At 54.5% G+C, this 55,204-nt stretch carries 59 protein-coding genes and 1 pseudogene; 23 read left to right on the forward strand and 37 right to left on the reverse strand.

The features are described 5' to 3' along the window. On the forward strand, positions 1–108 hold a 108-nt coding region (locus HP566_RS10660), incomplete at its 5' end, for an IS3 family transposase (protein WP_249977300.1). Here the strand turns inward: HP566_RS10660 and HP566_RS10665 are convergent. The 4 genes from HP566_RS10665 to HP566_RS10680 are packed head-to-tail and all read right to left on the reverse strand — an operon-like array spanning position 105 to position 4,615. Beyond that, complete coding sequence (locus HP566_RS10665) at positions 105–1,136, reverse strand: TniQ family protein (RefSeq protein WP_249977243.1); 1,032 nt, start codon at positions 1,134–1,136, stop codon at positions 105–107. The genes HP566_RS10660 and HP566_RS10665 overlap by 4 nt on opposite strands. Next, positions 1,136–2,020 (reverse strand): TniB family NTP-binding protein, encoded by an 885-nt coding sequence (locus HP566_RS10670; RefSeq protein WP_249977244.1) that lies wholly within the window; start codon positions 2,018–2,020, stop codon positions 1,136–1,138. Before HP566_RS10670 ends, HP566_RS10665 begins: the two co-directional genes overlap by 1 nt. Then, positions 2,017–3,945, reverse strand: coding sequence for a Mu transposase C-terminal domain-containing protein (locus tag HP566_RS10675; protein WP_249977245.1), 1,929 nt, complete (start codon positions 3,943–3,945; stop codon positions 2,017–2,019). Before HP566_RS10675 ends, HP566_RS10670 begins: the two co-directional genes overlap by 4 nt. After that, on the reverse strand, positions 3,938–4,615 hold the full coding sequence (locus HP566_RS10680; protein WP_249977246.1) for a TnsA endonuclease N-terminal domain-containing protein: 678 nt from the start codon (positions 4,613–4,615) through the stop codon (positions 3,938–3,940). The genes HP566_RS10675 and HP566_RS10680 overlap by 8 nt, the downstream gene beginning before the upstream one ends. 141 nt (positions 4,616–4,756) lie before the next feature. On the opposite strand from HP566_RS10680, the pseudogene HP566_RS10685 reads away from it, so the two are divergent. Then, a pseudogene (locus HP566_RS10685) lies at positions 4,757–5,419 on the forward strand (ATP-binding protein); the annotation flags it as partial. On the opposite strand, the gene HP566_RS10690 reads toward HP566_RS10685, so the two are convergent. Beyond that, positions 5,416–5,991, reverse strand: coding sequence for an NADPH-dependent FMN reductase (locus HP566_RS10690; RefSeq protein ID WP_249977247.1), 576 nt, complete (start codon positions 5,989–5,991; stop codon positions 5,416–5,418). The pseudogene HP566_RS10685 and the gene HP566_RS10690 overlap by 4 nt on opposite strands. Positions 5,992–6,019: 28 nt before the next feature. Next, positions 6,020–6,988, reverse strand: coding sequence for an alpha/beta hydrolase (locus tag HP566_RS10695; RefSeq protein WP_249977248.1), 969 nt, complete (start codon positions 6,986–6,988; stop codon positions 6,020–6,022). A gap of 207 nt (positions 6,989–7,195) precedes the next feature. Between HP566_RS10695 and HP566_RS10700 the strand changes: the two genes are divergently transcribed. From HP566_RS10700 to HP566_RS10710, 3 genes are all read left to right on the forward strand, one after another. Next, complete coding sequence (locus HP566_RS10700) at positions 7,196–9,370, forward strand: malate synthase G (RefSeq protein WP_249977249.1); 2,175 nt, start codon at positions 7,196–7,198, stop codon at positions 9,368–9,370. Between the two features lie 96 nt (positions 9,371–9,466). Next, a complete protein-coding gene (locus HP566_RS10705; RefSeq protein ID WP_249977250.1) occupies positions 9,467–9,880 on the forward strand; it encodes a PaaI family thioesterase in 414 nt (137 codons plus the stop codon). 72 nt (positions 9,881–9,952) lie between these two features. Beyond that, on the forward strand, positions 9,953–10,570 hold the full coding sequence (locus HP566_RS10710; RefSeq protein WP_249977251.1) for a nucleotidyltransferase family protein: 618 nt from the start codon (positions 9,953–9,955) through the stop codon (positions 10,568–10,570). Positions 10,571–10,641: 71 nt separating this feature from the next. Here the strand turns inward: HP566_RS10710 and HP566_RS10715 are convergent, their stop codons facing one another. After that, positions 10,642–11,025 carry a DUF423 domain-containing protein gene (locus HP566_RS10715; RefSeq protein ID WP_249977252.1) on the reverse strand — a complete coding sequence of 128 codons (384 nt, stop codon included), beginning with the start codon at positions 11,023–11,025 and terminating at the stop codon, positions 10,642–10,644. Between the two features lie 141 nt (positions 11,026–11,166). Between HP566_RS10715 and thiS the strand changes: the two genes are divergently transcribed. Genes thiS through trmB form a run of 3 tightly spaced genes read left to right on the forward strand, consistent with a single transcriptional unit; the run spans position 11,167 to position 12,983 of the window. Further along, positions 11,167–11,388, forward strand: a complete 222-nt coding sequence (gene thiS, locus HP566_RS10720; protein WP_249977253.1) for a sulfur carrier protein ThiS — start codon at positions 11,167–11,169, stop codon at positions 11,386–11,388. 32 nt (positions 11,389–11,420) lie between these two features. Continuing rightward, positions 11,421–12,215, forward strand: a complete 795-nt coding sequence (locus tag HP566_RS10725; RefSeq protein ID WP_249977254.1) for a thiazole synthase — start codon at positions 11,421–11,423, stop codon at positions 12,213–12,215. Positions 12,216–12,227: 12 nt separating this feature from the next. Next, positions 12,228–12,983: a tRNA (guanosine(46)-N7)-methyltransferase TrmB gene (trmB, locus tag HP566_RS10730; protein WP_249977255.1), complete on the forward strand. Its 756-nt coding sequence runs from the start codon at positions 12,228–12,230 to the stop codon at positions 12,981–12,983. Between the two features lie 27 nt (positions 12,984–13,010). Here the strand turns inward: trmB and HP566_RS10735 are convergent, their stop codons facing one another. Then, the gene (locus HP566_RS10735) at positions 13,011–14,012 is read right to left on the reverse strand and encodes a 2-hydroxyacid dehydrogenase (RefSeq protein ID WP_249977301.1); all 1,002 of its coding nucleotides are present in this window, start codon (positions 14,010–14,012) and stop codon (positions 13,011–13,013) included. Positions 14,013–14,317: 305 nt separating this feature from the next. Next, on the reverse strand, positions 14,318–15,232 hold the full coding sequence (locus HP566_RS10740) for an AEC family transporter (RefSeq protein ID WP_249977256.1): 915 nt from the start codon (positions 15,230–15,232) through the stop codon (positions 14,318–14,320). Between the two features lie 107 nt (positions 15,233–15,339). Between HP566_RS10740 and HP566_RS10745 the strand changes: the two genes are divergently transcribed. Both HP566_RS10745 and HP566_RS10750 read left to right on the forward strand, forming a co-directional pair. After that, on the forward strand, positions 15,340–15,843 hold the full coding sequence (locus tag HP566_RS10745; protein ID WP_249977257.1) for a hypothetical protein: 504 nt from the start codon (positions 15,340–15,342) through the stop codon (positions 15,841–15,843). Between the two features lie 5 nt (positions 15,844–15,848). Continuing rightward, positions 15,849–16,457, forward strand: coding sequence for an SCO family protein (locus tag HP566_RS10750; RefSeq protein WP_249977258.1), 609 nt, complete (start codon positions 15,849–15,851; stop codon positions 16,455–16,457). Between the two features lie 28 nt (positions 16,458–16,485). On the opposite strand, the gene HP566_RS10755 is transcribed toward HP566_RS10750, so the two are convergent. The 7 genes from HP566_RS10755 to HP566_RS10785 form a co-directional block, all read right to left on the reverse strand. Beyond that, a complete protein-coding gene (locus tag HP566_RS10755; protein WP_249977259.1) occupies positions 16,486–17,544 on the reverse strand; it encodes an alpha/beta hydrolase-fold protein in 1,059 nt (352 codons plus the stop codon). A gap of 3 nt (positions 17,545–17,547) precedes the next feature. After that, on the reverse strand, positions 17,548–18,228 hold the full coding sequence (locus HP566_RS10760; RefSeq protein ID WP_249977260.1) for an FKBP-type peptidyl-prolyl cis-trans isomerase: 681 nt from the start codon (positions 18,226–18,228) through the stop codon (positions 17,548–17,550). A 134-nt stretch (positions 18,229–18,362) separates the two neighbouring features. Further along, positions 18,363–18,806, reverse strand: coding sequence for a universal stress protein (locus HP566_RS10765; protein ID WP_249977261.1), 444 nt, complete (start codon positions 18,804–18,806; stop codon positions 18,363–18,365). Positions 18,807–18,827: 21 nt separating this feature from the next. Then, complete coding sequence (locus tag HP566_RS10770) at positions 18,828–20,111, reverse strand: TRAP transporter large permease (RefSeq protein ID WP_249977262.1); 1,284 nt, start codon at positions 20,109–20,111, stop codon at positions 18,828–18,830. A 17-nt stretch (positions 20,112–20,128) separates the two neighbouring features. Next, positions 20,129–20,716 carry a TRAP transporter small permease gene (locus tag HP566_RS10775; RefSeq protein WP_249977263.1) on the reverse strand — a complete coding sequence of 196 codons (588 nt, stop codon included), beginning with the start codon at positions 20,714–20,716 and terminating at the stop codon, positions 20,129–20,131. A gap of 207 nt (positions 20,717–20,923) precedes the next feature. Further along, complete coding sequence (dctP, locus tag HP566_RS10780; RefSeq protein WP_249977264.1) at positions 20,924–21,970, reverse strand: TRAP transporter substrate-binding protein DctP; 1,047 nt, start codon at positions 21,968–21,970, stop codon at positions 20,924–20,926. Between the two features lie 194 nt (positions 21,971–22,164). After that, positions 22,165–22,728 (reverse strand): TIGR02444 family protein, encoded by a 564-nt coding sequence (locus tag HP566_RS10785; RefSeq protein WP_249977265.1) that lies wholly within the window; start codon positions 22,726–22,728, stop codon positions 22,165–22,167. Positions 22,729–22,756: 28 nt separating this feature from the next. On the opposite strand from HP566_RS10785, the gene HP566_RS10790 reads away from it, so the two are divergent. After that, on the forward strand, positions 22,757–24,700 hold the full coding sequence (locus HP566_RS10790; protein WP_249977266.1) for an ABC-F family ATP-binding cassette domain-containing protein: 1,944 nt from the start codon (positions 22,757–22,759) through the stop codon (positions 24,698–24,700). A 23-nt stretch (positions 24,701–24,723) separates the two neighbouring features. Here HP566_RS10790 and dtd read toward each other — a convergent pair whose 3' ends face one another. The 8 genes from dtd to HP566_RS10830 all read right to left on the reverse strand — a co-directional run bounded on the left by dtd (position 24,724) and on the right by HP566_RS10830 (position 31,391). After that, positions 24,724–25,161, reverse strand: coding sequence for a D-aminoacyl-tRNA deacylase (gene dtd, locus HP566_RS10795; protein WP_249977267.1), 438 nt, complete (start codon positions 25,159–25,161; stop codon positions 24,724–24,726). Positions 25,162–25,226: 65 nt separating this feature from the next. After that, positions 25,227–26,072: a universal stress protein gene (locus HP566_RS10800; RefSeq protein WP_249977268.1), complete on the reverse strand. Its 846-nt coding sequence runs from the start codon at positions 26,070–26,072 to the stop codon at positions 25,227–25,229. Between the two features lie 144 nt (positions 26,073–26,216). Beyond that, a complete protein-coding gene (thiD, locus tag HP566_RS10805) occupies positions 26,217–27,038 on the reverse strand; it encodes a bifunctional hydroxymethylpyrimidine kinase/phosphomethylpyrimidine kinase (RefSeq protein ID WP_249977269.1) in 822 nt (273 codons plus the stop codon). Between the two features lie 7 nt (positions 27,039–27,045). Then, on the reverse strand, positions 27,046–28,461 hold the full coding sequence (locus tag HP566_RS10810) for a TRAP transporter large permease (RefSeq protein WP_249977270.1): 1,416 nt from the start codon (positions 28,459–28,461) through the stop codon (positions 27,046–27,048). Then, positions 28,461–29,009, reverse strand: a complete 549-nt coding sequence (locus HP566_RS10815) for a TRAP transporter small permease subunit (protein ID WP_249977271.1) — start codon at positions 29,007–29,009, stop codon at positions 28,461–28,463. Before HP566_RS10815 ends, HP566_RS10810 begins: the two co-directional genes overlap by 1 nt. Before the next feature lie 148 nt (positions 29,010–29,157). Continuing rightward, entirely contained in the window at positions 29,158–30,015 is an 858-nt protein-coding gene (locus HP566_RS10820) for an endonuclease/exonuclease/phosphatase family protein (RefSeq protein ID WP_249977272.1), read from the reverse strand. A gap of 4 nt (positions 30,016–30,019) precedes the next feature. Then, complete coding sequence (locus HP566_RS10825) at positions 30,020–30,652, reverse strand: thiol:disulfide interchange protein DsbA/DsbL (protein WP_249977273.1); 633 nt, start codon at positions 30,650–30,652, stop codon at positions 30,020–30,022. 109 nt (positions 30,653–30,761) lie between these two features. Then, the gene (locus tag HP566_RS10830; protein WP_249977274.1) at positions 30,762–31,391 is read right to left on the reverse strand and encodes a c-type cytochrome; all 630 of its coding nucleotides are present in this window, start codon (positions 31,389–31,391) and stop codon (positions 30,762–30,764) included. 312 nt (positions 31,392–31,703) lie between these two features. Between HP566_RS10830 and yihA the strand changes: the two genes are divergently transcribed. Further along, positions 31,704–32,339, forward strand: coding sequence for a ribosome biogenesis GTP-binding protein YihA/YsxC (gene yihA / locus HP566_RS10835; RefSeq protein ID WP_249977275.1), 636 nt, complete (start codon positions 31,704–31,706; stop codon positions 32,337–32,339). A gap of 12 nt (positions 32,340–32,351) precedes the next feature. Here yihA and HP566_RS10840 read toward each other — a convergent pair whose 3' ends face one another. The 8 genes from HP566_RS10840 to HP566_RS10875 all read right to left on the reverse strand — a co-directional run bounded on the left by HP566_RS10840 (position 32,352) and on the right by HP566_RS10875 (position 40,504). Continuing rightward, a complete protein-coding gene (locus HP566_RS10840) occupies positions 32,352–33,089 on the reverse strand; it encodes an HAD family hydrolase (protein ID WP_249977276.1) in 738 nt (245 codons plus the stop codon). A gap of 2 nt (positions 33,090–33,091) precedes the next feature. Further along, positions 33,092–34,000 carry a tyrosine recombinase XerC gene (locus HP566_RS10845; RefSeq protein WP_249977277.1) on the reverse strand — a complete coding sequence of 303 codons (909 nt, stop codon included), beginning with the start codon at positions 33,998–34,000 and terminating at the stop codon, positions 33,092–33,094. After that, positions 33,993–34,703, reverse strand: a complete 711-nt coding sequence (locus HP566_RS10850; RefSeq protein WP_249977278.1) for a DUF484 family protein — start codon at positions 34,701–34,703, stop codon at positions 33,993–33,995. Before HP566_RS10850 ends, HP566_RS10845 begins: the two co-directional genes overlap by 8 nt. A 16-nt stretch (positions 34,704–34,719) precedes the next feature. Beyond that, on the reverse strand, positions 34,720–35,553 hold the full coding sequence (gene dapF, locus HP566_RS10855) for a diaminopimelate epimerase (protein WP_249977279.1): 834 nt from the start codon (positions 35,551–35,553) through the stop codon (positions 34,720–34,722). Further along, positions 35,553–36,824 carry a diaminopimelate decarboxylase gene (gene lysA, locus HP566_RS10860; protein ID WP_249977280.1) on the reverse strand — a complete coding sequence of 424 codons (1,272 nt, stop codon included), beginning with the start codon at positions 36,822–36,824 and terminating at the stop codon, positions 35,553–35,555. The genes dapF and lysA overlap by 1 nt, the downstream gene beginning before the upstream one ends. Beyond that, complete coding sequence (lptM, locus tag HP566_RS10865) at positions 36,824–36,937, reverse strand: LPS translocon maturation chaperone LptM (RefSeq protein ID WP_249977281.1); 114 nt, start codon at positions 36,935–36,937, stop codon at positions 36,824–36,826. Before lptM ends, lysA begins: the two co-directional genes overlap by 1 nt. Then, complete coding sequence (argH, locus tag HP566_RS10870; protein WP_249977282.1) at positions 36,934–38,337, reverse strand: argininosuccinate lyase; 1,404 nt, start codon at positions 38,335–38,337, stop codon at positions 36,934–36,936. Before argH ends, lptM begins: the two co-directional genes overlap by 4 nt. 97 nt (positions 38,338–38,434) lie before the next feature. Beyond that, on the reverse strand, positions 38,435–40,504 hold the full coding sequence (locus tag HP566_RS10875; protein ID WP_249977283.1) for a putative bifunctional diguanylate cyclase/phosphodiesterase: 2,070 nt from the start codon (positions 40,502–40,504) through the stop codon (positions 38,435–38,437). Between the two features lie 137 nt (positions 40,505–40,641). On the opposite strand from HP566_RS10875, the gene hemC reads away from it, so the two are divergent. From hemC to HP566_RS10895, 4 genes are read left to right on the forward strand one after another with little or no spacing between them, the layout of a single operon-like run. Then, the gene (hemC, locus tag HP566_RS10880) at positions 40,642–41,586 is read left to right on the forward strand and encodes a hydroxymethylbilane synthase (RefSeq protein WP_249977284.1); all 945 of its coding nucleotides are present in this window, start codon (positions 40,642–40,644) and stop codon (positions 41,584–41,586) included. Then, positions 41,583–42,362, forward strand: a complete 780-nt coding sequence (locus HP566_RS10885; protein WP_249977285.1) for a uroporphyrinogen-III synthase — start codon at positions 41,583–41,585, stop codon at positions 42,360–42,362. Before hemC ends, HP566_RS10885 begins: the two co-directional genes overlap by 4 nt. A gap of 16 nt (positions 42,363–42,378) precedes the next feature. Then, positions 42,379–43,830 carry a uroporphyrinogen-III C-methyltransferase gene (locus tag HP566_RS10890; RefSeq protein WP_249977286.1) on the forward strand — a complete coding sequence of 484 codons (1,452 nt, stop codon included), beginning with the start codon at positions 42,379–42,381 and terminating at the stop codon, positions 43,828–43,830. Further along, a complete protein-coding gene (locus tag HP566_RS10895; RefSeq protein ID WP_249977287.1) occupies positions 43,827–45,092 on the forward strand; it encodes a heme biosynthesis HemY N-terminal domain-containing protein in 1,266 nt (421 codons plus the stop codon). The genes HP566_RS10890 and HP566_RS10895 overlap by 4 nt, the downstream gene beginning before the upstream one ends. Before the next feature lie 243 nt (positions 45,093–45,335). Here HP566_RS10895 and mscL read toward each other — a convergent pair whose 3' ends face one another. Next, positions 45,336–45,851 carry a large conductance mechanosensitive channel protein MscL gene (mscL, locus tag HP566_RS10900; protein WP_249977288.1) on the reverse strand — a complete coding sequence of 172 codons (516 nt, stop codon included), beginning with the start codon at positions 45,849–45,851 and terminating at the stop codon, positions 45,336–45,338. A 317-nt stretch (positions 45,852–46,168) separates the two neighbouring features. Here mscL and HP566_RS10905 point away from each other — a divergent pair, with 317 nt between their 5' ends. The 7 genes from HP566_RS10905 to HP566_RS10935 all read left to right on the forward strand — a co-directional run bounded on the left by HP566_RS10905 (position 46,169) and on the right by HP566_RS10935 (position 53,308). Continuing rightward, a complete protein-coding gene (locus HP566_RS10905) occupies positions 46,169–47,824 on the forward strand; it encodes an AMP-binding protein (protein WP_249977289.1) in 1,656 nt (551 codons plus the stop codon). A 42-nt stretch (positions 47,825–47,866) separates the two neighbouring features. After that, positions 47,867–48,634 carry an SDR family NAD(P)-dependent oxidoreductase gene (locus HP566_RS10910; RefSeq protein WP_249977290.1) on the forward strand — a complete coding sequence of 256 codons (768 nt, stop codon included), beginning with the start codon at positions 47,867–47,869 and terminating at the stop codon, positions 48,632–48,634. Between the two features lie 67 nt (positions 48,635–48,701). Beyond that, complete coding sequence (locus HP566_RS10915; protein ID WP_249977291.1) at positions 48,702–49,499, forward strand: enoyl-CoA hydratase-related protein; 798 nt, start codon at positions 48,702–48,704, stop codon at positions 49,497–49,499. A 65-nt stretch (positions 49,500–49,564) separates the two neighbouring features. Continuing rightward, positions 49,565–50,704 carry a cyclohexanecarboxyl-CoA dehydrogenase gene (aliB, locus tag HP566_RS10920; protein WP_249977292.1) on the forward strand — a complete coding sequence of 380 codons (1,140 nt, stop codon included), beginning with the start codon at positions 49,565–49,567 and terminating at the stop codon, positions 50,702–50,704. Positions 50,705–50,775: 71 nt separating this feature from the next. Beyond that, on the forward strand, positions 50,776–51,255 hold the full coding sequence (locus tag HP566_RS10925) for a MarR family winged helix-turn-helix transcriptional regulator (protein ID WP_249977293.1): 480 nt from the start codon (positions 50,776–50,778) through the stop codon (positions 51,253–51,255). A 125-nt stretch (positions 51,256–51,380) separates the two neighbouring features. Then, positions 51,381–52,571: an ABC transporter substrate-binding protein gene (locus HP566_RS10930; protein WP_425348184.1), complete on the forward strand. Its 1,191-nt coding sequence runs from the start codon at positions 51,381–51,383 to the stop codon at positions 52,569–52,571. Positions 52,572–52,639: 68 nt separating this feature from the next. Beyond that, complete coding sequence (locus HP566_RS10935; RefSeq protein WP_249977295.1) at positions 52,640–53,308, forward strand: nitroreductase; 669 nt, start codon at positions 52,640–52,642, stop codon at positions 53,306–53,308. A 97-nt stretch (positions 53,309–53,405) separates the two neighbouring features. On the opposite strand, the gene HP566_RS10940 is transcribed toward HP566_RS10935, so the two are convergent. The 4 genes from HP566_RS10940 to HP566_RS10955 all read right to left on the reverse strand — a co-directional run. Further along, complete coding sequence (locus HP566_RS10940) at positions 53,406–53,792, reverse strand: hypothetical protein (protein WP_249977296.1); 387 nt, start codon at positions 53,790–53,792, stop codon at positions 53,406–53,408. Beyond that, on the reverse strand, positions 53,776–54,132 hold the full coding sequence (locus HP566_RS10945) for a hypothetical protein (protein WP_249977297.1): 357 nt from the start codon (positions 54,130–54,132) through the stop codon (positions 53,776–53,778). The genes HP566_RS10940 and HP566_RS10945 overlap by 17 nt, the downstream gene beginning before the upstream one ends. Then, the gene (locus HP566_RS10950; RefSeq protein ID WP_249977298.1) at positions 54,122–54,505 is read right to left on the reverse strand and encodes a hypothetical protein; all 384 of its coding nucleotides are present in this window, start codon (positions 54,503–54,505) and stop codon (positions 54,122–54,124) included. Before HP566_RS10950 ends, HP566_RS10945 begins: the two co-directional genes overlap by 11 nt. Then, positions 54,492–55,204: YtzC family protein (locus HP566_RS10955; protein WP_249977299.1), on the reverse strand; the 713-nt coding region annotated here is incomplete at its 5' end. The genes HP566_RS10955 and HP566_RS10950, both read right to left, overlap by 14 nt.

A 55,204-nucleotide genomic window follows, 5' to 3' on the forward strand; every position in this document is an offset into this window, starting at 1 on the left:
AATTATATCGAAATGTTTTACAACCCAAAGCGCCGACACGGCACAAGTGATAACTTGTCACCGGTTGAGTATGAAAGGCGTTACTTTAAGAGCCTAACAGGTGTCTAGAATATCCGGGGCGGTTCATGGCTTGGTGGTGTGCGATAGCAATGAGTTACGGCTGGGCTATCGGATAAGAGGGCTATCATCGGCAAAAGAGCTACCGGTGGTGGTTTTCGTTGGTCATGAAGCGCTGTAGCCTTTACATCAGCATTAATAAAAGTTTTAACAGTTTCCTCTAGATCAATACTCAGCAAACGTTTTACCGCAACGAGTAATTCTCTACGCTCAGAAGCAGGCAGCAGCTCAAACGACAATCCTGACAAGGGCATCATGCTAGCAGTAATTGGTATACCTAAAGATCCTAGAGCATCAGCAAATGCTGACTCAGGACGTCGACTTGCGCGCCGTACCACGCTGAGGAAAAAACCAGCAATTGAAAACCATTCTGCAACGGCGATAGAGTTACCACCAACCGTGGCTATATCGTTCTTTAAAACGCGATCCGCCATCTTCTGGAAGGCTAACTCTTCAAGCGAAAGAGCTGTACACATGGTCTTACGAAAATCGTATTTGCACCGACTACACTGAGCTAAATGTACATCCTCGGCTATCAGCCGATGGGGCTCGATAGGTGCTTTGCAGGCAGGGCACTCATCGACCAGTTGTACACCATGCACGCTACAACCTGTATGCCAAGCAAGCCGCCAGTGTCGGCGAAGATAGGGGACTAAATCCCCCATAAAGCACAAAGGACAAAATTGCTGTCCACCACGGTGTGTCCGATTTCTGGTGCCCAGTGCTAGCAACCATGGCCAGGTGCGTGTTTCCGGTAAAGAGTAACCAGCAATTCTTTCGCAATCATAGCGTAATGCAGATTTCTGAAACTCGGAGGATGAGATGCCTGAAGCGTTTTTTAATGGACTCATTCTTACATCAGGAATTTCTCTATCGATATCCCGCGTCCAAACGCGCCATTTTGGCCAGATAGCCCCCGTAAGCACCAAAGGATCACAACCCTGCCTCAACGCCGCCCTGACTAACCATGACGAAAGAGACTCATCATGTAGCAGTGGTACATTGAGTGCCCACGGCATTAGAGCGTTATTTCCCTAATACCGCGCGTTGGCCGCACCCAGGACTTGCTCTTAATGACTTTCTCATCAATGCGCTCAGCACCGGAAAGAATAGCGGCGTTAGCACATTCGATAAGCAGCCGGTGCAGGTCTCCAAAGTTACCCCCGGATATCGCGTGGAGTTGTGTGGCCAGTTGTGGTTCATGCAAATGGGAGGGCTCTTTGAGCGGCAAAATCTTCTCAAATCCGGCAAGCAGTTTCTGAAAATCTTGATTGAGCTCCCACTTAGGTAAAGCTACGACGTCAAAGCGACTTGCATGCTGCGGGTCTGAATGAAGTACACGCACCGCATCCTGCGTCCCAACGCCAACGATCGGTATCATTAACTCATTACACAGGAGTTTGATGGCATTCATCGTTTCGCGCTGTTTAACGGCCCCGCCTGTTAAAAGTGAGTGAAATTCATCGATGATCAGTAAACGAGTATGGCAGGCTCGAAGTTGATGGATTACCTGGTAGCGCAGCTTGGGAACAGGATCTGTGGGACGGTAGGGAGCCCAAAAACTCTCCAACACCGCGATATAAAGGCTTTTCTCATCAGCACTCGGTGGGGCCTGAGTCACAATAACGGGCTTCACCGGCTCAGCGTCTTCATTGACGTAACCTTCTCCGTACTGTTTGTGAAAACGCTGGACGATGGTTGTCTTACCGTTATTAGAGTCTCCAACGATAAGTAGATTCGGCATTCGAGGCCGGCTTGGTTTCTCCATCAAACCTCGCATGGCTTCAATAATACGATTTGCCAACGGATAGCCCAACCATCTTGGCTGATCCATAAAATCAATTCGCTCTTTCGCTGAAAGCCCCAAGATATGCCGAAGGGCAGGATGGAGGTGTGTGCTCATGATATATCCCAGTTCACATCGATATCACCTGTTAACAGCCCATCACTATTGGAGAGTGCTTCTTGAGGTGCAGTAGTTTCAGGCGTATTCGAAAGAGGAGCTGCAGGTGTCACTTTTTTCTCATGCTCTTTACGTCGTTGAGCTTGCCGCCGGCTTCTTTTAGTCCGCGCCTGGGACTCCTCAACATGGGTTCGTAACTCACTAATAGCGCGTAGGATTTCTGTCTCATTAACTGAGTTTCTTCCTTCCTGGCGAAGACGCGCTTTGGCCTGGGCATATTCCCATACACTCATCGATGGAAGTGCTAGATTCGCAAAAGGAATTCGGAAATATTGCCCCAGTTCCGGGTCTTTGAACCAAATTGAGCTAATGTCGCGTGGGTCACGCCTAAAAACGAAGGTTCGTTTCTTGCTTGGGGTGTCTGGATCTTTTGCATTGATCCAAGGCCTTATTGCTTCATCGTAATAGTTGATGCCATCGATGGTCACACCAAAGGTCTGAATCGTGCGTTGAAAGCTTGGCAAAAAATCGAGCAACACAGAGAGCCTATCAGCTGGCCTTGGAGCTAAACCACCCCCCTGCACGTCGGCATTGCCAAACACACCGATTTCCCATTTTTTCATAGGCGACATACCGATTCCGGTATGTAAGCGCTGGTGATAAACCTTACAGATTAACGCCACAAGCCACTCTTCAAACTCGCTCTTAGTCATAGAGGCGTGCTTCTCCGAGTCGTACCCCTCTTTGTCCTTGATTGAAGAGAAGGTAGTGCCTGGAAGATTATGAATCTCCTTAAGAAGCGAACCTAACACTCGCTCAATGTGACCACCGTAGCGAGGTTGTTTTACGGGCCGAAATTCAAGGTTAATCCCATAGGCTAAACATGAACGCCGAAAGGTCTCTGAACGGAAATCAGGACCGTTATCGACATGAATCGTGTTTGGCGTACCCCATACCGGCCAGTCAGCCTCAACATTATGCAACAGCAGCCATTCATCCTTGGGGAGCATGGAATGGGCCACGCACATGCCTACCGAAGTCTCAGAGGGAGGGTCAAATGAAAGATAGTAACCAGTGACTACTCGGCTACAAACGTCCATAGCGAGTGTTATCCATGGTCGCCCAATGGGCTTGCGATAAACATCATCGACCAAAATAATATCGGCGGGTGTGTGGTCAATTTGCATCACGGCTAACGGATAATCAGCATTCGGAAATTTTCCAGCGGCCGGCTGAAACCTGTTGATGGCTTTTTCTCTAAAGCCATGTCCACGCAACCTATCACGCTCAGGTATGGAACGAATGCGAGCTCGCACAGTGCCAGGGCTAGGAGGGTCGATACGTCGTTCATGACAACGTCGCATTACTTCCTGAACAGCCTTTTGGGCTGAAGGGCGCTGTAACGTCAAATAAACCTCTTTGATAACCTCCTGAATGACTGCCTCTGCATGAGCGGGTATACGTGAATTACCTTTTCTCCACCCTCGCTTCTGAGGTATCAGAGCAAGTACAGAACCAGTAGCTCGATATCGTTTCAACCATCTATATAGAGTGGCCGTATCGATCCCTGTTTCTTTGGCACGCTCCTCAGCCGCCTCACGTCCGATGGTATCCCGATCGATTAATGGCTTAATGATCGAGAAACGATGCTCTGCCTCACGCCAGTCCGAATCACCTACATCAGACAAGTCAGGTGCGGGTCTGGTAGGTACGCTATCAATGGGCATCAACTCTTTTATTCGCAGTGGACTACTACGCCCAGACTCAACTGCAATGCCCATGACAGTTTCAAAATCGAGCACCTGCGTGATTCGATAGATTATGTCTCCCTTTTGGACATGCTCACCCACCACGATTTGCACTTGTTGGCGTGTTAGCGTGACGACAGATTCTTGTTTAGGGGTATTGGAACGATAGTCACTCATAATCTGGTATCCATACCTCCGAAAAGGGGCTAAATGGTTGAGCTATATCGCAATCTATCTGCCTTGTGGCCAACAAATGCCATAAATGAGAGATGCCCTCTGCGCGGTAAATACCCATAAAGTGTCGGGCAAGCAGATAATCTAATGACACTGCGCCCATCTCTCTAACCGTTTTCAACACTTCATGGCTCTCTTCATGAGGAAAGACCATTCGCTTGTATCGCGTTAGGAAAGTGATGTTTTCAAACGTCTTGTCTCTAATGCGACTTTCATCATGAATGCGAAAAGACCAGCCTTCGTTTTGGGCATGCCGCAGAGCAGCCTTCCATTTCGGTGACCAATCACGCCAATGCTCTTGCCACTTTGCCTGTGGCTTAACCTCAACCAACAATGGCTTCGGGTAGTCCTCGTAATGGCGACTGCCGAGGCGGTAATAAACCAAATAATCTGGGGTATAGGTGTAACGTCTTCCAGTAACTGGATGGTGGAACGGAATCTCACATGGCTGAGAAATCACTCCCAATACGTTCAGGTCAAAGTCAGCCTTCACAAGAAAGTCACGTTCAAGCGTCGACTCGAAAGCGATAGATTCTTCGCCTCGAAACGCATAGAAGCCAGACACACTCCGGCGAGTAGGGCCGATTTTACGAACAGATGTTGGAAGTGTCATGGACTGTCGCACCAAATATTGAAAAATTAATGGCTTGTCGCAGCTATTTGCATACTTTTCGTCGCATTCAATTTTAAATAGATTACCATAATAGACTGATATTACGCTTTAAGCGTCGCATTAATTGCCGAAAATGACAGTGGCTCAAAACCGAAACCGGGAGAGATATCCCTTGCGCATCATGGGGTGCTGTTTTTAGACGAACTGCCGGAGTTTTCCCGCCATGTGCTTGAAGTCCTCCGCCAACCCTTGGAAACAGGAGAAATCCACCTCTCGCGAGCCAGCCACGAACGCCGTTACCCAGCACAATTTCAGTTAGTGGCCGCCATGAACCCTTGCCCCTGTGGCCATCTAGGTGACCCACGCCAGCGCTGCCAATGCACCGCCAGCCAGATTCAGCGCTATCAGGCGCGACTTTCCGGGCCACTGTTGGATCGCATCGACCTCCAGGTTGAAGTCCCCGCGCTACCACCGGAACAGCTCACCGCCCAAACCCAAGGCGAGCCTTCCAGCGCGGTGCGCGAACGGGTAATGGCCGCCAGGGAACGGCAGATGGCGCGGGGCGCGCTGAACAGCCAACTAAGCGGCAAAGCCCTGGAAGCCGCCTGCGCACTGCACGATGAAGAACGCGCCTGGCTGGCAAGGGTACTGGAAAAGCTCAAACTTTCCGCCCGCGCCTACCATCGCGTGTTGCGGGTAGCACTTACCCTGGCCGACTTACAGGGCGAACCCAAACCCAGCCAACCGCACTTTATCGAAGCTATTGGCTACCGGCAGTTGGATAGGCTGTTGAAGGGGGCTTAACCGTAATGAGCCGCCAGCGTATCCACCAGCCGCTTGCAGAGAGCATCCAGCTTTTGACCGGTCGTCTCATCCTTCAGTCCGCCGGCTTCATTAAACGCACTGTTTGCCTTCCCTAGCGATAAGGGCTGTGGCAAGACGGTTAAACTCAGGTTCGCCAGTAACTGTTGCCCTATCGGCAGTGCACGGATGCCCCCTAACCCACCGGGGGAAGCCGCTACCAGCGCTGCCCATTTACCTGCAAAAAGCCCTAACCCAGGTGCCCCCCCATAGGGGCGCGAAAGCCAATCCAGCGTGTTTTTCAACAGCGGCGTAATAAAACCGTTGTACTCCGGTGATGCAATCAGCAGTGCCTGATGGTCGGCAAGAATCTCGCGCAACCTAAGCACATTCTCCGGCATACCCTGGGCTTCAATGTCGCCATCAAACAGCGGGCAGGGGTAGTCTTTTAAATCAACAAAGGTGGCCTGCCCACCCTGGGCCTCAATGCGCTGTGCTGCCAGTTTCGCTAGCTGTTTATTTAACGAACCTGCTCTGGCACTACCAGCAAATACAAGTATTTTGGGGGCTGTCATCTCATCCTCCTGGTCAAACTCAATCGTATTAATGCACGTTTTCAATAAAGCTATCTAACGCCCTAAACAGCTCATCTCTTATCGGCTCGGCCTCGTTGACCAGGTGATGGCGGGCTTCCGGGTGGCGGTGAATCTCGGCATTGGGAAACTTCTCCGCCAGAATCGCCAGATTCCACTCCCAATCTACGGTTAAGTCCTGCTCGCCCTGCAGTATCAATGTCGGCAGCGGGTTGGGCTCCAGTGCCAACAAACGCGGCATCCAGCGCCGCATCGCGGTAATCCAGGCAATGCTTAAACGTTCGGGTTGCAGCGGATCCTGGTCGCGCAAAAAATCCGTGAACTGTTCATCGGTTGAGTTGGGCCGGTATTTACGCGGCAGCGCTTTCACAAACGGGCTTGCAATTAAGTGTAGCCAACTGGCCTGGCTCCACCGCCAGGGACGCACCAGCGGCGCCAATAGCACCAGGCCAGACCACCCTGCGGCCTCACGGCGGGTAAGCGCGTCGGTCGATAGTATGGCTGCCCCAGTACTCTGCCCGACACCCAGCCACGGTGTAGGAGCCATGCCCTGCGCTCGCAACATTTCCTGCACATACATTAAACAGTGCTGGTAATCGTCAAAATCTTCGATTTCTGCTCGTGGGCCACTGGAAAGACCATGGCCTGGCAGATCCCATAACACTACCCGCCAGCCTTTTGCCAACAGGCAGCTAAGCAGGTGACGATAAAGCCCCAGGTGGTCAAAGTAACCGTGAACGACAAAAGCAGTGCCGGTGGGAGCAGGGGGGCTCCACACCTGACACCACAGGGCAAAACGGCCGGTATCAATAAACCCGGCATGCACTTCGCTGGTATCGTTAAGTAGTGTTTCCAGACCGTAGTGGCGAAAGTAGTCATGCATGGCCTCCGTCAACGCTTCCCCCGGCGATAACCGGGAGAGCGGTAACTCGCCCGCTGCTTGCCTGAACAAGCCTTCCAAATGCTGGAAATCATGCATCAAAGTCTCTCCGTGAACGCCACTCTTCCATGGGCCCAGGCAGGCCAGCAGCGGCTGCCTCTCTCATCATTTGGTCGAGCATTTTGCTGCTTTAGGGTCTACGCTGTTTACATGCCTCCTCAGGTGTGGAAGTATTTTCCATAAATCCACTTTTACCCTGACCGTGGTTCTTTAACAACCCACGGGCACCTTCACAGGAGAAACCCCATGAGCGAGCGTATCACGCGTCACCGTTTACAGGTGGCAGCCGACCTAGACCGTTTCATCAACGAGCAGGCTCTGCCGGGAACTGGCGTCGATGAAAGCGCCTTCTGGGCTGGTGTCGATGCCCTGTTCCACGATTTGACCCCAAAAAACCGCCAACTACTCGAAGAGCGCGATACGCTGCAAGAGAAGCTGGATGTCTGGCACCGTGAAAATCCCGGCCCGGTGAACGATATGCCCGCTTACCGCCGTTTTCTGAAAGAGGCTGGCTACCTGGTTGAAGCACCAAACAATGTCAAAGCCACGACCGCTAATGTTGACCGGGAAGTGGCGACTCAGGCAGGTCCGCAATTGGTCGTCCCGGTCAGCAACGCCCGTTACGCACTTAACGCGGCTAATGCACGCTGGGGCAGCCTGTACGATGCACTGTATGGAACCGATGCGATCTCGGAAGAAGATGGCGCTGAAAAAGGGGCCAGCTTCAACCCCAAGAGGGGTGAAAAAGTTATCGCCTATGCCCGTGGCGTACTGGATCGTGCCGCGCCGCTGGCCACTGGCTCCCACCGGGATGCCGTAAAGTATGCCATTCGCGATGGACATCTGGTGGTTAGCCTGGAAGGCGGACGTGAAACCGGCCTGCAGGACTCTGGCAAACTCATTGGCTTCAACGGCGACACCTCAGCTCCTGAGTCGATCCTGCTGGCCAATAACGGTCTGCACCTGGAAATTCAGATTGATGCCAGCCATCCGATTGGCAAAACCGACCCGGCGAACGTGAAAGACGTCGTGGTGGAAGCAGCCCTGACCACCATTATGGACTGCGAGGACTCTGTCGCCGCAGTGGATTCAGAAGACAAAGTAGGTGTGTACAGCAACTGGCTCGGCCTGATGAAGGGCGACCTGGAAGAGAACATCGAGAAAGGCGGTAAAACCTTCACTCGTAAGCTCCATTCTGATCGCACCTGGCAGACCACCGATGGCGGCTCCATCACCCTGCCAGGGCGCTCACTGATGTTCGTGCGTAATGTGGGCCACCTGATGACCACGCCAGCCATGCTGGACGAAAATGGCAACGAACTTCCGGAAGGCATTCTGGATGCGGTGGTCACCTCCCTGATAGCCCTGCACGATCTGAAGAAAGATGCCGACCAGCCACGCAACTCGCGCACCGGCTCTGTGTACATCGTGAAACCCAAAATGCACGGCCCTAAAGAAGTCGCCTTTGCCAACGAGCTGTTTGGCCGGGTGGAAGACATTCTGGGCATGAGCCGCGATACCCTGAAAATGGGCATCATGGATGAAGAGCGCCGTACCACGGTGAATCTAAAAGCATGTATTACTGAAGCGGCCTCCCGTGTTGCCTTTATCAATACCGGCTTCCTCGACCGTACCGGGGACGAGATGCATACCGCGATGGAAGCGGGCCCGATGGTGCGCAAGGGCGATATGAAAAGCGCCGCCTGGATTCAGGCCTACGAGAAGAGCAACGTACAAGTGGGCCTTGCCTGTGGGCTGCGTGGCCGCGCCCAGATCGGTAAAGGCATGTGGGCCATGCCGGACCTGATGCACAGTATGCTTGAGCAGAAAATCGGCCACCCGAAAGCAGGTGCCAACACCGCTTGGGTACCTTCGCCCACAGCAGCAACCCTACATGCACTGCATTACCATCAGGTGAGTGTGAGCGATGTCCAGCGTGAACTGGAGGCTCAGGGTGAGCCGGACTTTCTGGACGATCTGCTAACCGTGCCGGTGGCGGAAAACGCAAACTGGTCTGATGAGGAAATTCAACAAGAGCTGGATAACAACTGCCAGGGTATTCTGGGCTACGTCGTACGCTGGGTGGAGCACGGCGTGGGCTGCTCCAAGGTACCGGATATCCACAATGTTGGCCTGATGGAAGACCGCGCGACCCTGCGCATCTCCAGCCAACATATCGCCAACTGGCTGCACCACGGCATTGTCGATGCACCGCGAGTGGAAGAGACCCTCAAGCGTATGGCCAAAGTGGTGGATGAGCAGAACGCAGGTGATCCAACCTACACCGCCATGAGTGCTGATTTCGAAGACTCTACCGCCTTCAAGGCCGCTTCTGATCTGGTATTCAAAGGGCGCGTACAGCCGTCTGGCTACACCGAGCCGCTACTGCATGAGTGGCGTCAGGTACACAAGGCCAAATAAGCTATCCCGCTGACTGGCCCAACCAGCCCCAAGGCTCGCTCCTTGGGGCTTTTTTCATTATGCTTGCTTACGTTGACGTTAAGGAGAATAACAACAATGACCGTAATGACTGTCGAGCAGATTGAGTATTTCCTGGATGAGGTATTCCCCCAACGGATGGGAAAAATAGTGAACGTAGGCGAAATGACCGCCACCATGCGCCTGGCAATTGGCAATGAGCATCTTCGCCCTGGCCCAAGGGTCTCTGGCCCGACCATGATGGGCTTCGCGGATGTCGCCATGTACGTCGCCATTTTGGCGCAAATTGGTCCAGAACCCATGGCGGTTACCAGCGACTTAAACTGCCACTTTTTACGCGCGGCATCCGGCGATCACGACATTATCGCCCATGCCAGACTGATCAAACTGGGTCGCCGCCTGGCGGTAGGTGAAGTACAGGTATTCTCAGCCAGCGATGACACACGCCCAGTGGTGCATGTTACCGCCAGCTATGCACTGCCCGTGGCCTGAGAACAACTGACATCGGGCTATCTCAGCCACCACAACAGATACCGTCAGGGGACAGCATGGAAAAAAACCTCGATGATCTCTAGCAACGTTGTCGCTTTAGTGATGGCTGCCGGCTACTCCCGGCGTTTTGGTCAGCGTGACAAACGCTGCGCTTCTCTCGCCAACGGGTGCTCGCTGCTAGCAACCTCTGTCGCCCATGCAAAGCAAGCCTTTCCTGTGCTGCGTGTGGCGATTCGCGAAGAGGACGACACAACCCTGCTCGGCCTTCCAGAGAGCACACCCCTGATTCGACTTCGGCAGGCACACCAGGGGCTGGGGTCGAGTCTGGCCGAAGCGGTGGAGGCACTCAGCAATGACTCCTGCCTTAACAGCGTAGCAGCGGTAGCCATTTTATTGGGCGATATGCCCTGCCTGCAGCAAGACACACTACTGACGTTACAGCAGCTAGCTACCCACGACACCATCGTGCGGCCCTGCTATGCAGGTAAACAGGGCCACCCAGTCATTTTTGGACGTACTCTCTGGCCAGCATTTGCATCGTTGAGCGGCAATAGTGGTGCTCAAGAACTGATTCGGCGCCACCCGTCGCACTACCGTATGTATGACGTGCAGGACGCAGGCACGCTGATTGATATCGACACACCAGAGGAAATCGCGTGTGTGAATAACCGTAGCATTGAACAGGCCTAAGCGCTAAACAGCATCACTGCTGTCACCGGGCTGATAGTTGAGTAACATAACAGGAACGAAGCACCACCTGTTTATGCAGAGCGCCCCATCAGAGCAACGATGGCGAGTGCCAGCCAGCCCGCGATGAGTAGCAGGCCTCCCATGGGCGTGACAATACCCACATTTAGCCCGGCCAGCGCCATCAGGTAAAGCGAACCTGAAAACGCCGCGATACCCGACGCCCATAACATCAACACAATATGCTGCCCCGGATGCTGCCAATGGCTGCGCCAGGCAAGCACTGCCAGCATGGCAAGGGTATGCCACGCCTGGTAGCGCACACCGGTTTCAACCACACTGACCATGGCAGCGCTGGTTCTCGCCGCCAGCCCGTGGGCTGCATAGGCCCCTAACATCACCATCAGTGCTCCTGAAAGTGCTGCCAAACACCACCACGGCTTGTCTAATCGTTGCATGCCTTGCTCCTTTCGCCGGTGTTCGTCACTGTCACCGGCTTATCCAACCTTGCAGATATTCACGCCACTACATACCTTGCGCGGCACGAAACCGCTACAATAGAGTACGTTTTGCATCACCCAATGGGACACTCAACGTTTATGTCTACCTTCAACGAGTCGACACAGCTTACGCTCAACGGCGAACCCTACGCCATTGCCCCAGGGCTGACAGCCGCTGACCTTGTTGAACAGCTTGGTCTTGGCGGGCGCCGCATCGCCGTAGAAATCAACGAACAGATTGTGCCCAAAAGCCAGCTGGCTGCAACCTCGCTCGCCGACGGCGATCAGATCGAAGTGGTCCACGCTATCGGTGGCGGCTAACACTGCCGCTGGTGCTTTTTCAAGGAATCGCTATGACGCAACTGACCAATACACCGCTCACCATCGCCGGACGCAACTTCAACTCCCGCCTGTTGGTGGGCACCGGAAAGTATAAAGACTTTACTGAAACCGGTGCCGCCATTGCCCAAAGCGGTGCTGAAATCGTCACCTTTGCCGTTCGCCGCACCAACCTTGGCCAGGATGCCGACGCACCCAACCTGCTGGATGTGATCTCACCACAACGCTACACCCTGCTGCCCAATACCGCAGGCTGTTACACCGCCAAAGATGCCGTGCGCACCTGCCGTCTGGCGCGTGAGCTACTGGATGGCCACAATCTGGTCAAACTGGAAGTATTGGGCGACGATCACACGCTTTACCCCAACGTGGTCGAGACTCTGAAAGCCGCCGAGACACTGCTGACCGATGGATTCGATGTAATGGTGTATACCAGCGACGACCCCATTGTGGCACGGGAATTGGAAGCCATGGGCTGCTGCGCCATCATGCCGCTGGGTTCGCTGATTGGCTCGGGTCACGGTATCCAGAATCCGCACAACGTACGCCTGATTGTTGAACAAAGCAGCGTCCCGGTACTGGTGGATGCAGGCATTGGTACCGCTTCCGATGCGGCGATGGCCATGGAGCTAGGCTGCGATGGCGTACTGCTCAACACTGCTATTGCCTACGCCCGCGATCCACTACGCATGGCCAACGCCATGAAACTTGCCGTAGAAGCAGGCCGCGATGCGTTTTTGGCAGGCCGCATGCCGCGCCGCCAGAGCGCTGATCCCTCTTCGCCTTTTGCTGGCCGGATTAACGGCTGATACAGAGACACCATGACCGATACGAACGACACCGCGCCCGACAATAGCGTCACCACCACTGGCCCCGAAAGCGCCGATGCGCCGTTGCATCGCCGTGGGATTAAAAGCTATGTGATTCGCGCAGGACGCATGACCCAAGCCCAACAGCGTGGCCTGGAAGAGGTATGGCCGCGCTTGGGATTAACCATTGCCGATGGCCGCCAGGATTTGGACGCCCTGTTTGGTCGCCGGGCTCCCCGCGTGGTGGAAATTGGCTTTGGCATGGGCAACTCACTGATTGAACAGGCTGGGCGCCACCCGGATACCGATTTTATCGGCATCGAAGTGCACGCCCCCGGCGTTGGCAAGCTGTTGGATGAAGTGGATAAACGCGGCTTAACCAACCTGCGTGTCTACCGTGAAGACGCCCTGGCGGTACTGGAACAGTGCCTGCCGGAAGGCTCGCTCACTACCCTGCAACTGTTTTTCCCCGACCCGTGGCCAAAAAAGAAGCACCACAAGCGGCGTATTGTGCAGCCCGCCTTTGCGGAGCTGATTCGTACCCGCCTGCAACCTGGTGGCACGTTTCACATGGCGACCGACTGGAAAGCGTATGCCGAGTGGATGGCCGAGGTGATGGAGTCCGCCCCCGGCTACGCCAATACCGCCAGTGCCGACACCGCGCCCTTTGTTCCGCGTCCGGATTTTCGTCCGCTGACCAAGTTTGAAGCTCGCGGTGAAAAACTGGGCCACGGCGTCTGGGACCTGATCTACCGCCGGGAAGGCTAAATCAGGTACTGGAGCGGTGGCGCCGCGCTAGGGCCGCTTTTCGTAAACAACCCGATGCAGTGTACCGCTACCAGTTTCGAAGGCATCGATATTCGCTAAGGTGGTATCGGCAATATTGGTCAACGCTTCGTCAGTGAAAAATGCCTGATGCCCAGTGATCAGTACGTTGTGAAAGGTGGTCAGGCGCATAAACTGATCATCATCAATCACCTTATACGACAAGTCTTCAAAAAACAGCTGCTCCTCCTCTTCGTACACATCCAGTCCCAGGCGGCCAATATGGCCGCTTTTTAATCCGGCTATCACCGCATGGGTATCCACTACCCGCCCTCGCCCTGTATTGATCAGCATCACACCCTGCTTCATTTGAGCAATGGCATCGGCGTTAATCAGGTGATCGGTGTCGGGAGTCAGAGGGCAGTGCAGCGAGATGATATCTGCCTGTGCATAGAGCGCTTCCAGTGACACATACTCCACAAACGGCTTGGCCTTTGGGTTAGGGTAGGGGTCGTGAGCCACAACCCGGCAACCGAAACCATGCATAATGTCGGCGAAAATGAGCCCAATATGACCGGTGCCAATGACGCCGACGGTTTTTCCATACAGGTCAAACCCAAGCAAGCCATCCAGAGAAAAATTGCCTTCGCGCACCCGGTTATAAGCACGGAATGTCATACGATTCAGGCTCATCACCAACGCCACTGCGTGTTCGGCCACTGCGTGAGGCGAGTAGGCAGGCACCCGCGCCACAGTGATTCCCAGTCGTTCGGCCGTCGCCAGGTCAACATGGTTGAACCCCGCCGAGCGCAGAGCGACCAGCCGTATACCGCTTGCATGAAGCTGCTCAAGCACGGCGGCATCCAGATGGTCGTTTACAAAGGCGCACACACCTTCATGACCTTTCGCCAGTGGCGCCGTCTCAGCGGTTAGCCGCACGTCAAAAAAACTCAGCTCATGGCGCATTGCCGCGTTGGCACGGGACAGAAACGTTTGATCGTAAGGCTTGGCGCTAAACACAGCAATGCGCATGGCGGCTCTTCCTGGCAGTGAATTCATGGTCAGCATAGGCAATCCGCCCATTATCTGTCCAAACGGCACCGGAAGTCGTTGTCCAAGGACAACAGGAGAAATGGCGGGGGAAAAGTAGTAGAAAAAGCCGCTCCAGTGGAGCGGCAAAAGACCGTGACTAGCAATGAGAGGGAGAAACCATGACAGGAAACTGGCGGTTTCTGTCGTGGTTGCCAGCGTCTCATCAAACGCTGACCATCACAATATAATCATTCTCATTTACCGCGTCAACACAAATGCGAATACTTTTTATTTATTCTTTTGTATCAGCTGACCAGTTGTAGCCACAGCGGGAGGGTTACCATCGCCAGCAGCGTTTGGCCGGTAATAATCGCCGCCATTAACTCAGCATCCCCTCCCAACTGGCGGGCAAGAATATAGGCAGAGGTAGCCGTGGGTAGCGCAGCAAATAACAGCGCTACATCGCGGCTCACCGTATCAAGGCCCACAATCCATACCAGCAGCAGCACAAAAGCAGGCATTAATAGTAGTTTTATGCTGTTGGTCGCCACCACCCCACGGTCAAGACGCAACAGCGCCGCCGGCCGCAAAGCCACTCCTACGGCAACCAGTCCTAGCGGCAGGGCGGCCCGTCCCAGGAGTTCCACCGTATCCTCGCTCCAGCCCGGCAACCCGATTCCGGTCAGGTTCAGGGCGATACCAGCCAAGCAGGCTAAAATCAGCGGATTCTTCGCCAGAGCCAACGCGCTTTTACCCAGGCTTGAACCACCTAGGGTGCCCGCTGCCACAAAGCTTGCAACACACATCACATTCACCACCGGCACCATTAATGCCACCGCTACCGCTGCCGTCGTCGCGCCAGTACTGCCATGTAGCGCGACGGCACCGGCCACCCCCACATAGGTATTGAAACGCACCGCCCCCTGGAAGACCGAAGTAAACGCTTCCGGTGTTAGCCCCAACCAGCCCCGAAAATGCCATAGCAACAGGCCGAACAGCCCCATCGCCCCCAGCAACACCATCGCTAAACGTCCTACTGGCACCTGATTGACATCCGCAGTGGCAAGTGTACCCACCAGCATGGCTGGAAACAGCACAAAGTAGATTAGCCGTTCCATCTGCGGCCAAAAGTTCTCACCTGGCCATCGTCCATAGCCAATAACCGCGCCCAGCAAAATGAGTAAAAACAGTGGCCCAAGCGCCCCGGTAATGCTCTCCATTGTTATTCCTTCTTAAGTGCGACATCCCAGCACAGCGACATCTGCGAAATAGCTGTTACCATTAAACAAACTCCCCGCCTCACGGCTTGCTTAGCGACTATTCTGCCATGAAGAACCTGTCTAAACCTGTCTATCTTACGGGTTTTCCAGTGCTGAAAGTGCTTATTCTGGTAACCGGCTTAGCGCTGGCGGCCTGTTCGTGGTACGTCCTGGCCAACTGGCTGAGAGATGATAATGATATAACGTGGTTTGCCCCCAACACAGCCTGTAATTTGCATACCCAGGCGTGTGCTGCCACGCTGGGAGATAAAGGCCGAATCACCCTTACCATTGACACCAACGGACGCATCGAAGCACTGACCATCCTGCCACTGGATGTGGAGGTAGAAGGCCTGGAAGTACACCATGTTAGCGTTGACTTTATCGGTCGTGATATGGATTTAGGCTTGCACCGTTTTGCGCTATCCGCAACGGCACCCGGACATTTTCGCGGGCAGGGTCAGGTCGGTATTTGCACTCAAGCCGTTATGCCGTGGCGCGCACGTGTCATACTGGATACTCCAGAAGGTAAACTAGGCAGTTGGTTCGACTTTGACGTCATTCGGAGTTAATGGGTATGGCAGCTAAACCTCTCAAACGCAAACCACTCTGGCTGGGCCTGGGGGCATTAGTCATCCTGCTCATCATCGGCTCCATCAGCCTCTATCAATTCGTTCTTAACGCCGATAATGATGAACCCAGAGGCGGCCCTATTGCGATGCCTGCAACCCAGGGTGACTTCTCACTAACCCAGCTTGATGAAAATGACATTGCCATTGTGTCGTTTGGTTATACCTACTGCCCTGACGTATGCCCGATGAACCAGGCCGTTAAACGGCAGGCGCTGGCCCAGTTAAGTGAAACCCAGCGTGAACGCGTGGTGCCCGTTATGATTACTGTCGACCCGGAGCGCGACACGCTTACACGTATGGAAGAGTACATGCAGTTCTTTGGTAGTGAGTTTATCGGCTTGGTGGGTAGCCAGGAGCAACTGGAAGATGTCGCGGAACGTTATGGCGTGATTTGGCGGCGAGTAGAGGCGCCCGATTCTGTGATGGAGTACACCGTTGACCATACCGCATCACTGTTTCTGGTAAACCGACACGGGAAAATTCTACAACGTGTGCTCTACTCTCCTACCGCCTATGGCTTAATAGCTGCGTTGGAGAGAGAGCTGGACAGCTGATTGACTCACGCATGTTTGTAGTGGGGGACTAGTCCCCCGAAGAACTCTGTAAGCGGTCCAGCATCGCCATTAGTGCACCTATTTGCTTACCTTCCCGTGAGTCATGAAGCGGGCTTAACTGCCAGGTACTTTCCGCAAATCCCCACCAGTCCCAACACCCCTGGGGGTTCGCCATACTGCTTTCCGCCTGAGGGTAAAGCACCACTTGCCCATGCTCAGCCGCCCAGCGATTAAGGCCATTATAGCGAACAAAGGTATCCTCAATGGCCTCTGCACTCATTTGGCACCCGTGCAGTGCCATGGTGACAGGGCAATCACCCTCCGCGCATACTTCGGGGATAAAAACATAGCCCATATTGGCCAGTCCCTTTACCGCAAATTCAGACTGATCAAACGCAAGCAACTCACCCTCACCCGGGATAGACTGGCGGTCAGGATAGAGCCACTCCAACATCTCACCCGCCACATCTTCACCACACGCCAATATATGGCTTCCGCCACCCTGGCGGCAGCCACCCAGCGACTCAGGGTCAATCGCCGTCTCTTTGGGCAAACGTATCGGCCAGCCATGCCCGGCATCCTCACCCTTGACAAAACGCAGCTGTGCCGGCGTTGCCAGCCATGATTGCCATTGCTCGGCCAGCAGGCTGCCAAGTTCAGGCGCGACGACATCATCCTCATTACCGTGCCACACAAAAGCACGCAGCTGGCTAAGCGCATCCTGGCTGCCCACCTGCTCCTGGGATGCATAGTTTTCCCACCGTCCCTCCAATTCTTCCAAGGATGGCAAACCACGGCGGGTCATCATGCATTGATTAAGGGCTAGACTTAGTGCACCTTGTGCACAGCCCCATGGCCCGGCGGCCACTACCCCGACGCCGCTAAAGCGTTCAGGCCATGCCACCGCCAGTTGTGCTGCCATATACCCGCCGGAGGAAACGCCAACGACGCTTGCCTGATCACTGGCAGCACCTAACGCGGGCAAATCATCAAGTGTGTCATCTGCATACACATTGCTTGCTGCCAACATTATAACAAGCGCACCCATCAGGCTGCGCATGGAGGCGGTGGTTGGGGCTGAGCTCATAACTTACTCGACACCCAGCAGTTCAACGCGGAAGGTCAGCATTTCGTTAGGGCCAATGGGGCCTTGGCCGCCTTCGCCATAAGCAAGCTCAGCAGGGATATACAGCATCCAGCTATCGCCGACACTCATTAGCTGCAGCGCCTCCTGCCAGCCTTCAATCACCTGACCAACCTGGAAGCTCACCGACTCGCCCCGCTCGAAGGAGCTGTCGAACACGGTTCCATCCAGCAGCATGCCTTCGTAGTTCACTTCAACCATATCTTCTGGACCAGGGGTTGCACCATCACCAGACTCCAATACTTCGTACTGCAAACCGGAGTCAGTCACCTCAACCTCTTCGCGCTCAGCATTTTCCGCCAGGAAAGCTTCACCTTCTTCCAGATTCAGCTGGGCAATTTCTGCCGCTTCTGCTTCACGTGCCTGCATTGAGCGCTCCTGAAAGGCCATGAGCGCTTCCATCATCTCTTCTTCGCTCAGCGCCAGCTCATTGGCTTCAAATACGTCGCGCATACCGTCAGTGAAGGCATCAATATCAAGGTCTTCAATATCCGCCTGCATGCTTTCGCCCAGGGTAACCCCCAGGCTATAGGCCAGACGCTGCTCATCAGTTTCAGGGGCTGCCGCTGCAAAAGGAGCCACCAGTAGCAACCCCGTCAGGGCCGTGGAAGAGATCAGTGCTTTCATGAAAAAAACCTTATCCTGCGGCGCTATACGCCAAAATGTTGGTACCTTAAAGACTAACACCCGCCGCCTCAGGCTGCATTACCTGAAGCGGCGGGCGATCATCAGACCACATAACAGACCAGAGGTTTAACGTGTTACACCACAAGTGTAGGGCAGTGTGCCGCACCCGCTACACGTTGGGAGACACTGCCTAACAGCAGGTTTTTCTCACCATTGGTTCCCTGGGCTCCAATAACGATAAGGTCGCACTCACGTTTGCGGGCAAACCGCACAATAGTGCGCGATGGACGCCCCCCTTTAACAAACGCTCTGACCCTGAGGCTCTCCGCTCCCATCTCAATCGCGTGAGACTTTGCGTGCACTGCGATTTCGGTAGCGTACTCTTTAAGCGCATCATCGGGAATGTCGAGCTTATTAGGCCTCACCATGGAAAGTGACGCCTCCAGCAGGCTGTGGTGCTTAAATACGCACAGTAAGTAAAGTTCTGCGCCAGTTAACATATGTAGGCCGACAGCTTTATCGAGAGCCTTAATTGCCCCTTTTGAACCATCCACGGGCACTAAAATGCGGTTGAACATGCGCGTTATCCCTATGGCTGTTTAGCGAAAGGCAACATCACGCAGGAACAGCGCGATTTGTGGGAAAGCAATGATTAACCCTGCGGCTGTTATCAGCATGAAGATGAACGGAGGGGTACCCCGAATCACCTCCCAGTAGGGTCGTTTGAAAATCGCTATGGCCGTGAATATATCGCAGCCGAATGGCGGCGTTGCTGACCCAATGGCGACCTGTAGCGTGATAAGGATACCGACCAATACCGGATCCAGACCTGAAGCCGCTATCGCAGGTGCGAAAATGGGTGTAAGCACCAAAATCACCACGATGGGATCAACAAACATACAGGCGACGAAGAAAGCGATCGAAATAGCGATCAAGACGCCGACAGGCCCTGCTTCATTAATACCAAAGGTACCCAGTATCGCCTGTGGAATCTGTGCAAACGAGATAATCCACGAAAACCCATTGCCTGCGGCGACAAGAATGAAAACCACCGCCGTTATTAAGCCTGTTGACTTGGCAATCGTGAAGATATCAGGCAGCTTTAAGGAGCGGAAAATCACAAACTCCAGCAGAACAGCATACAGCACACAGGCTGCAGCGGCTTCCGTTGGGCTAAAGATGCCGCCATAAATACCGCCCACAATCAGCACAGGAAAGCCAAGCGGCCAAAGGGCTCTTTGCACTGAAACCACACGCTCTTTCCAGCTGGCTTTAGGCTCGGTGGGCACCTTATTTACAATGGCATATACAATACTGTAGGCCGAAAACATCGCTAGAATCAGTACCCCTGGGCCAATGCCTGCGATGAAAAGCTCGGCAATGGAGGTCTGCGATACGACCCCGTAGATAATCATGCCGATACTCGGCGGAATCAAAAAGGCAATATCACTGGAGTTGATAATCAGTGCCAGGGTAAAGGGGTCTTTATAGCCCGCCTTTAGCATCCGTGGTCGCAAAGGCGAACCCACAGCGACCACGGTTGCCTGAGTCGAACCGGAAACAGCACCAAACAGGGTGCACGATACAGCGGTACTTACTGCCAGCCCGCCTTTAATGTGGCCGACAAAGGTCATCACCATATCAATGAGCCGGTTCGCGGAGTGTCCACGAGTCATGATATCGGCTGCCAGGATAAACATGGGTACTGCAATCAGTGATGTGGGACTAACCCCCCGCATCATCTGCTGAATCAGTGTTTCCATTTGCCCCAGACCGCCAAAACTCATAAAAAAGCCGACAAAGGCGGCAGTCATTAAGGGAATCATCATCGGGAAGCCAAGTAGCAGCAGCACGATCATGATCGTAATTATCGTTGCCGTCATGGATAGTTCCTCACTGCCTAAACTTCCGTTTCCGTGTCTTTATAGCCATCTACAACATGGGTCGAGAGATAGACATCCCGCGAGATCACATTGGTATAGGCCGTCATAACGTACTGAATACCTGTAACGGCAAACCCCAGGGGTACCCACACGTACATCCACCACGCTGGAATACCGGTAGAAGGCAGGCTGCGACCACGCCCCATGATGGTCATGATGTAACCAATTGAGTAATAGCACAGCGTGAACATCACTAACGCGGTAAACAAACAGATCAAAATCATTAACCCACGGCGGAAGCCCGTTGGCAGGGCATCGTAGATGGCCGACATGCGGATATGTCGACCATGGCGGGCGGCATAACCAATACCCGCGAAAGTAACCAAAACGATCAATATTCGGTTTACCTCTTCGGAAAAGTGCAAACTTTCCCCGAATACGAAACGCCCAATCACGTTAGCAACTGTATTGACCGCCATCAGGATGACACCCATGGCGAGAATGATGCCTTCCCCTTTACTGATCCATGTGTCTATAACGCCCAATGGCCCTGGTAGCATCGAGCGATAGCTTTTCTCAGCAATATCGTCTTCGCTCATATCCATTACGGTTGCTCCTTATTATGCCCTAGCGTATGCACACCATAACTGCCAAATAGCACAGGCAGTGTTGTCTTCAGCACACTTTGGTAAGCTTGTTAACACTTTAGCGAATCACCACCGGTAAGTATTCAACGCTTATTAGCCGAAGCCCGGGGTAACAAAAAAGGGGCAGCCGATGGCTACCCCCATGAGTAACGGTACTTCTATGCCTTACTCGTTGGTAACAGCTTCGAGGTCTTGTTTGAACTGCTCCAACAGCTCAGCACCACGCTCGCCTGTCATTTCGACGAAGCGCTCTTCTACTTGTGGAGCACGGTCACGGAAGGCCTGGATTTGCTCTTCATCAAGGCGGGTGACAGTTACTTCGTCTGAAGCATCCTGGATTTTCTCCAGTGACTCATCAGCTAAACCTGAAATATGCTCAAGAATATGCTCGTAAGCCGCTTCGGTAGCGTCACGTACCAGTTGCTGGTCATCTTCAGACAGGCCATCAAAGAAGTCCTGATTCGCCATCATAGCGGTGGTGAACCAGCCATGACCGGTGAACACCAGATTGGGGGATACTTCATAGAGGCCACCAGACTCAATCCAGAAAATAGGATTTTCCTGCCCCTGCAGAATGTTCGTTTGCAGACCGCCATAGACCTCACCCCAAGGCAGTGGGGTTGGGCTTGCACCAAAGGCACGGTAGGTTTCCGCTAACAGCGGGTTGGTCATGGTACGGATGTTCTTGCCGCGCAGTTCTTCTGGCGATGTGATCGGCTCATCAACAGTGAGCACCATCTCACCTTCCGGATACATTTTCAGCAGTTCCAGCCCTTGTTCGGCGTAGAGTTCGGGAAAGGTTTCATGAATCGCGGTGCTGGTGTTGAAGAACTCAATGACGGTTTCTTCATCGGTGGGCAGCAGGTAGGGTACAAAAAAGATTTGTGCTTCTGGAATCAGTGCGCCGGTAAAGCCGGGGGACTGGTTGACGAACTGCAGGATACCCGCCTGGGTCTGCTCCATGATGTCGTCAGACTCGCCCAGCTCACCAAAGCGGTATACCTGAACAGTGTGGTCAGAGTTCTCTTCAACGTACTCCTTGAATGCCATGGCGAAGACATCCTGCACATCGCCTTCGTACTCTTCGTGAGCGTAACGCCAGTTATCCGCCTGTGCGGCCGCAGTCATACCCAGCAATAGTGCGCCAACGCTAGCCGTCGTCATTAACTTAGTCGTTACTGAACGAGTCGAAACAGACTTGCTTGCCTTCATGCAGAGTTCCCCTTGCAGTGGTAAGCGCGCTATACGAGTGCGCAAGAATCTGATTTTTGTACAACGCGTATCGCCTGTTACTTTGGCATCATCCGCTAAACCCAAAAACGTTGTTTATTACGATGGGTTAACAGGCGAGTTTTATGTGGCCAACACGCATTATTCAAAAACAGCTTAAATTCAGGCTAGCGCGGTCACTCGAAGCGGTCAAGTTGGCGCGCCAGCACCTCAAAAGCACGTGTGGTGCTTTCGGGTAGACGTTGCTCACTTACTGTACAAGCGTCAAATGCACTGTAAAGAAGCGTATCTTGCAGCCATCTTGCAACTTCCTGCGAACTTATGACTATTTTTGTTAACCGTTGGTTAATTTTTGTGGCCTGCAACGCCCACGCTTCCCAGCGTTGAAGGTTCTCATGCTCAGCCTGTAACTCTGCCTGCTGAATGGTGTTGCGCAGAGCGGCAATGGACTCACATTCAACAGCCTGAGGCTTTAAGTCACGGCGCAATTGGCGCAATATCGCTGTCACCTCCCGCTGCCAACGCAAACGCGTATTGCGCTCCTCTGCCAGCGCCGCTGGTTCCGCCTGCAAGCCATGCCGATAAAGCCAGCAGTGGAACAGCAACTCACACACGTCGATGCCCGCAGCGTCCTGCAAGGCAAGGCAGGCTTCCTCTACTTTCGGCCTGGCATAAAATAGCCGCGCAAAATCCCACAGTGGTGTCTGCTGCAAACGCTGCAATCGGTTAGAATCGTGCATGGATTTACCCACTTTTCCGGGAGAAAGCATGATCGCACTGCGCCAAGTCGCTCTGCAACGGGGCACGCAAACGCTACTCGATAACGCAGACCTTACGCTGCATAACGGCGTTAAGGCTGGCATTATCGGGGCAAATGGTGCCGGTAAGTCGAGCCTGTTTAAACTCCTGTTGGGAGAACTGGGCCCCGACCAGGGCGATGTTGAAATGAGTGGTGGCCAGCGCATTGCTCATATGGCCCAGGAAGTTGAAGCCCTGGACCGGCCCATTGTGGAGTATGTGCTGGATGGTGACCATGCCTTACGTCAGGCGGAAGCTGAGCTGGCCGCTGCCCGTGCATCAGATGATGCCCACCGGGAAGCCGAACTGCATGGATTAATTGAAACCCTCGATGGCTACAGTGCGGAATCCCGGGCGGCGCAATTACTGGTGGGACTCGGCTTTGTACAGGCAGACCTTGCACGGCCTCTATCCGACTTTTCAGGCGGCTGGCGCATGCGGGTTAACCTGGCGCGCACGCTGTTTATGCCCTCTGACCTGCTGCTGCTGGATGAGCCCACCAACCACCTGGACCTTGATGCTCTGCTGTGGCTGGAACAGTGGCTCACCCGCTACCCTGGTACGCTACTGCTGATTTCCCACGACCGTGATTTTTTGGATGCGGTATGTGACCACATCGTGCACATGCATCATCAAACGCTGGAGCTGTATCGCGGTAACTACTCCCGCTTCGAACGTACCCGTGCCGAAAAGCTGGCCCTGCAACAGGCCGAAGCTGCCAAGCAGCAGGCCCGGCGGGAAGAGATAGAACGCTTTATTGCCCGCTTTAAGGCCAAAGCCACCAAGGCCCGCCAGGCACAAAGCCGCGTGAAGATGTTGGAGCGCATGGAAGATATCGCCATGGCGCATGTGGATTCCCCGTTTCACTTTACCCTGCCAGCTGCGGATAAAACCTCCCACCCACTGCTGGTACTTGACCAGGCCACGCTGGGCTACCGCAGTGAGTCGGCGGATACTCCCCAGTTGCAAAACGTCAACATCACGCTACTGCCCGGCAGTCGTATTGGCCTGTTAGGCCCCAATGGAGCGGGTAAATCAACGCTGATCAAATCACTCACGGGGGAGCTTGCGCTACTGGAGGGCAAACGCGTACCGGGTGAGCATTTGGCTATCGGTTATTTTGCCCAGCACCAGCTGGAAGGACTGGATGTCACCACCACACCGTTCGTGCATGTACAGCGCCTTTCCCCCACCGCCAGTGACCAGGAAATTCGTAACTTCCTGGGCGGCTTTGGTTTTAAAGGCGATGATGCCTTTGGCGAAGTCGCCACGTTCTCAGGTGGCGAAAAAGCACGTCTCGCGCTGGCACTGGTGGCCTGGCAAAAGCCCAATCTGCTACTGTTGGACGAGCCGACCAACCATCTGGATCTGGAGATGCGCGAAGCACTGACCGAAGCGCTGGCCGGATTTGAGGGCACCGTCATTCTGGTATCCCATGATCGCCACCTGTTACGCGCCACCGTCGATGAATTTTGGCGGGTTGCCGACCATAAGGTAGAGCCCTTTGATGGCGACCTGGATGACTACCGGGCATGGCTAAAAGCCCGCCTGGAAGAGAACCGCCGTGATTCGCGCAGCGAGAAAAACGAACGCCAAAACCAGCAGCCCAGCGGCGACAGGAAAGCAGCCCGGAAAGCCGCCGCTGAATTGCGAGAAAAACTGCGCCCACTGAAAAAACAGCGCGATCAGGCAGAAAAGGCCATGGAGCAGGCCCAGCAGGCCCTCGAAAGTGTAGAAGCCATACTTGCCGACCCATCGCTCTATACCGACAGTACACGGAAAGCAGAACTCTCCAATGCCCTTGCCCAACAGGCAGAGGTCAAAGCCCGGCTGGATAACGCCGAACAAACATGGCTCGCCGCCGAGGAAGAATTGGAAGCCATGGAGGCTGAGCTACTGGCCAGTGAAGCTTAGGCAGGAGCTATCAAGCGACGCCGCTAGCTCTCCAGCAAAAAGGTTACCGGCCCGTCATTAACCAGCGCCACCTGCATATCGGCACCAAATTCGCCGGTAGCCACCTTGGGCCATGCAGCGCGTGCCTGAGCCAAAAGATAATGAAACAGGCGCTCTCCGTCAGCAGGAGGCGCAGCGCTGGAGAAGCTGGGGCGTAGCCCCTTCCGGGTATCAGCGACCAGGGTGAACTGGGACACCAGCAGCAGCCCCCCTTCAACCTGCTGAAGATTGTTGTTCATTTTATCGTCAGCATCACTGAATACCCGGTAGTGCAGTAACTTATGCAAAAGCTTATCGGCATCCGCCTCACTATCCCCCCGTTCGACACCCACCAACGCCAACAGCCCCTGGTCGATGGCGCCCACAACGTCACCCTTGACCGAGACGTTGGCATGCTTTACCCGTTGAATCAGCGCTTTCACCTATTTCCTCATTTTGCTGGCAAGCAGTATCGGTTATTAGTGCCAATCTTAATCCACAGGCGTACTTACCATGAACGGCATAGCATCAAATCACAGTGGGGCTCACTGAGCAGCATCTCTGTCAATTGGCTGGCATGGTGGGGCTGACCACGGCTACCCAGCATGACAAGATCAGGCGAGTGGCGCTTCATATAGTCTTGCAGTATGTCACAGGGATGGCCTTGCTCTAACACCAGCTCGATATCGGGCACACCGTCCAACTCACGCATCAGGCTCTCTATTTCACTATTCAGCGCGCCTCGTAGCCTGGCAACTTCGTGGTCACGCCACTGGGCGTAGTACGTCTGTGAACCCAGTTCCCGTTCACCGGGAAGATTCCAGGCGTGAAGTAACGTCAACTTGGCTTCCGGAAAGCGCACCAACGCCTCTTTCAAGGTGTGGCGGGCCGTCAACGAAAAGTCGATCGGCACCAGAATATGCTGCCATGGTTGGGTAGGCAGGTATGAGGCTATCACTACGGGGCAGGGTGCGCTGCGCAATACCCGCATCACCGTCGTTCCTGGAAGCAGGTCCTTCTGGCCACGCTTACGGTGCATCCCCATAATAATCAGCGATGCATTACGCTCATGCGCTTCACGCACGATTTCAACATGGGGGGAACCCACCACGCTCTGAATCATTAACGACGGCGCTTCCAGGGCATAATCTTCGCGTAGGTCGGTTAACGTGGCGCTAATGTCTTCATTCACCGCCCGCTCCACTTCCTGTAGAACGCGACGGGGCAGGTAGGGGTCAAGGACATGCAGAATGTCGAGCTGGGCGCCCTGCATATAAGCAAGGCGAAGGGCCCGGGCAAAAGCAGCTCGGTTATCCTGGGAAAGATCCGTGGCAAACAGCAGGGTCCGAGGCATGGCGTCACTCCTTATCCGAACAGGTCGGCGCAGTAGGCAGTCGTACGGGCACTCTTCAGCATGGTGTGCGAAGGCGCATACCGCAAGAAGTCTATTTGCCAACTCACACGGCTCCGCGCTAATCCTTGAGCCATGTCAACATCATTACCACCAGACGTGAAAGTGGTGCACCGGGCCACGGCCTTTGCCAACGCCTAAACGCTCACTCGCTTCCAGTGCGGCATGTAACCACTGCTTCGCCTCGCTGATAGCCTGTACAGGCGCATTAGCAGCTACTTCCTGGGGCAGCTTCGCCAAACAGGCAGTAATAGCGGAGGAGAGCGCACAGCCGGTACCGTGCAAGTTGTCGGTAGCAATACGTGAGGCGGGCAACCAAGTATGACCGTCAGGAGTTGCCAGCAAATCAGGGCAGGTTTCCCCGCGCAGATGCCCGCCCTTTAGCACCACGTAAGGCGCACCCAACTGGCTGAGCCCTGGCAACATCGCTTCCATCTCATCAAGCGTTGTGGGCGATTGGGTATCCAGCAGCACAGCGGCCTCTGGCAGATTTGGCGTAATGACATCCGCCAGTGGCACCAGGATGTCACGCACAGCCCGAATCCCGGCATCGTCTACCAGAGTATCGCCGCTTTTGGCCACCATCACCGGATCAAGCACAATCCAGCGGGGGCGATGCTGGCTCAGTACATCCGCAATGACCTCTGCGACCTCCCGGCTGGCGACCATGCCGATCTTAACGGCAGTCACCGCCACATCGCTCAGCAGGTTTTCCAACTGCTCACGAATAGCCTGGGGTGGCACAGGGTAAACCGATGCCACACCACAGGTATTTTGAGCGATAACGGCGGTGATCACATTGGTGCCATACACCCCAAGCGCTGAGAAGGTTTTAAGATCCCCCTGCAGCCCTGCGCCGCCTGAAGGGTCAGAGCCTGCGATCGTCAGTACATTGGCGATGTCCGTCATAAACCCTCTACATGATCGATGGCAGCCAGGTTGCCAGCCCCGGGAAAAATGCCAGCGCCAACAACATGCTTAACTGCAGTAGAATAAACGGAATAACTCCACGATAGATTGCCGAGGTTGGCACACTATGAGGCGTGACACCGCGCAAATAGAACAGTGCAAAGCCAAACGGTGGGGTTAAAAAGGATGTCTGCAAGTTCACTGCGATCATAATGCCAAGCCAAATAGGATCAACCCCCATCGCCAGTAGTACCGGCCCCACAATGGGCACAACGACAAAGGTGATTTCGATAAAGTCGAGAATAAAGCCCAGCAGGAAAATCACCAACATCACTATCAACGTGGCACCCACCACTCCGCCTGGTAATGCTTCAAACAACTCTATAACCAACTCCTCGCCACCAAAGGCGCGGAATACCAGCGAAAACAGCGTGGCACCGATCAGGATCAGAAACACCATGCTGGTAACTTGCGCGGTAGAGTGCAGCACCTCTTTTAACATGGAGAAGCTCAGTCGGCGGTTGGCTGCCGCCAGGAGCAATGCACCAAACGCACCAACGGCGGAGGCTTCCGTAGGCGTGGCAAAGCCGCCTAAAATAGAACCCAAGACCGCAACGATCAGTAGTACCGGGGGGACTAAGCCTTTTATCAACAACGGCCAAATACTACCGGTATGCCCCAGTTCAGCCTTCAATGCAGAGCGATCCGCTGCGGGCGCTGCTGAGGGTTTTAGCCAGGCAACTATCAGCAAATAAACAATGTAGGCAACGACCAGCAACAACCCTGGCACCAGTGCACCAATAAACAGATCACCAATGGAGAGTGTTTTTGGGCTCCAAACCCCCATCGACAGTTGCGCCTGCTGATAGGCGTTCGATAACACATCGCCCAATAGTACCAGTGCGATGGAAGGAGGAATAATCTGTCCAAGCGTACCAGTGGCACAGATAGTACCAGTGGCAAGCGCAGGGGAGTAACCTCGCTTTAGCATGGTCGGTAACGATAACAGCCCCATCGTCACAACAGTGGCGCCCACAATGCCGGTAGAGGCTGCTAACAGCATACCCACAATCACAACCGCGATACCTAACCCACCACGTAAAGCACCAAACGCCATTGCCATGGCATCCAGCAAAGTCTCCGCTATCCGGGACTTCTCCAGCAGCACCCCCATCAACACAAACAGAGGCACCGCCAGCAGTGTTTGATTGGTCATGATGCCGTAAAGCCGGTTAGGCATAGCGTTCATCATGCGGGATTCAAAGGGTACCGCAACCCCCATGGCTTGAAGCATCAGGCCAAGGCCTGCGAACACCAGGGCGGTGCCCGCCAGCGCCATGGCAACCGGATAACCCAGCATCAGTACTGCACATACAGTAGCAAACAGCACCAGCGGCATAAAATCTAATAAGGACGCCAGCACTAGACAATCTCCTCATGGGCGTGGGTTGTGTTCGTTAACTTGCCGCGAATAATCAGTGTTTGACGCATTAATTGCGCAATTCCCTGTAGCAGTAACAGGCCTACCATCACCAGAATCAGCGTTTTAAGCAGGAATACACCGGGGATGCCTCCGTCGGGCGAGCGCTCCATAATGACCCAACTGCTACGCACATAGCTGAAGCTACTGAACGCGATAAATAGCGATACGGGAATGAGTAAAAACAGAGTGCCAAGCAGGTCCACCCACGCGCGGCCACGGTCAGAAAAACGCCGATAAAAAATATCCACCCGCACATGGCCATCGCGTTTAAGCGTCCATGCGGCGCCCAGCATAAAAACCGCAGCGTGCATATACATCACCGACTCTTGCATCACAATACTGTTGATACCCACAACGTAACGCAACACGACGATGGCAAACTGAATCACCATCATAATAATCACTAACCAGGCAATGGCCCGGCCCACCCCCTCGGTAAAGCAGTCAAGCCAGCGCAATAAGCGTGGCTCTTGGGCATTTGCGTGCATTGGAAAATGTCCTGCATTAATAAAACGGCCCAGAATCATCGCTGATTCTGGGCCAGACGTCATCCCCAATAGCACGCTATTCGGGGTTAAAACGCGTTTTATACGTCTATTGGGTTAATGATGTCAGTATAAACACCACTTATGAGGCTCAATTTGCTGAACGCTCGGCGTCAGCTTCGGCCAAAGCATCAAGGCACGATTTAGGAAGCGGCAAATCCACCGCTATCGGCAGGTGATCAGAAAACAGATGATCCAAAACCCTCACTTCAGCAGCCTCAAGGGTTTGAGAAAGCAGAATATGATCCAATGCGCGGCGCGGCTGCCAGGAGGGGTAGCTAAACAGCGGTTTCACGGGATGCAAGGGCAATGAGGTGCTAAACCGCTCATGAGCAAAAAGCTGCTCTGGAGTGCAGTTAAGATCCCCCATCACCACTACATGGCGCAGAGGTTGAATGATATCGCTCAAATAATTGAGCTGACGCACCCGGCCACGGTGACTAAGCGCCAAGTGCGCAATGAAGATATGCAGGGCATCAGGTCCGTTGCCAAACCGCACATGGATAGCCCCGCGCCCCGGCAGCGTACCGGGCAAGCGGTGCTCCTCAATTCGGCTGGGCACCAAACGGGAAAGCAGACCATTACTGTGCTGGGCAATGCGCCCTAAATTACGGTTTAGCTGCTGGAAATAGTGAGGGAACCCGGCGTGGGAAGCGAGGTATTCCACCTGATTAATACGGCTGGAGCGGAAGCTGCCACCGTCCACTTCCTGAAGCCCGACCACATCAAACTGGCCCAGCACTTCTCCCATCATCTCCAAACGCTGCAAGCGGCGCGGATGAGGTAAGAAGTGCTGCCAGCTGCGGGTCAGGTAATGGTGGTAGGCAGAGGTTTGAATACCTACCTGCAAGTTAAACGTTAGCAGGTGTAAAACCCCCCTATCCAGCAACGATGGAGCGTTGCTGGACAGACCCTCCTCCAAACCACCTAGATGGCCTTGCTCTAGCACCGTGTTATTCTGCTCGCTCGTTACGTACACGTTCTACCAAGGCATCCGCAATCCTTGGCATATTCTCCAGGCTGCCAGCCGTGCTGGGCGTGACAACATAGCGGCCATCAATAATCAGCGCAGGAACGCCCATCAGACGCATTTCACGCATGCGGCCGTTTGCTTTGTTTACCTCACTACGCACGTTAAAAGCCGTCAACGCTTGCTTTGCATCTTCTGTAGTAACACCGTATTCAGCGAAAAACTCAGCTATCTCGTCAGCGTCAGTCAGCGAACGACCATCCTGGTGAATGGCATCAAAAAAATCAGTATGCAGTGCGTCTTCAATACCCAGCGACTCAGCAGCGTAAAATGCCGTTGCATGGGTATTCCAGTCGCCACCCATGGTCGCTGGCATATGCACAATGCTGACATCATCTTCAAGCGTCTCATACCACTCATTTACTGGCGTTTGCAGGCGATAACAGTGTGGGCACCCATACCAAAACGCTTCGGTCACTTCAATCTGCCCCTCCTCTACCTGAGTGGCCACGGGCGACTCAAGTAGCGTGTAGTGCTGACCTTCAACCAGCTCTTGAGCGCTGACAGCTGCAGAAAGTCCCACACCAGCTAATGCGACCATTAACGTTTTCAACATAGCGATAATTCTCCGGGAATATAAGTAGATGCTATGACCTTCGGCTGAAACGCAGGTTCCCCAACCCGCCAACTTAATTCAATAGATTGAGGAACCTAAAGTATCGCACTTAGTGCAGACCTAACAGATAGTTAGCCACCGCCTCCATGTCGTTGTCGCTCATTTTTGCAGCGATGTCACGCATGATATTGCCCGGGTCGTTGGCCCGGTTACCAGCAGCGAAATCCTGCAAGGTTGCGATAGTGTATTCTGCATGCTGGCCGGAAAGCGCCGGATATACGGCACTACCGATGCCTGCACCTGTTGGTGTATGGCAGGCGCTGCAGGCTGGAATGCCTTTCGCCATATCACCGGCACGGTACAGCTCCTCACCACGTGCCAGTAATGTGGCGTCTTCATCACTGGTTTGCCCTAAACTGGCGTCCTGTCCAGCAAAGAAGGCCGCAACGTCCCAGGCATCCTGATCAGAGTAATTATCAACCTGACCCGCCATTTCAGGTACCATCCGGTCGCCATCACGAATATCGATAATTTGCTTGGCGAGGTAGGACATCTGCTGTCCTGCCAGGTTGGGAAAAGCGCCCGCAGGGCTGATACCTGTTTGACCGTGGCAGGCCGCACAGATTTGGGCGAGTTCACGACCAGCTGCTGCATCTGCATCAGCTTGATGGTCGGTTTGCGCATAGGCGGTGCCAACGGCACCCATGGTAATTGCCAGGCTTGCCAGTAACTTTCTCATTGCTATTCCACTATGCCGTTTGATTATTGACTGGTACGCACCCTGGGCGCTTCCCAGGTTCAGCACTTTACCAGGGACAGCTCCGCCAAAACGAACAACATGTCGTGTTGGTCGCTGCTGGCTAGAGCGCAATGGTACACTAGCGCCCCAGGTCGCAGTTATAAACCGCTTGCATTATAACGAATCACCCTAGCGGCGGGAATGCAAGTCCAGGACTGCTTTAGGGGTAATTCGTCGCGGTACCGCTTTCTATTACTCTCCAGAGAAGATTAAGCGGGCCGTCTTAATCGTTCGTTTGCCAGGATTGATCCCATGTCTACCCCCTATGATAGCCCAGTCACTCGACTGAACTACCCCACTGCCCGCTTTTTAATCAGCGCGCCAACGCTTGCACTGTGCCCCGATGACACGGGCGCGGAAGTTGCCTTTGCTGGACGCTCCAACGCAGGAAAATCCAGTGCTATCAACGCGCTAACCCAGCAAAATGCGTTAGCAAGAACCTCACGCACTCCAGGTCGTACACAACTGATCAATTTTTTCAGCGTAATGAATGATGAGTCACGCCGGTTGGTGGATTTACCCGGTTATGGCTACGCCAAAGTGCCCGAGGCAGTAAAAATAGAGTGGCAACAGCACCTCTCCGACTATCTACGCGGACGTTTTAGTCTGCGCGGTTTAGTACTTTTAATGGATGTACGCCACCCACTTACTGAGTTCGATCAAATGATGCTCAATTATGCCGATCAGCGGGAAATGCCGGTACATATTTTGCTCACCAAGGCGGATAAGCTGAAAAAGGGCCCGGCGAGTGCCGCACTGCAAAAAGTTCGTTCGCGCTTAAAAGAGTGGGAAGACCTGGTATCGGTGCAGCTGTTTTCCTCTCTGAAGCGCGATGGCGTTGACACGCTATCCCAAAAGCTCGACCAGTGGTTGCATACCCCGGAATAGCTTGTTGAGCACTCAGGTACGCTTTTCAATCCACTCCAGCAGGCTTGGCAGCTCTTTGACATGGGCAATCCGGTGCACGCGTGTGGGTAAGGCCTGATCCCCCTGGTCAGCTACCCAAACGGCATGCATACCCAGCTGCTGAGCGGGTAGCACGTCTTCCTGCCAGGAGTCCCCCACATGCATGGCACGATCAGGGGCCACATTAAGGCGCTCGAGAGCGGCGAGAAACGGCTTGGGATCAGGTTTGGGAGCCAGCAGTTCACCGGCGGCAATCGCAACGGGGAAGTAGGCCGCCAACGGCTGGCGCTTCAAATGTATATTGCCATTCGTAATAGCGGCGAGTTGGTAACGACCAGCCAGATTTGCCAGCAAACCAGCAGCCTCCGGGTGCGGCTTGACCTGGACCCGCAAACGATGAAACTCGTTCATCGCGGCGGCGGCCCACAACAGTGCAGTACTACGTGACAAGCCTTCTGTTTCCAGCTGTTCCTCCAATGCCCTCAGCCGAAGCCAGGTAAAATCTCCGCGTCGCTCGGGAACCTGCTGTGCCCAGCGTCGGCGTCGCTGCAAATAATCCACCACGCCCTGCTCATAGTTCAACGCTAAAGGAGGCTCCTCACGTATTTCACGCCACGTGGCAAGCTCCTCCAACAACCAGCGGTAGTGGCCCTCTTCGGTTTTCAGCATAACGCCTTGGTTGTCCCATAGCGTATCATCAAGATCAAAGGTAATCGCTTGCAGTGAGGACATGGTTAGCTCCGAACAGGGCGGCGTTTGGCACGCGGGTGGGCAGCGTCATAGCTTTCCGCCAAATGCTGCCAGTCCAACCGGGTATAGACCTGGGTAGTGGATAAGTTGGCATGCCCAAGCAGTTCCTGTACCGCCCGGAGGTCCTGACTGGACTCCAGGAGGTGGCTGGCAAAGGAGTGGCGAAGCCGGTGTGGGTGCAGGTGCTCTGGTAAACCTCGCTCAATCGAGAGCTGAGCCAAACGCTTTTGGATAGCGCGATGCCCAAGGCGTTTACCACGCTGACCAATAAAAAGTGCCGATTCCCCCTCGTCGGGGGCCAAGCCGCCTCGGCAGGCCAGCCACTCAGCCAGTGCCTGATGAGCACGCCGGCCAACCGGCACCTGGCGAGGCTTGCTGCCTTTACCCATGACCCTGACGTGATTGGCAGTTAGATGGCCGAGATCCAATGCCGCCAGTTCGGCCAGGCGAAGGCCACTGGAGTAAAACAGTTCCAGCATAGCCTGATCGCGAATAGCCAGCGGCGAGCCGTCATGGGGGGTATCCAAAAAGCGCGCCAGGGCATCCACATCCACAGGCTTGGGCAGGTGGCTTGGCTGCTTGGGTGTGCGCAGCAGGCCCACTGGGTTATCAGCCAGTATGTCCTCTTTCACCAGATAGTCGGCAAAGCGGGATAGCGCAGCGCGCCTACGCGCCAAACTCCTGGGCGCCAGGCCACGACTGCGCTCGGCCCCTAAAAAGGCCCGCAACAATGCAGTGTCCAGGTCGGTTGGGTCTGCTATGCCACGCTGCTCGGTGAAGCGGCACAGCGCTGCCAAATCCTGGCGGTAAGCTGCCACCGTGGCAGCACTTGCATGCGCTGACAGTATGGATAGATAGCGCTCCACCTGATCAGCGAGCGTCCTGTTAGGCATGGTGTTCCAAACGGATCAACAGGCGCGCCACGATATCCCCCAAATACTCAGTAAACAGCGTATCCATACTGGCGCGGTAGCAATCAGGGTCCGGGCTGGCCAGTACCAGATACCCCAGCTGCTCACCTGCGGAAAGGCGCGAAATAGCACAAGAGCCCGCTTTACGAGGAGCCTTGGTATGCGGTAGGAGGCATTTCCAGTCACTTACACTGAGCTTGACACAACGGCTGGTGCGACCATCCAACAGTGCAGCCAAACGAACACCAGCATGCTGATCCAGCACATGGCGCGGTGGCTGGGGAGGCATCGGCTCCGTGTCACTCAGGGTGGCAGGGCACCACAGCGATATCGCGGGCGTATCAAAGCGCTCGTTTAATTGCGTCGCCAACGCCTGGGCCAGCGCATCACGATCTTCCGCTTCTACCAGTGCCAGCAGCGTTTCACGCAGACGACGGTACTGGGCCTCATTATGTCGCGCGGTCTCCAGCAGGTGTTCAAGACGACCTTCCGCTGTTTCAGCCCGTTGGCGTAAATCCATGACCAGACGTTCCAGCAGCGATACCGCTCCATCAATATTGGGATGCGGTACTTTCAGTTGCTGCAATAAGCCTTCTCGGCCAACAAAAAAATCGGGATGACGGGCCAGCCAAAACGCCACCTGGTCGGGGTCGAGCGTCTTGCGCGGCTCGGGGGCTTGAGACATCGCCGTTCTCCTCGAATTAGTTGAGTGCTACACGACCATCAAAGACCCGCGTAGCAGGCCCCACCATCACTAACGATGCTTCTGGATCTGGCCACTCAATGCTGAGTTGGCCACCCGGCAAGGTCACCCTGACCGGGCTTTTCAGCAGACCCTGGCGGATACCACTGGCAACCGCTGCACAGGCACCGGTACCACAGGCTAGCGTCTCCCCACTGCCTCGTTCGAAGACCCGCAAGCGAATTTCGCTGGACGAAACCACCTGCATAAACCCCACGTTAACACGCTTGGGAAAGCGAGGGTGTGCTTCAAGCAACGGACCCAGGTGTTCAACGGGGGCGGTGTCAACGCTCTCAACCTGCAGTACCGCATGGGGGTTGCCCATGGAAACAGCGCCGATATGCAGCGTTTCCCCATCTACTTCGATCGCATGCAGCGGCTGATCACCCGGCGCATCAAAAGGCAACGCAGTGGGATTAAAGCGCGGTCGCCCCATATCCACACGCACCATGCCATCGTGCTGAACGTTAAGTACCAGTGGACCGCCAGCGGTTTCCACGTGAATTTCATGCTTATGGGTTAAGCGCTGGTCACGGACAAAACGGGCAAAACAGCGCGCACCATTACCACAGTTCTCCACTTCACTACCGTCGGCGTTATAAATACGGTAACAAAAGTCCATATCCGGGTTCCGGGGCGGCTCAACGACCAGCAATTGGTCAAAACCAATACCAAAGCGTCGATCCGCCAGTTGGCGGATCTGTTCATCCTGAAGCCGTGCACGCTGGGTCACCAGGTCCACCACCATAAAGTCATTACCCAGGCCGTGCATCTTAGTGAAGTGGAGCAGCATCAGCCCTCTCCTTTCGGCAATAGCGCTTCACCATTCCATAAGCTTTCCAGCGTTTCACGGGTACGCACCACATGGTAGCTGCTGCCATCCACCATAATTTCTGGGGGACGCGGACGGCTATTGTAGTTGGAGGCCATGACAAAACCATAAGCGCCTGCGGAGCGCACGGCCAATAGGTCGCCTTCCGCAATCGCCAGCTCACGCTCTTTACCCAGAAAATCACCGGTTTCACATACCGGCCCCACCACATCATAGGTCGCTTTTTCACGCTCCTGGCGGGTATCTACCGGCACAATGGCCTGCCACGCCTGATATAACGCCGGGCGAATCAGGTCGTTCATGGCCGCATCGACAATAGCGAAATTCTTGGTTTCGCCAGGCTTAAGAAACTCCACCCGGGTCAGCATGATGCCGGCGTTGGCCGCAATGGAGCGCCCCGGCTCAAATAGCAGGGTCAGCTTCTCCCCTCCTTCCCAGCGAGAGAGGCGTGCCAGCAGTTGGCTGGCATAATCAAAGGGCTGGGGCGGTTTTTCATCCCGGTAAGGCACACCCAAACCGCCCCCCAGATCCAGGTGATCAATCTCAACCCCACGCTCACGCAACCGTTCCATCAATACCAGCAAGCGCTCAAGGGCATCTAAAAACGGCGCCGTTTCGGTTAATTGAGAGCCAATGTGGCAATCAAGCCCGGCGACGCGCAGGTTGGGCAGACTTTCAGCCAGCGCATAGACATCGAGTGCGTCCTCCACCGGAATACCGAACTTATTGTCTTTCAGGCCGGTGGAGATATAAGGGTGCGTACCTGCATCCACATCGGGGTTAACGCGCAGCGAGACAGGCGCTACTTTGCCAAGCTCACCCGCTACTACATTAAGCCGCTCCAGCTCCGGACGGGACTCAACATTGAAGCACTTAATGCCAACTTCCAGCGCTCTTGCCATCTCCTGGGGCTGCTTGGCCACACCGGAAAAGACGATTTTGGCCGGATCGCCACCTGCTTTCAGTACACGCTCAAGCTCACCCACAGAGACGATATCAAACCCGGCGCCCAGCTTGGCGAGCACCCCGAGCACGGCGAGGTTGGAGTTCGCCTTCACTGCATAGCAAATCAGGTGCGGGTGACCTCCCAAGGCTTCCGTATAAGCACGAAAATGGCGCTCTAGGGTCGCTTTTGAGTAGACGTAGCACGGAGTGCCCACCGCTGTCGCTACCTGGGTCAGCGGTACATCTTCAGCAAAGAGCGCACCGTCACGGTAGTTAAAGTAATCCATTAGCCCTCCTGCTCGGTAGCGGTGTCAGCATCATCTGGCAAATAGAGCGGCCCTTTCTGTCCGCAACCCGCCACCAACAAGGCAATCAGAGTGATGATGGCCAGTACTTTCATGCTTGCCCCTTCAGCGATGCCAGCGCCTCACGGGCGCGGCTTGCCGCTGCCCGAACCTGATCAGGGGCGGTGCCGCCAATGTGGTTACGCGCTGCCACGGAGCCTTCCAGGGTGAGAACGTCGAACACATCCTGTTCAATGGTACTGGAGAACTGCTGCAGCTCTTCCAGTGTCATTTCGGAAAGGTCTTTCTTGGTCTTCAGGCCATACGCTACCGACAGGCCGACAATTTCGTGAGCATCACGGAAGGCAACGCCTTTGCGTACCAGATAATCAGCGAGATCGGTGGCTGTTGAAAAGCCACGCCGTGCCGCTTCGTACATGCTGTCTTTCTTCGGCTCAATGGCGGGCACCATATCGGCAAACGCTTTCAAACAGTCGCGCACCGTATCCACTGCATCAAACAGCGGCTCTTTATCTTCCTGATTATCTTTGTTGTACGCCAGGGGTTGCGACTTCATTAGCGTTAGCAGCCCCATCAGGTGGCCATATACGCGGCCTGTTTTACCGCGTACCAATTCGGGTACATCGGGGTTTTTCTTCTGGGGCATGATGGATGAGCCGGTGCAGAAGCGATCAGGCAGGTCGATAAAATCAAACTGAGCGCTGGTCCATAGCACCAGCTCTTCGCTCATGCGCGACAGGTGCATCATCAGGATACTGGCAAAGCTGGTGAATTCAATGGCAAAGTCACGGTCAGAAACCGCATCCAGGGAGTTTTCCGCCGGGCGTTCGAATCCAAGCAACGCCGCACTGACGTGGCGGTCGATAGGGTACGTGGTACCCGCCAGCGCTGCTGCGCCCAACGGCATCACATTCACGCGTTTGCGGCAGTCGAGCAGCCGCTCGTGGTCGCGGGTCAGCATCTCCTGCCAGGCCAGCAGATGGTGACCGAATGTGACAGGCTGTGCCGTTTGCAGGTGCGTGAAGCCGGGCATAATGGTATCGGCCTGACGATCGGCAAGCTCAATCATCCCTTCGCGCAGGCGCACCAGCTCCGCTTCAATCACGTCGATTTCGTCACGCATAAACAGGCGGATATCGGTGGCCACCTGATCATTGCGTGAGCGGCCAGTGTGCAGCTTCTTACCGGTGATGCCAATCTTGTCGGTCAGCCGTGCCTCAATATTCATATGCACGTCTTCCAGGGGTACCGACCAGTTGAACTCGCCCCGCTCAATCTCATCCTGAATCTCGGTCAAGCCCGTAATAATGGCGTCACGCTCTTCTTCGCTTAGTACACCGACCCGCGCCAGCATGGTGGCATGGGCGATAGAGCCCTGAATATCCTGGCGTGCCAGGCGCTGATCAAAATTCACAGAGGCGGTAAAGCGTGCAACAAAGGCATCGGTGGGCTCGCTAAAGCGACCGCCCCAAGACTGGTTCGTAGCTTGGCTCATCGGAGGCATATCCTGCTGACAAAACTAATGGAGTCGTTGAGGGAAAGTGTACCAGAGTCCCTGCACTCAGCGGCATGCCGTTTTTCGCCGGTTGCTTTTAAGCAGAGGGAGAGCCAGGATCAGTGATATTTTCCTGGGCTGCTTGAAAAAAAGCATCAAGCGCGGAAAATGGCATGGGATGAGCGAAGTAGTAACCCTGAAAGTTAACGCAATGCAGTGCCTTGAGGAAAGTAAACTGTTCTGCGGTTTCCACGCCCTCAATCAAGACTTCCAAGCCAAGCTTACCAGCCATGGTGACAACACCATCAACAATGGCCGCATCATGGGTATCACTGACCACATCACGCACAAAGGAGCGGTCAACCTTGAGTTTGTTGATGGGCAAACGCTTGAGGTAACTCAGGCTGGAAAATCCGGTGCCGAAGTCATCCAACGCAATGTGTACACCGAGATTACGTAAATCCAGCAATACCTGAATGGTGTGCTCCGCGCTATCCATCAGCACTCCTTCCGTCAGCTCCAGCTCCAATAGCTCAGGCACCAACCCACTCTCTTCCAACACCTGCTGAATGGATGCCAAAAATCCCGGCCGCTGAAACTGCATCGGTGAAATATTGACCGCCATGGTAATCGGGTCTTTAGCCGTTGCGTTAAGCGCCACCGCATCCCGACAGGCGGTGGCCAGCACCCACTCACTGATGGGTATAATTTGCCCCGTATCTTCCGCCAGACTAATAAACTGTGCGGGTGGAATATTTCCACGCGTTGGGTGGTTCCAGCGGATCAGTGCTTCAACACCAGCAACACGCCCGGTCGGCCCGTTTATTTGCGGCTGGTAGTGCAGCTCAAACTGCTGTTGCTCTATGGCCTGCTGTAGTGCATGACGCAGACTGACCCGCTCGGTCACCTTGCGGTTTAGTTCATCGGTGTACCATTGATAGGTGTTGCGTCCGCGCCGCTTGGCCTTGTACATCGCAAGGTCAGCCCGCTGAATCAGCAGGCGTGGCTCTTTGATGGTGCCATCATCGGTGGCAATGCCAATGCTGGCGGTAATGCGCAGCTCACTCCCTCGGTACCAATAAGGCGCCGACACCCGGGTTAGCAGCCGCTCCACCACCTGGAGCACATCCTGCTCACGAGCCAGGTCCGGCAATAGCACAATAAATTCATCGCCACCAAAACGTGCAACGGTATCCCATGGGCGTAGTTCCTCTTCCAGTCGCTTAGCCACTTCAATCAGGAGGAAATCGCCAACCTCATGACCCAGGCTATCGTTAATCGGCTTAAAGTCATCCAAATCAACAAACAGTAGCGCTAAATACCGGTGGTAACGCTTGGCCAGCAAACAACCTTGCGCCAGGCGCTGGTTGAGCAGCAACCGATTCGGTAGACCTGTTAGCGAATCGTGGTTGGCGTTGTGCCGGAGCTGTGCCTGAGACTCGCGTTGCTCCGTAATGTCGTTTTGCACGCCGATAAAATGCGTTACCACCCCCATTGCATCGCGTACTGGAGAAATGTAGAGATCATTCCAAAATGGAGCCCCATCGCGACGGTAATTGCGAATAACGACATGAACTTCACGCTGAGCATTGATCCCCTTACGCAACTGCGTCAGCGTGACAGGGTCAGTTCCCTCGCCCTGCAGGAATCGGCAATTGCGCCCCATGGCGTAGTAGCGCACATAGCCGGTGATACGCTCAAAGGCTGCATTGGCATATACCACCGGCAGGTCGTCTTGAAGCGCATCAACAATGACAACACCGTTGGTGCTGGACTCAACACTGCGCTCCAGCAGCTTGAGCTGCTGCTCTGAGGATTTGCGGCGGGTAATATCACGGGCAATGACATAAATAACCTCGCCATCCGATGACGCCGCCACATCCAGCCACAACCGTTGCCCTGCCATCGTTAACGCGCGAACATCAAAGGCCTCGATGGCTTCCCCCTTCTGCAACCGTGCCAATGCCGTTTCAATCACCGGAAAATCACGTGGGTCAATGACGGTACCACACGGTCTGCCCAGCAGTTCATCCGCGCTGTAGCCAAGCAACTCTTCGAATGTGGGGTTAACATTCAGTAGCGTGCCCGCAAAGTCGATACAGCAGAATAAGTCCCGCGATAGCAGGAAAAATTGGTCGAGCTTGCCTTGCGGTTCTACAGAGGGCATCGCATTACCTAAACATGTATGACGCGTTTCAACGTTGGCCTTAAATTCGGCCGGTTATTTTTACTGTGTGGCCGGGTGCTTTATGATGAGACTTATCATAGTTCGACGCGCCGTGTCAGCGGCAAAGGGAGAATAACGTGTCATCCATCAGTAAATTACGCATCGCCACGCGTAAAAGCCAGTTGGCCATGTGGCAGGCCGAGTATGTCCGCAACCTTTTGATGGCAGCACACAGCGGCCTTGAAGTCGAGCTGGTTCCTCTTTCCACCAAAGGAGACAAAATTCTTGATACACCGCTATCTAAAATTGGTGGTAAAGGACTCTTCGTCAAGGAACTGGAAGACGCCATGCTGGATGGTCGCGCTGATATCGCTGTGCATTCGATGAAAGACGTGCCGATGCACTTTCCTGAAGGCCTCGGTCTTTCAGTCATTTTGGCAGGTGCCGACCCTACCGATGCGTTTGTCTCTAATCACTACAAAAGTATCGATGAGCTACCCGACGGCGCGCGTATTGGTACTGCCAGCCTGCGCCGTGGCTTACAAATGCGCGAAGCACGCCCAGACCTTCAGATTCTTAATCTACGCGGTAATGTCCAAACGCGCCTGGCCAAATTAGATGCAGACGAGTTTGATGCCATTATTCTTGCCACCTCCGGCCTAAAACGCCTGGGCCTTGAGGAGCGCATTGCCCAGGCGCTGCCGCCTGAAATTTGTTTACCCGCCTGCGGCCAGGGGGCTCTGGGAATTGAATGCCGTCTGCATGACCCCGACCTGATTAATTTATTGGCACCGCTGGATGATCACGACACAGCGACACGTGTACGCGCCGAACGGGCAATGAACACGCGTTTGGAAGGCGGCTGCCAGGTACCTATTGCAGGGCATGCCGTGCTTGATAAAGCCAATGAGACAATTTGGCTACGTGGCCTGGTCGGCAACCCGGAAGGCACGGAAGTTTTGCGCGCTGAAGGGAGCGGCTCTATTCACGAACCTGAAGCACTGGGCATTCGCATTGCTGAAGACCTGCTTGACCAGGGCGCCGGGGATATTCTGGCCGAGGTTTACGGCAACAGCGTATGACCCAGCCGGTATTGATCTGCCGCCCCGGCGAGCGTGGGGATGCCCTGGCGTCTGCCTTACGCGAGCATGGCGCTGAGGTGGCCCGACTTGACGTAATGCAACTTGAAGCACTGCCTGAAGATCCGGCCCAGCGCGCTATCTGGCTGGATATTGATCAGTACCATAAGATAGTGGTAGTCAGCCCTTTCGCCGCTTACTGTTTGAGCGAAGCGCTGGATCGTTATTGGCCGCAGCTTCCTGTAGGTATTGATTACTATAGTGTTGGTCGTTCCACCGCTAACACTCTATCGGTTCAATTGGGCGTGCGAGTACATACCCCTTTGCCAGAGAGCGGAGAGGATACCAGCGAAGCACTGTTATCACTTGCCTCGCTGAAAACACTGACAAACCAACGGATCTTACTGGTAGCTGGCGTTGGTGGGCGCACACTACTCGCCGATACGCTGGAAGCGCGTGGTGCCCGCGTCACGCGCGTTGCCGTATATCGGCGGGTGTATCGGCCACCATCAGCGGGCATGCAGCAACGGCTTTCTTCAGGCGATTATCGGGCGTTAATCGTGACCAGCGGCGAACTGCTTGAATATCTGGCAAAATGGTGTGGTCAAGTAGCGTTGAACCAACCGCTAATCGTTTCCAGTCACCGTTTAGCTACACTGGCCGGTAAACTGGGTTTTTGTGACCTCAAGGTGGCGTCGGGAGCAACGCCGGCTGCGCTGGTAGCCGCGTTGGATCGGTCCTGCAACCCAAAGGGTGCCGATGTCGATCAAGGAACTTAATAAGGGCTAGCGACAGATGAGCAAACAACCAAACGATCAGGAAGACGTACAAAAGACGTCTGCCGATGCATCCCAAGACGGCGCCACATCACGCGATACCGCAGCGCCCGCCCATGTGAGCGAGGCACCGGCAGGGTCAACTACCACAGCGTCTTCCTCTTATGCTGCCAAAAACAGTCGCTCACGCCGTCGACATAAAGGTGGCAATGTCCCCGTTAAGCAAGAGTCCGCTACCAGCACTCCTCCTGTCGCTGCAAGCAATACATCACAAACCAGCGCTAACACATCACAAAGTAACCCTGCTTCCAATGGCACAGCACAAAGCAGCAGTACCAACAAAAGCGACTCGGCTGCCAGGCCAACAGCTGGTGCCTCCGGTAATAACAAGGGCACCCCACCGCCTTCAACGCCTACCCGTGGTGGCGGCAGTAACAGCAAGAGCGGTGTCCTTGCCATTGTGCTGATTATTATTCTGGCAGTGGCTCTCACTGTGGTCGCCTGGCAAGGATGGCAGCGCCTTGATAGCCAGCAGCAGCGTATTGATGAACTTGCCCGGCAGGCAGAAGTCAGCGCCACTCAACAGGCAGTAAACGATCTTGAGTCGCGTATCGACAGCAGTGAAACTGAGCACAGCCAGACGCTCGAAAACACATTAAGCGAACTACGTGGCGAGCTTGAAAACTACCGTAGTGAAGTCGATGGCACACTGGATCAGGTGCTTGCACAACTTTCCCAGGAGCAGGATACCGATGAGCGAGACTGGCTACACGCTGAAGCCGCCTATCTGCTGCGGCTGGCAAACCAGCGCTTGCAGCTTGAAGGTGATGTAGAAGGCGCTGCTGCCCTGCTGCGTACCGCCGATGCCCGTCTGGTGGATGCCGATAACCCGGCCCTGACATCTGTGCGTCGTGAAATTGCCAGTGAACTGGCAGCACTGGACGCCGTACCGCGTGTTGATCGTACCGGCATCTATCTTGCACTGAACGCTCAGCAAGAGCGCATCTCTGGCCTGCGGCTTTCTCAGGATATTGAAGAGCGTGCGGTCACCTCAGGTATCGAGCAGCCACCCACCGGCAACTTCCAGCGTCAGCTGGCGCGTTTCGGCGAAGAGTTAAAAGACCTGATCGTGATTCGCCACCATGACGAGGCACTCGAAGCACTGATAACGCCAGAGCAAGAGTCCTATCTGCGTCAAAGTCTACGCCTGGTGCTGGAGCAGTCGCAGCTAGCCCTGCTCAAAGAAGAGCAGGAGCTTTATGAAGCCAGTATCGACAAATCCCTGGAACTGCTCAACGGCTACTACGATACCGAGCGTGAAGAGACACAGAGTGTCATCGCTCGCCTGCAAGAGCTGAAACAGACTCAGGTCCAGCCTGAGCTGCCGGATATCAGCGCATCACAGCAGGCCCTGGCGGAGTTTATTGAAAATCGCTTTGAGTCCCGCCGCCAGGACGGAGGTGATGCATGAGAAAACTCATCCTCCTTATCGTTGCAGGCTTGGCAGTAGGTGCCCTGTTTGGGCATCTGATGATGTCGGTGCCCGGCTACTGGCTAATCCGCGTAGGTGACACCTCGGTACAAACGTCATTCTGGTTTGGGTTGGTACTGTTACTGGGCGCATTTATTGTGCTGCACTTTGCGCTGCGCTTATTAACCGGCATTATTCGCCCGGTAGGCCGCTTTCGCACCTGGAACAGCCGTGCCCGCAACCGCCGTGCCATGAAGCGCACAGTGCGTGGGCTGGTTGCATTGACCGAAGGCCGCTGGAAAAAAGCCGAAAAAACGCTGGTTCGCGCCGCCGATGACTCCAGTACCCCCTTGGTGAACTACCTTTCGGCGGCGCTGGCGGCTCACTACCAGGGCAATCACGTTAAGTCGCAAGAGCACCTGAATCAGGCACAACTGACAACAGAGGGGGCTGACACCGCTATTGGCCTGATGCAGGCCCAACTGATGATTGATCGTCAGCAACCTGAAGAGGCCCTCGCTATTCTTAACCGCCTGGATAAGCAGCTAACCAATCACCCACAGGTGCTGAAACTACTGAAACAGGTTCACCTCAGTGTTAATGACTGGGAGGGGCTGCGCCGCCTGATTCCGCGTCTGGCCGCCCAAAAGCTGATCACTCAGCAAGAGCGCGAACAGCTGGAGTTCAAGGCTTACCGCGAACTGATCGTATTCGAGGCTAAAAATCCCACCAATATTGAGCGGGTACGTGGGCTGTGGGCAGATATGCCTGACTACCTGCGTGGCAATACAGAGCTGATCGTGCTTTATACAGAGGCGCTTATTCAGGCCAACGAAGAGCCAATTGCTGAACGCTTACTCAACCACTCACTGGATCACCACTGGGACGCCCGTTTAGTGAAGCGTTATGGTCTGCTAAACGTTGATGCTGGCCGCCAGCTTGTCAAAGCTGAAAAGTGGCTGCAAGAGCGCCCCAACGATCCTGAACTGTTGCTCGCCTGTGGTCGACTTTCACTACGCACCGGGCAGTGGGAAAAAGCGCTTGAGTACTTCGAAGCCAGCCAGCGCCAACGCCCCAACGGTGAAGTCTGCGCGGAGCTTGCTCGCCTCTACGCAAGCCTGGGTGAGCACAACAAGAGCCAGCTCTACTACCGCCACAGCGTTGAAATGCTGGCTAAATCGCTACCCTCGCTGCCCCAGCCCAGCGATGCTGGCGATAGCGGTACCAAGCCAACCAGTAAAAAGATCAAGCAAAGAGCGTAACAACGCTTTTGAAACGGAGCCAACAGGGTGCCTGAAGAGGCACCCTGCAGATTGATAACAAACCCTTTCCTCGCTTCTTAACATAGTCTCGAGTAACTCGTAGCGGGGTCTTTCGCCAGGGATGGCGAAAGTAGCGCCCATGGATGGGTTCACAGCGCCCCCGCATAGGGTTATTCGAGACCGCTTATCTACTTTGTCAGCAGTCTCAAGGGGGTGCCCTGAAGAGGCACCCTTTATATTGGTTTATGGGTTGGCGGGTGGCATGGTAGCAGGCGTTTCAAGCGTAGCTTCCGCTTCTAATGAAGGTAATGTCGCCGTACAGTGGCCACACCGGGTGGCTTTGATCGGCACCACCATCAAGCAGTAAGGGCAGGGCTTCTCTTCGGGACTCGCAGGGGCAGCCGCTTCTTCGCGCTTTAAGCGATTGATCGTGCGTACCAGCAGAAAGACCACAAACGCTACAATGGTGAAGCTCACTACCGCATTAACAAACAACCCGACATTTAGCGTTACCGCTCCCGCTGCCTGGGCGTCGCCAAGCGTTGCATAAGGACCTGCAACCACCCCTTCACGTAGCACAATAAATATGTTCGAGAAATCAATACCGCCTACCAATAAACCAATCAGCGGGTTCATTACATCCGCCACCAGGCTCTGAACTATCAGCGTAAATGCACCGCCGATAATGATACCTACCGCCATATCAATGACATTGCCTTTTACTGCGAACTCACGAAATTCCTGCAAGATTTTTGGCATAGCCCACCCCTAGAGCTGATTATAAACGCCTTCCTCAAACGCATTGCGCTGCATTTCAATGCGGCTAAACAGTACGTTATGAGCATGTACCATAGTTTAAATTGCGACAAGCTTTCTACCTAACCCTCCTGCAATTTTCTTTCTCCCCTTCTCTCACTCCCTAACCGCGTACAGATACATCCAAATCATAAAAATAAGACAACCACTTGACACAAATAAATGATCAATCTACTTTTCCATCTGACAATATAAAGAAAATAATGGCTTAATTAACTCCTAAAAAAACAAAATACATAGTTATTTCTGGAGCTTATGAAATGACAATAAGTACAAACCTGACCAACGCCCGCCGTAGCGCCATGAAACAATCAGGCGCCTGGAACGACATGATCATTACAGATTATCTCGATAAAGCGGTAAAGCAAGTGCCTGATAAGCCAGCGATTGTCAGCTACCTTATGGCCTCTGGTGAGCGCTCCGCGCTCAGCTATCGTGAACTCAATGGGCGGGTCAACCAGATAGCGGTGGGGCTTGTCTCGCTTGGCATTCAGATGGGTGATGTGGTGTCGTGCCAATTGCCCAATTGGTGGCAAATGACCGCACTGCACTTAGCCTGCGTTCGGATCGGCGCGATACTTAACCCACTGATGCCTATTTTCCGCGAGCATGAGTTATGTTTTATGCTCGCTCAGGCTGAAAGTAAGCTGCTGGTAGTGCCCGGTGTGTTTCGCGGTTTTGATCATGCCGCCATGGCAACCAGGCTGCAGGTCGAGTTGCCTTCATTAACGCATGTACTGGTGATTGGGGGGGAAGGTGAGCATAGCTTTGAGACCCACCTGCTCTCCCACAATAGTGAGCGGACGCACGATACAAACGCCCTGTTCGCCAAGAGACGTCCCTCGGGTGACGATGTGGTGCAACTGCTTTACACATCGGGCACTACGGGTAAACCGAAAGGGGTAATGCATACCTCAAACACGCTGTTTAGCCACATTCGGCCACTAGCCGAACGCCTGGTACTGGGTGCTGCGGATACCACCTTAATGCCCTCGCCTCTCGCGCATCAGCTAGGCTTTCTCTACGGCTTAATGATGCCGATCTATTTACAGACCACGGCCGTTCTTCAGGATACCTGGCTGCCCGCTGAAGCAGTTAATATCATACGGCAGGAACAACCCAGCCTGATGCTGGGCTCCACCCCTTTCTTGGCTGATATCGCCGAGCAAGCCATCGACCATGGCTCCAGCCTGCAGTCGCTGAAACTCTTCCTGTGTGCGGGCGCCCCTATCCCTAGCCCGCTGATAGAAAAAGCAGCACGTCATTTACCCACCAAAATCATCTCCGCCTGGGGCATGACCGAGAATGGAGCGGTCACCACTACCCGCTTGGATGATGCTCCTTCGTGCTCGATCGAAACCGATGGCGTACCCCTGCCCTTTATGGAACTTAAAGTAACGGATATTGAGGGCAATACCTTGCCACCTAATCAAGAAGGCAGCCTATGGGTACGCGGTGCCAGTCTGTTTGTTGGGTACTTTAAACAACCTGAACTTTACGGGGTGGATGACGACGGCTGGTTCCCCACCGGTGACCTGGCACGCCTGAATGAAGCGGGTTATGTGCGCATCACGGGGCGCTCCAAAGACGTGGTCATCCGTGGCGGCGAGAATATTCCCATTGTGGATATCGAAAACACCCTTTATCAGCACCCTGCTATTCAGGCGTTGGCGCTGGTTGGCCGCCCGGATGAGCGTTTAGGTGAGCGGTTGGTCGCTTACGTGGTGCTTAAAGAGGGCTACTCCTCCCTGAGTCTTGAAGAAATCACCCGGTTTCTTACCGAGCAGCATGTTACACGCCAATACCATCCAGAGTTTCTTGAAGTGCTGGATGAGTTACCACGCACGCCTTCTGGAAAAATTCAGAAATTTAAGCTTCGCGCCCAGGCGACCAACCATTTTAATTCGCACGCTTGATGGGTCGCTATACGCCTCACATAGCCAGTATGGGAAGACAATATGCAAGGTTTAACCGGAAAAACCGTCATAGTGACCGGAGGCGGCGGCGGCATTGGCCGCGCGGTGTGCCAACGCTTTGCCCAGGAAGGCGCGCTGGTCGCTGTTCTTGACCGTGACGAGCACGCCGCCCAGCTAAGTGTCGACAGCATTTTAGCAATGGGTGGTAAAGCTTGTGCTTACGCGACTGATATCACCGATTACGCTGCCATCGAAGCGACCGTCAAGCGCATCGAACAAGAACTCGGCATACCCACCATTTTAATTAATAACGCGGGGTTTGACCGCTTTCTGCCATTTCTTAAAACCGATCCCGCCATGTGGAACGCGCTGATTGCCGTCAACCTCACTGGCGCGCTCAATATGCACCATATCGTACTGCCAGGAATGGTTGAGGCCGGCGGCGGCAAAGTGGTCAACATTGCCTCCGACGCTGCCCGAGTGGGGTCATCCGGAGAAGCCGTTTATGCCGCCTGTAAGGCGGGACTATTGGGGTTAAGTAAAACCCTCGCCCGGGAGCTGGCGACAAAAAACATTACGGTCAACGTCGTTTGCCCTGGCCCTACCGATACGGCCCTTTTAAAAGACGTAGCCGATACCTCCCACGACCCTGAAAAGTTACTGGAAGCCTTCCGCAACGCCGTACCCATGCGCCGGATAGGCCAGCCTGAAGATTACCCTGGGATTATCGTGATGCTCGCGAGCGACGAAGCGAATTTTATTACCGGGCAGGTGATCAGCGTCTCCGGCGGGCTGACCATGGCGGGTTAACGCAAGCCGCTTACAACAACAAATTGCTTACAACGAAAAGCCGCGTATAAAAACAAGGAGCTGCATCATGAGCCATACCACTCACTATGAAGACATTTTGTATGAGGTAGACGACGGCGTCGCGACAATCACGATTAACCGACCCGAGCGCTATAACGCCTTCCGCGGGCAAACCTGTATGGAACTGCTGAATGCCTTCAACCGTGCTGGCTGGGATAAATCGATTGGCGTCATTGTGCTCACCGGTGCGGGTGATAAAGCATTCTGTACCGGAGGCGACCAGGGTGCACATGAGGGCCAATACGATGGCCGCGGCATCATTGGCCTACCGGTAGAGGAACTGCAAACGCTTATTCGCCAAGTTCCCAAGCCGGTCATTGCACGGGTGAATGGGTTTGCCATTGGTGGCGGACATGTCCTGCATGTGATCTGTGATTTAAGTATTGCATCAGAAACGGCTATTTTCGGCCAGGTGGGCCCAAAAGTGGGATCGGTCGACCCCGGCTTTGGCACCGCTTATCTGGCCCGCGTGATTGGCGAGAAACGGGCCCGTGAGATCTGGTATTTATGCCGCAAATACACGGCTCAGCAGGCGTTCGATTGGGGGCTGCTCAATGCGGTGGTGCCGCCTGAACAGCTCGACGATGAGGTGCGTCAATGGTGCGACGAAATTCTTGAAAAAAGCCCTACCGCTCTCTCTATCGCCAAGCGCTCTTTCAATGCAGACAGCGAAAATATCGCCGGTATTGGCGCTCTCGGCATGCAGGCCCTCAGCCTTTACTACAACACCGACGAATCCAAAGAGGGAGTGGCCGCTTTCAAAGAAAAGCGTAAACCCGAGTTTCGCAAATACTATCTGTCATAACGTATCAGCCATAAACGTTACTCCCCTTTTACCAAGGGCAGACTCAAGAGAGCGAGTAAAGTGCCATGAATTTTGCATTTACCGAACAACAAGACGCTATTCGCGATACTATCGCCCGGTTTGCCAACGAACGATTAGCCCCTCGTTATCGGCAACGTGAGCAGGCGGCATACATTGAGCAAGAGATCGTCTCCGAGTTAGGGCAGATGGGCTGTCTTGGCGGTGAGCTACCCGAAGCGTTTGGTGGCAGTGGCCTTGACTGTATGACCACTGGCGTGATCGTTGAAGAGATCGCCAGGGGTGACTTTAATGTCGGCTACTTACCACTGCTCGCCTCTCTTAATGGTCAAATTATCGCTCAACACGCCCGACCGGAATTGGCTCATGAGTGGTTATCAGGCATGACGGCTGGCCGTAAAATCTGCTGTATCGCGCTTACTGAGCCACACGGCGGCTCAGATGCGGCCAACCTTAAGCTCAAAGCAACCCGCGACGGCGATAGCTTTCTACTGAAAGGCGAAAAAACCTCTATTTCCATGGCTGATCAGGCTGATGTGGCGGTCGTGTTTGCACGCACCGGCACACAAGAGCAGCGCGCCAGCGGCATCAGCGCCTTTTTAGTGCCAATGGACAGCCAAGGTATCTCCACCAGCCGCTTCGAGGATTCAGGCCAACGCGCCATTGGCCGCGGCTCTATTTTCTTCGACAATGTACGTGTGCCTGCCGATCATATGCTGGGCATCGAGGGACAGGGCTTTAAACAGGTTATGCAGGGGTTTGACTATAGCCGTGCATTGATTGGCTTACAGTGTTTGGCCGTTGCTCAGCAATCGCTGGATGAAACCTGGCAGTGGCTCACCCAGCGCGAAGCCTTTGGCCAACCGTTAGCCGCCTTCCAGGGCTTGACCCATCCGCTAGCGGAGTACCAGACCTACGTACAAGCGGCGCGGCTGCAGTGTTATTACGCGCTGTGGCTAAAAGACAACCAGCAACCCCATACCGCTGAAGCGGCAATGAACAAGTGGTGGGGGCCTAAGCTGGCTTTTGATGTGATTAAGCAGTGCATGCTGGCTCATGGGCATACGGGGTGGGGTGAAGATATGCCTTTTTCCCAGCGTATGCGTGATGTCCTCGGGCTGCAGATTGGTGATGGCACAGCTCAGATTATGAAAAATATTATTGCGCGTCAGTCGGTCTCTGCGTGAACGCTCGCTTTTTGCCTGTCTCACTTGATCGACTGGACGCTGATTCTATCGACCCAGTCAAGGATGTGCCAATGGCAAGTGAAGACGACAAAAGCGTGGCAAACCGACTATTTTTTCGGCTTTTTCAGGTCAGTAATATTCTGCAAAAGCAGACGATCAGCGAAGTGGGCCTGACGACCGTGCAGTGGGCGGTGCTGGGGGCCCTTTCGCGCAAAGGCTTTGAAGAGGGCATTTCGTTTAATGCACTGACTGAGTATTTGGTGGTTAGCCGTCAAAGTTTGGACGGCGTACTCAAGCGTTTGGAGCGCGATGCCCATGTTGAGCGTATTCCTCACCCCAATGACAAGCGTGCCCGAATTATTTTACTGACGAAACAAGGGCGCGCTTTTTGGGAGAGTTTGCAGCCCCGAATTCATGAGTTTTACCGTGATGGGCTTGGCAGTTTCTCCTTCGATGAGACCGTAAGCCTGCTGCACTATCTGAATAAACTTCAGCACGATTTGGAAAATACCGCGCTACACGCCAAGGAGGAGATGACGGACACACTATAACTCATCGAGCTAACGCCGCTTATGCGGCACACCAAGCGTCACTACCCATATCGATAACAATAATTTGCCTCGTCTTGCGCGGGGTTGGGGGTTCTATGTTTGCTCTACATAAACAGTCGTTAGTCATGGCTTTAAGCCTCGCATGTGCCAGTGCTTTAAGTAGCGCTCATGCCAGCATCAGCGATAACGAAATCCGCATCGGCTATTTGTCCGATATGTCCGGACCCTACCGGGATTTGGCCGGTCCAGGTGGCCTGAAAGCACTCAATATGGCGGTCGAAGATCACGGCGGTGAGATTAACGGTGCACCCATTGTAGTGTTTAGTGCTGATGATCGGAACAGCGCTGATGTGGGGGCCAATATCGTTCGTGAATGGATCGACCAGCGTAATGTGGATATGGTCGCAGGCATGGTGGCCTCGTCGGTGACTATCGCCGCGACCCAATTACTCGCCGACCATGACAAGCTCGCGATGGTCGCAGGTGCCGCTGCACTGAGTATCACTAACGAGTACTGCACACCCAACCATGTGCAGTGGGTCTATGATACTTATGCCATGTCCAATGGGGCCGCCAAAGCGATTCTTGAAGAGGGCGGCGACAGTTGGTACATGATTACCGCTGACTACGCCTTTGGTCACTCGCTGGAAAACGATGTCACCGCCGTCGTAGAAGCACATGGCGGTGAGGTCCTGGGCAGCGTTCGCCACCCGCTAAATACTAGCGACTTCTCCTCTTACATACTGCAAGCCCAAAGTTCAGGGGCCAAAATCGTTGGGCTGGCCAACGCAGGCGCCGACACCGTCAATGCGATCAGTACGGCAGGGCAGTTTGGCTTAGCGCAGTCCGGCCAATCACTCGCCGGGTTGATGGTATTTTTGAATGATATTCACGCCCTGGGCTTGGAAAGCACTCAAGGTATGCAACTGACCACTGGCTGGTACTGGGACTTAAACGATGATTCACGCGCCTGGGCAGAGCGCTATCAAGCACGCACTGGCCGAAAACCCACCATGGTGCAAGCAGGCGTCTACTCCAGTGTGACGCACTATCTCAATGCCGTTGAAGCGGCGGGCACCGACGACTCCACCACCGTGCGCGCCAAGATGCAGGAGACGCCCATTAACGACATGTTCGCCACAAACGGCTACATTCGTGATGATGGTCGCATGGTGCATGATATGTACTTAGCAAGAGTGAAAACGCCTGAAGCCTCCTCTAACGAGTGGGATCTTTATGAAATACTACGCACCATACCGGGTGAAGAAGCTTTCCAATCGCTGGAGGAGAGCCGCTGCCACCTAGTGGCCCAATAACATCATCCCCCCCTTCGCGCGGCACCACCCTAGCCAAGCGCCGCGCGACACTTTTAGGGAACGTTTGCATGCATGTAGATACCGCTATCACCAGCCGCAAATCAGTGCGCCGCTTTCTCGACACCGCCGTCGAACGCTCAACCATAATGCATATACTGCAGGTTGCCAGCCGAGCGCCCAGCGGTAGCAATATCCAACCGTGGCAGGTGCAAGTAGTGGCTGGCACCAACAAAGATAAGCTTTGCCAACGGCTGTTAGACGCCGTTGATCAAGAGCAAAGCGACCCACCGGAATACCACTACTATCCACAAAACTGGTTTGAGCCCTACCTGGAACGCCGCCGTCGCTGTGGCTTTGGACTCTACGCAGCGCTTGGCATTGGCCGTGAAGATAAAGCCAAACGACAGGCTCAGGCGCGGAGAAACTTTCACTTTTTTGATGCGCCAGTGGGGTTTTTCATCACCATGGATCGCCGCCTGGAAACCGGCAGTTTTATGGATTGCGGTATGTTTATCCAAAGTGTCATGCTGGCAGCGCGTGGTCAGGGGCTTCACACCTGCCCCCAAGCCGCCTTTGCCTGGCACCACGCAATTATTCGCGATGAACTAAAGCTGGATGAAAATTCGCTACTACTATGCGGTATCGCGCTGGGCTATGAAGATACCCAGGCCCCCGAAAATGCCTTTATTACCGAGCGTGAAAGCGTCGAGAGTTTTACGACTTTTCATGGTGTTTGAGCGAAAAAAGCCCTTCGCAGATCAGCGTGAAGCACAGGGCGTGGAATTGCTCACGCGACGGCTCTATCACCGGGAGTGCTGCGCGTTGCCGAGACACTTACCAAACACCAAACAGCATGCCTGCACCACCTATAGCCATCGCAAAAATAACGCATAATATCCAGCTAGCGTAGACCCATACTAACAGACGTTTTAATCTCACAGGTGCCTGATCAATCAAGTGTTCTTTTCCTCGTAGATCAAAGCGCCCTATAACATGCCTACCTTTGAACAGTATGGTCAGCCCATAAAATGTCATACGATGAAGGGAAAAGGGCAGTCCCTTGAGGTAAAGCTGTTCGGGGGAGTCCCACGCTCCAAAATAACGATCCGCCTCATCAATCTTGAAAAGCGCCACCACACTGGCGATAAATAATAACGCCAAGCTGAGCAAGCCGAATATGCCAGTACCAAAACCTACAATGGCTTCAGCGATTGTCATCATTGTTATCTCTATGTAGTGCTTGGTAAAAGAATAACCCTACCTGCTCCCCGAACGGCTCCACTGCTTTGGCGCCCCCATAAGCACCGGCGCCCGCGGCCACCACACCACATATCACTTTGCCGCGTGGATCGAGACTGACGGCTAAACATACGCCCCGGTTAACAGTAGCAGCACTGCCTGCCGCTCCACCAACAGTACGCCCCACCAACCTGCCATACTCGACATAGCGGATACGTCGGCACTCTTCCTCGCGTCCTGTGGAGCAGGCTTCGGCGATAGTGTCACGGGTCGCGTAGGTATCCAGCCCAACCCCTACGGCGCTGCCGAGTTTATAGATCACTAAGTAACATACCTGCACCAGCCATAGCTATCGCAAAAATAAGGCATAACATCCCCCCTGCGTAAAGCCATACCAACAGGCGTTTTAATCCCACCGGTGCTTGGTCGATCAACTCCGGCTTACCGTTCATAAAAACCCGCTGCACGAACTTGCTTTTCCTGAACAATATCTTAAAACCGTAATGCGTCATACGCCAAAGGCTGAAGGGCAACCCCTTAAGGTACAGCTGTTCGAGGGAGTCCCACTCGCCAAAGTAATGATCCGCTTCATCGATTTTGAAGAGTGCTACAATGCTGGCGATAAATAATAAAACCAAGCCTATGGCCCCAGCAAAGATGCCACTGAAACCAAATATAATATCAGTTACTGTCATCGTTCTCGTCACCATGTATGACCCGGTGGGCAAACGACCCTAACCACTCACCGAACGGTTCCAGCGTCTTGGAACCTCCATAGGCCCCAGAGCCAGCAGCTACCACGCCACATATCAGCTTACCGCGTGGATCAAGGCTGACGGCTAAACATACACCACGGTTAATAGCCGCACTGCCTCCAACGATCCCACCAACGGTACGCCCCGTGAGCCTGCCATATTCGATATACCGGATACGCCGACACTCTTCTTCGCGTCCTGTGGAGCAGGCTTCGGCGATAGTGTCACGGGTCGCGTAGGTATCCAGCCCAACCCCTACGGCACTGCCGATACTGGTGAGCTTGGCGGCCAGCCCCACGCGCGTTATCGCTTCGGACACTGTGGGTATCTCGAACTGGCGGAAACCTTGCGTCGCGGTGCGTAGGCCGTGCACCGCCTGACTCGCCTCAACGCCGATTCTGCGCTTTAGCGCCTCGCCGGTCGCGGGCAGGTTCAGCGGGCGGCGCAGCCAAGCGGGCACGGAGGAGTCGATACGCCGGAACGCAGCCTCGCGCAGGGCATGAAACTGTTCCCGCGTCTGGCCTATCGCTGGGTCCAGCGTGCGCTGGTAGAGATTGACCAGATTATCGAGTTCCATCTGCGCCTTGCTGAACAGGTTCTGCCCCGCTGCCGAGAAGGTGCCCAGTACCGTTGAGGCCG

It is taken from the genome of Vreelandella olivaria, from assembly GCF_023507745.1.
Classification (GTDB): domain Bacteria; phylum Pseudomonadota; class Gammaproteobacteria; order Pseudomonadales; family Halomonadaceae; genus Vreelandella; species Vreelandella olivaria_A.

What these genes read in the sequence shown, in the direction of transcription:
- HP566_RS10785 (WP_249977265.1), bottom strand. Translation starts at nt 22,728, where the DNA reads ATGCACGATTCTAACCGATTGCAGCGTTTGCAGCAGACACCACTGTGG.
- dapF (WP_249977279.1), bottom strand. Translation starts at nt 35,553, where the DNA reads ATGCTGCTCCACTTCACTAAGATGCACGGCCTGGGTAATGACTTTATG.
- HP566_RS10695 (WP_249977248.1), bottom strand. Translation starts at nt 6,988, where the DNA reads ATGCATGATTTCCAGCATTTGGAAGGCTTGTTCAGGCAAGCAGCGGGC.
- lysA (WP_249977280.1), bottom strand. Translation starts at nt 36,824, where the DNA reads ATGGATTACTTTAACTACCGTGACGGTGCGCTCTTTGCTGAAGATGTA.
- HP566_RS10790 (WP_249977266.1), top strand. Translation starts at nt 22,757, where the DNA reads ATGATCGCACTGCGCCAAGTCGCTCTGCAACGGGGCACGCAAACGCTA.
- HP566_RS10930 (WP_425348184.1), top strand. Translation starts at nt 51,381, where the DNA reads ATGGCTTTAAGCCTCGCATGTGCCAGTGCTTTAAGTAGCGCTCATGCC.
- argH (WP_249977282.1), bottom strand. Translation starts at nt 38,337, where the DNA reads ATGAGCCAAGCTACGAACCAGTCTTGGGGCGGTCGCTTTAGCGAGCCC.
- HP566_RS10740 (WP_249977256.1), bottom strand. Translation starts at nt 15,232, where the DNA reads ATGGAGAGCATTACCGGGGCGCTTGGGCCACTGTTTTTACTCATTTTG.
- HP566_RS10710 (WP_249977251.1), top strand. Translation starts at nt 9,953, where the DNA reads ATGATCTCTAGCAACGTTGTCGCTTTAGTGATGGCTGCCGGCTACTCC.
- HP566_RS10800 (WP_249977268.1), bottom strand. Translation starts at nt 26,072, where the DNA reads ATGCCTCGGACCCTGCTGTTTGCCACGGATCTTTCCCAGGATAACCGA.
- HP566_RS10850 (WP_249977278.1), bottom strand. Translation starts at nt 34,703, where the DNA reads ATGTCTCAAGCCCCCGAGCCGCGCAAGACGCTCGACCCCGACCAGGTG.
- HP566_RS10895 (WP_249977287.1), top strand. Translation starts at nt 43,827, where the DNA reads ATGAGAAAACTCATCCTCCTTATCGTTGCAGGCTTGGCAGTAGGTGCC.
- HP566_RS10885 (WP_249977285.1), top strand. Translation starts at nt 41,583, where the DNA reads ATGACCCAGCCGGTATTGATCTGCCGCCCCGGCGAGCGTGGGGATGCC.
- HP566_RS10665 (WP_249977243.1), bottom strand. Translation starts at nt 1,136, where the DNA reads ATGCCGTGGGCACTCAATGTACCACTGCTACATGATGAGTCTCTTTCG.
- HP566_RS10875 (WP_249977283.1), bottom strand. Translation starts at nt 40,504, where the DNA reads ATGCCCTCTGTAGAACCGCAAGGCAAGCTCGACCAATTTTTCCTGCTA.
- HP566_RS10670 (WP_249977244.1), bottom strand. Translation starts at nt 2,020, where the DNA reads ATGAGCACACACCTCCATCCTGCCCTTCGGCATATCTTGGGGCTTTCA.
- HP566_RS10940 (WP_249977296.1), bottom strand. Translation starts at nt 53,792, where the DNA reads ATGATGACAATCGCTGAAGCCATTGTAGGTTTTGGTACTGGCATATTC.
- HP566_RS10765 (WP_249977261.1), bottom strand. Translation starts at nt 18,806, where the DNA reads ATGTTCAACCGCATTTTAGTGCCCGTGGATGGTTCAAAAGGGGCAATT.
- dctP (WP_249977264.1), bottom strand. Translation starts at nt 21,970, where the DNA reads ATGAAGGCAAGCAAGTCTGTTTCGACTCGTTCAGTAACGACTAAGTTA.
- HP566_RS10950 (WP_249977298.1), bottom strand. Translation starts at nt 54,505, where the DNA reads ATGACAGTAACTGATATTATATTTGGTTTCAGTGGCATCTTTGCTGGG.
- HP566_RS10680 (WP_249977246.1), bottom strand. Translation starts at nt 4,615, where the DNA reads ATGACACTTCCAACATCTGTTCGTAAAATCGGCCCTACTCGCCGGAGT.
- HP566_RS10700 (WP_249977249.1), top strand. Translation starts at nt 7,196, where the DNA reads ATGAGCGAGCGTATCACGCGTCACCGTTTACAGGTGGCAGCCGACCTA.
- yihA (WP_249977275.1), top strand. Translation starts at nt 31,704, where the DNA reads ATGTCTACCCCCTATGATAGCCCAGTCACTCGACTGAACTACCCCACT.
- HP566_RS10825 (WP_249977273.1), bottom strand. Translation starts at nt 30,652, where the DNA reads ATGTTGAAAACGTTAATGGTCGCATTAGCTGGTGTGGGACTTTCTGCA.
- HP566_RS10715 (WP_249977252.1), bottom strand. Translation starts at nt 11,025, where the DNA reads ATGCAACGATTAGACAAGCCGTGGTGGTGTTTGGCAGCACTTTCAGGA.
- HP566_RS10675 (WP_249977245.1), bottom strand. Translation starts at nt 3,945, where the DNA reads ATGAGTGACTATCGTTCCAATACCCCTAAACAAGAATCTGTCGTCACG.
- HP566_RS10745 (WP_249977257.1), top strand. Translation starts at nt 15,340, where the DNA reads ATGAAGAACCTGTCTAAACCTGTCTATCTTACGGGTTTTCCAGTGCTG.
- mscL (WP_249977288.1), bottom strand. Translation starts at nt 45,851, where the DNA reads ATGCCAAAAATCTTGCAGGAATTTCGTGAGTTCGCAGTAAAAGGCAAT.
- HP566_RS10735 (WP_249977301.1), bottom strand. Translation starts at nt 14,012, where the DNA reads ATGCGCATTGCTGTGTTTAGCGCCAAGCCTTACGATCAAACGTTTCTG.
- HP566_RS10775 (WP_249977263.1), bottom strand. Translation starts at nt 20,716, where the DNA reads ATGGATATGAGCGAAGACGATATTGCTGAGAAAAGCTATCGCTCGATG.
- HP566_RS10755 (WP_249977259.1), bottom strand. Translation starts at nt 17,544, where the DNA reads ATGAGCTCAGCCCCAACCACCGCCTCCATGCGCAGCCTGATGGGTGCG.
- HP566_RS10905 (WP_249977289.1), top strand. Translation starts at nt 46,169, where the DNA reads ATGACAATAAGTACAAACCTGACCAACGCCCGCCGTAGCGCCATGAAA.
- thiS (WP_249977253.1), top strand. Translation starts at nt 11,167, where the DNA reads ATGTCTACCTTCAACGAGTCGACACAGCTTACGCTCAACGGCGAACCC.
- HP566_RS10915 (WP_249977291.1), top strand. Translation starts at nt 48,702, where the DNA reads ATGAGCCATACCACTCACTATGAAGACATTTTGTATGAGGTAGACGAC.
- HP566_RS10840 (WP_249977276.1), bottom strand. Translation starts at nt 33,089, where the DNA reads ATGTCCTCACTGCAAGCGATTACCTTTGATCTTGATGATACGCTATGG.
- HP566_RS10910 (WP_249977290.1), top strand. Translation starts at nt 47,867, where the DNA reads ATGCAAGGTTTAACCGGAAAAACCGTCATAGTGACCGGAGGCGGCGGC.
- HP566_RS10845 (WP_249977277.1), bottom strand. Translation starts at nt 34,000, where the DNA reads ATGCCTAACAGGACGCTCGCTGATCAGGTGGAGCGCTATCTATCCATA.
- HP566_RS10760 (WP_249977260.1), bottom strand. Translation starts at nt 18,228, where the DNA reads ATGAAAGCACTGATCTCTTCCACGGCCCTGACGGGGTTGCTACTGGTG.
- HP566_RS10935 (WP_249977295.1), top strand. Translation starts at nt 52,640, where the DNA reads ATGCATGTAGATACCGCTATCACCAGCCGCAAATCAGTGCGCCGCTTT.
- thiD (WP_249977269.1), bottom strand. Translation starts at nt 27,038, where the DNA reads ATGACGGACATCGCCAATGTACTGACGATCGCAGGCTCTGACCCTTCA.
- lptM (WP_249977281.1), bottom strand. Translation starts at nt 36,937, where the DNA reads ATGAAAGTACTGGCCATCATCACTCTGATTGCCTTGTTGGTGGCGGGT.
- HP566_RS10830 (WP_249977274.1), bottom strand. Translation starts at nt 31,391, where the DNA reads ATGAGAAAGTTACTGGCAAGCCTGGCAATTACCATGGGTGCCGTTGGC.
- HP566_RS10890 (WP_249977286.1), top strand. Translation starts at nt 42,379, where the DNA reads ATGAGCAAACAACCAAACGATCAGGAAGACGTACAAAAGACGTCTGCC.
- HP566_RS10690 (WP_249977247.1), bottom strand. Translation starts at nt 5,991, where the DNA reads ATGACAGCCCCCAAAATACTTGTATTTGCTGGTAGTGCCAGAGCAGGT.
- HP566_RS10815 (WP_249977271.1), bottom strand. Translation starts at nt 29,009, where the DNA reads ATGCACGCAAATGCCCAAGAGCCACGCTTATTGCGCTGGCTTGACTGC.
- HP566_RS10770 (WP_249977262.1), bottom strand. Translation starts at nt 20,111, where the DNA reads ATGACGGCAACGATAATTACGATCATGATCGTGCTGCTGCTACTTGGC.
- HP566_RS10925 (WP_249977293.1), top strand. Translation starts at nt 50,776, where the DNA reads ATGGCAAGTGAAGACGACAAAAGCGTGGCAAACCGACTATTTTTTCGG.
- HP566_RS10705 (WP_249977250.1), top strand. Translation starts at nt 9,467, where the DNA reads ATGACCGTAATGACTGTCGAGCAGATTGAGTATTTCCTGGATGAGGTA.
- HP566_RS10725 (WP_249977254.1), top strand. Translation starts at nt 11,421, where the DNA reads ATGACGCAACTGACCAATACACCGCTCACCATCGCCGGACGCAACTTC.
- HP566_RS10750 (WP_249977258.1), top strand. Translation starts at nt 15,849, where the DNA reads ATGGCAGCTAAACCTCTCAAACGCAAACCACTCTGGCTGGGCCTGGGG.
- trmB (WP_249977255.1), top strand. Translation starts at nt 12,228, where the DNA reads ATGACCGATACGAACGACACCGCGCCCGACAATAGCGTCACCACCACT.
- aliB (WP_249977292.1), top strand. Translation starts at nt 49,565, where the DNA reads ATGAATTTTGCATTTACCGAACAACAAGACGCTATTCGCGATACTATC.